General features: G+C 64.4%; 56 protein-coding genes, 1 tRNA gene and 1 pseudogene (2 of these 58 running past the window's edge). 29 read left to right on the top strand and 29 right to left on the bottom strand.

Features of this window, described 5'->3' with window-relative positions:
* The 6 genes from AC0Z2B_RS14800 to AC0Z2B_RS14775 form a co-directional block, all read left to right on the top strand.
* Positions 1–902 carry the 3' portion of an iron ABC transporter substrate-binding protein gene (locus AC0Z2B_RS14800; RefSeq protein ID WP_476297550.1) on the top strand. The gene continues 106 nt to the left of window position 1, outside the view, so only the last 902 of its 1008 coding nucleotides appear in the window; its start codon lies beyond the left edge, outside the window; it ends in the stop codon at positions 900–902.
* Positions 903–957: 55 nt separating this feature from the next.
* Positions 958–2493 (top strand): ABC transporter permease, encoded by a 1536-nt coding sequence (locus tag AC0Z2B_RS14795; protein WP_476297649.1) that lies wholly within the window; start codon positions 958–960, stop codon positions 2491–2493.
* Positions 2490–3530, top strand: coding sequence for an ABC transporter ATP-binding protein (locus AC0Z2B_RS14790; protein ID WP_476297548.1), 1041 nt, complete (start codon positions 2490–2492; stop codon positions 3528–3530). The genes AC0Z2B_RS14795 and AC0Z2B_RS14790 overlap by 4 nt, the downstream gene beginning before the upstream one ends.
* Before the next feature lie 154 nt (positions 3531–3684).
* The gene (locus tag AC0Z2B_RS14785; RefSeq protein ID WP_416425535.1) at positions 3685–5499 is read left to right on the top strand and encodes a monovalent cation:proton antiporter-2 (CPA2) family protein; all 1815 of its coding nucleotides are present in this window, start codon (positions 3685–3687) and stop codon (positions 5497–5499) included.
* A gap of 110 nt (positions 5500–5609) precedes the next feature.
* Positions 5610–6176 (top strand): DUF4337 domain-containing protein, encoded by a 567-nt coding sequence (locus tag AC0Z2B_RS14780; protein ID WP_416425536.1) that lies wholly within the window; start codon positions 5610–5612, stop codon positions 6174–6176.
* A 690-nt stretch (positions 6177–6866) separates the two neighbouring features.
* Positions 6867–7151 (top strand): DUF3077 domain-containing protein, encoded by a 285-nt coding sequence (locus AC0Z2B_RS14775; protein WP_476297546.1) that lies wholly within the window; start codon positions 6867–6869, stop codon positions 7149–7151.
* 175 nt (positions 7152–7326) lie between these two features.
* Here the strand turns inward: AC0Z2B_RS14775 and AC0Z2B_RS14770 are convergent, their stop codons facing one another.
* Complete coding sequence (locus tag AC0Z2B_RS14770) at positions 7327–8466, bottom strand: N-acetylmuramoyl-L-alanine amidase (RefSeq protein ID WP_416425537.1); 1140 nt, start codon at positions 8464–8466, stop codon at positions 7327–7329.
* A 175-nt stretch (positions 8467–8641) separates the two neighbouring features.
* On the opposite strand from AC0Z2B_RS14770, the gene AC0Z2B_RS14765 reads away from it, so the two are divergent.
* From AC0Z2B_RS14765 to AC0Z2B_RS14755, 3 genes are all read left to right on the top strand, one after another.
* A complete protein-coding gene (locus AC0Z2B_RS14765; protein ID WP_416425538.1) occupies positions 8642–9319 on the top strand; it encodes a response regulator transcription factor in 678 nt (225 codons plus the stop codon).
* Positions 9297–10670, top strand: a complete 1374-nt coding sequence (locus AC0Z2B_RS14760) for a sensor histidine kinase (protein WP_476297543.1) — start codon at positions 9297–9299, stop codon at positions 10668–10670. The genes AC0Z2B_RS14765 and AC0Z2B_RS14760 overlap by 23 nt, the downstream gene beginning before the upstream one ends.
* A gap of 202 nt (positions 10671–10872) precedes the next feature.
* Positions 10873–12048, top strand: coding sequence for a D-alanyl-D-alanine carboxypeptidase family protein (locus AC0Z2B_RS14755; RefSeq protein ID WP_416425540.1), 1176 nt, complete (start codon positions 10873–10875; stop codon positions 12046–12048).
* 291 nt (positions 12049–12339) lie between these two features.
* Here the strand turns inward: AC0Z2B_RS14755 and AC0Z2B_RS14750 are convergent, their stop codons facing one another.
* The 6 genes from AC0Z2B_RS14750 to AC0Z2B_RS14725 all read right to left on the bottom strand — a co-directional run bounded on the left by AC0Z2B_RS14750 (position 12340) and on the right by AC0Z2B_RS14725 (position 17840).
* Positions 12340–13695, bottom strand: a complete 1356-nt coding sequence (locus AC0Z2B_RS14750) for an MATE family efflux transporter (RefSeq protein WP_476297541.1) — start codon at positions 13693–13695, stop codon at positions 12340–12342.
* Positions 13696–13757: 62 nt separating this feature from the next.
* The gene (locus AC0Z2B_RS14745; RefSeq protein WP_476297539.1) at positions 13758–14213 is read right to left on the bottom strand and encodes a DUF5625 family protein; all 456 of its coding nucleotides are present in this window, start codon (positions 14211–14213) and stop codon (positions 13758–13760) included.
* A gap of 153 nt (positions 14214–14366) precedes the next feature.
* Positions 14367–15200, bottom strand: a complete 834-nt coding sequence (locus AC0Z2B_RS14740) for a sugar phosphate isomerase/epimerase family protein (RefSeq protein ID WP_476297537.1) — start codon at positions 15198–15200, stop codon at positions 14367–14369.
* A 2-nt stretch (positions 15201–15202) separates the two neighbouring features.
* Positions 15203–16435 (bottom strand): NAD(P)/FAD-dependent oxidoreductase, encoded by a 1233-nt coding sequence (locus tag AC0Z2B_RS14735; RefSeq protein WP_476297535.1) that lies wholly within the window; start codon positions 16433–16435, stop codon positions 15203–15205.
* The gene (locus AC0Z2B_RS14730; RefSeq protein WP_476297533.1) at positions 16432–16752 is read right to left on the bottom strand and encodes a MocE family 2Fe-2S type ferredoxin; all 321 of its coding nucleotides are present in this window, start codon (positions 16750–16752) and stop codon (positions 16432–16434) included. Before AC0Z2B_RS14730 ends, AC0Z2B_RS14735 begins: the two co-directional genes overlap by 4 nt.
* On the bottom strand, positions 16749–17840 hold the full coding sequence (locus AC0Z2B_RS14725) for a fatty acid desaturase family protein (protein WP_476297531.1): 1092 nt from the start codon (positions 17838–17840) through the stop codon (positions 16749–16751). The genes AC0Z2B_RS14730 and AC0Z2B_RS14725 overlap by 4 nt, the downstream gene beginning before the upstream one ends.
* 169 nt (positions 17841–18009) lie before the next feature.
* Between AC0Z2B_RS14725 and AC0Z2B_RS14720 the strand changes: the two genes are divergently transcribed.
* Positions 18010–19053: a LacI family DNA-binding transcriptional regulator gene (locus AC0Z2B_RS14720; RefSeq protein WP_476297529.1), complete on the top strand. Its 1044-nt coding sequence runs from the start codon at positions 18010–18012 to the stop codon at positions 19051–19053.
* 88 nt (positions 19054–19141) lie between these two features.
* Here AC0Z2B_RS14720 and AC0Z2B_RS14715 read toward each other — a convergent pair whose 3' ends face one another.
* The 3 genes from AC0Z2B_RS14715 to AC0Z2B_RS14705 all read right to left on the bottom strand — a co-directional run bounded on the left by AC0Z2B_RS14715 (position 19142) and on the right by AC0Z2B_RS14705 (position 21630).
* Positions 19142–20335, bottom strand: a complete 1194-nt coding sequence (locus AC0Z2B_RS14715; protein WP_476297527.1) for an amino acid aminotransferase — start codon at positions 20333–20335, stop codon at positions 19142–19144.
* A gap of 27 nt (positions 20336–20362) precedes the next feature.
* Positions 20363–20974 (bottom strand): YitT family protein, encoded by a 612-nt coding sequence (locus AC0Z2B_RS14710; RefSeq protein WP_476297525.1) that lies wholly within the window; start codon positions 20972–20974, stop codon positions 20363–20365.
* 197 nt (positions 20975–21171) lie between these two features.
* The gene (locus tag AC0Z2B_RS14705) at positions 21172–21630 is read right to left on the bottom strand and encodes an Lrp/AsnC family transcriptional regulator (protein ID WP_476297523.1); all 459 of its coding nucleotides are present in this window, start codon (positions 21628–21630) and stop codon (positions 21172–21174) included.
* Positions 21631–21762: 132 nt separating this feature from the next.
* Between AC0Z2B_RS14705 and AC0Z2B_RS14700 the strand changes: the two genes are divergently transcribed.
* The 15 genes from AC0Z2B_RS14700 to AC0Z2B_RS14630 all read left to right on the top strand — a co-directional run bounded on the left by AC0Z2B_RS14700 (position 21763) and on the right by AC0Z2B_RS14630 (position 37316).
* Positions 21763–23136: an amino acid permease gene (locus AC0Z2B_RS14700; protein WP_476297521.1), complete on the top strand. Its 1374-nt coding sequence runs from the start codon at positions 21763–21765 to the stop codon at positions 23134–23136.
* A gap of 135 nt (positions 23137–23271) precedes the next feature.
* Positions 23272–24237 (top strand): 5'-nucleotidase, encoded by a 966-nt coding sequence (locus AC0Z2B_RS14695; RefSeq protein WP_473003507.1) that lies wholly within the window; start codon positions 23272–23274, stop codon positions 24235–24237.
* 70 nt (positions 24238–24307) lie between these two features.
* Positions 24308–25183, top strand: a complete 876-nt coding sequence (locus AC0Z2B_RS14690; protein ID WP_476297519.1) for an undecaprenyl-diphosphate phosphatase — start codon at positions 24308–24310, stop codon at positions 25181–25183.
* A 632-nt stretch (positions 25184–25815) separates the two neighbouring features.
* Complete coding sequence (locus tag AC0Z2B_RS14685; protein WP_476297517.1) at positions 25816–26223, top strand: ExbD/TolR family protein; 408 nt, start codon at positions 25816–25818, stop codon at positions 26221–26223.
* Positions 26224–26226: 3 nt separating this feature from the next.
* Positions 26227–26964, top strand: coding sequence for a TonB family protein (locus AC0Z2B_RS14680; protein ID WP_473003512.1), 738 nt, complete (start codon positions 26227–26229; stop codon positions 26962–26964).
* 41 nt (positions 26965–27005) lie between these two features.
* Positions 27006–29237 carry a TonB-dependent receptor family protein gene (locus AC0Z2B_RS14675; protein WP_476297515.1) on the top strand — a complete coding sequence of 744 codons (2232 nt, stop codon included), beginning with the start codon at positions 27006–27008 and terminating at the stop codon, positions 29235–29237.
* Positions 29238–29288: 51 nt separating this feature from the next.
* On the top strand, positions 29289–29933 hold the full coding sequence (locus tag AC0Z2B_RS14670; RefSeq protein WP_476297513.1) for a MotA/TolQ/ExbB proton channel family protein: 645 nt from the start codon (positions 29289–29291) through the stop codon (positions 29931–29933).
* Between the two features lie 18 nt (positions 29934–29951).
* Entirely contained in the window at positions 29952–31652 is a 1701-nt protein-coding gene (locus AC0Z2B_RS14665; RefSeq protein ID WP_476297511.1) for a bifunctional metallophosphatase/5'-nucleotidase, read from the top strand.
* A 162-nt stretch (positions 31653–31814) separates the two neighbouring features.
* Positions 31815–32435, top strand: coding sequence for a TetR/AcrR family transcriptional regulator (locus AC0Z2B_RS14660; RefSeq protein WP_416425564.1), 621 nt, complete (start codon positions 31815–31817; stop codon positions 32433–32435).
* A 186-nt stretch (positions 32436–32621) separates the two neighbouring features.
* Positions 32622–34148, top strand: coding sequence for a nucleobase:cation symporter-2 family protein (locus AC0Z2B_RS14655; RefSeq protein ID WP_476297647.1), 1527 nt, complete (start codon positions 32622–32624; stop codon positions 34146–34148).
* Between the two features lie 158 nt (positions 34149–34306).
* Positions 34307–34741: a hypothetical protein gene (locus tag AC0Z2B_RS14650; RefSeq protein WP_476297509.1), complete on the top strand. Its 435-nt coding sequence runs from the start codon at positions 34307–34309 to the stop codon at positions 34739–34741.
* Positions 34742–35316: 575 nt separating this feature from the next.
* Positions 35317–35595 (top strand): DUF3077 domain-containing protein, encoded by a 279-nt coding sequence (locus tag AC0Z2B_RS14645; RefSeq protein WP_476297507.1) that lies wholly within the window; start codon positions 35317–35319, stop codon positions 35593–35595.
* Positions 35596–35683: 88 nt separating this feature from the next.
* Positions 35684–35875, top strand: a complete 192-nt coding sequence (locus tag AC0Z2B_RS14640; RefSeq protein ID WP_476297505.1) for a hypothetical protein — start codon at positions 35684–35686, stop codon at positions 35873–35875.
* Between the two features lie 342 nt (positions 35876–36217).
* Positions 36218–36709, top strand: coding sequence for a hypothetical protein (locus AC0Z2B_RS14635; RefSeq protein WP_476297503.1), 492 nt, complete (start codon positions 36218–36220; stop codon positions 36707–36709).
* A 361-nt stretch (positions 36710–37070) separates the two neighbouring features.
* A complete protein-coding gene (locus AC0Z2B_RS14630; RefSeq protein ID WP_476297501.1) occupies positions 37071–37316 on the top strand; it encodes a hypothetical protein in 246 nt (81 codons plus the stop codon).
* A gap of 706 nt (positions 37317–38022) precedes the next feature.
* Here the strand turns inward: AC0Z2B_RS14630 and AC0Z2B_RS14625 are convergent.
* Together AC0Z2B_RS14625 and AC0Z2B_RS14620 are read right to left on the bottom strand one after the other, a co-directional pair.
* The gene (locus AC0Z2B_RS14625) at positions 38023–38925 is read right to left on the bottom strand and encodes a hypothetical protein (RefSeq protein ID WP_476297499.1); all 903 of its coding nucleotides are present in this window, start codon (positions 38923–38925) and stop codon (positions 38023–38025) included.
* The gene (locus tag AC0Z2B_RS14620) at positions 38912–39484 is read right to left on the bottom strand and encodes a DUF6932 family protein (protein WP_476297497.1); all 573 of its coding nucleotides are present in this window, start codon (positions 39482–39484) and stop codon (positions 38912–38914) included. The genes AC0Z2B_RS14625 and AC0Z2B_RS14620 overlap by 14 nt, the downstream gene beginning before the upstream one ends.
* Positions 39485–39773: 289 nt before the next feature.
* Between AC0Z2B_RS14620 and AC0Z2B_RS14615 the strand changes: the two are divergent.
* Positions 39774–40098, top strand: a pseudogene (locus AC0Z2B_RS14615) (tyrosine-type recombinase/integrase); the annotation flags it as partial.
* Between the two features lie 79 nt (positions 40099–40177).
* On the opposite strand, the gene AC0Z2B_RS14610 reads toward AC0Z2B_RS14615, so the two are convergent.
* From AC0Z2B_RS14610 to thrS, 9 genes are all read right to left on the bottom strand, one after another.
* Positions 40178–40254, bottom strand: a tRNA-Pro gene (locus tag AC0Z2B_RS14610).
* 106 nt (positions 40255–40360) lie between these two features.
* Positions 40361–40717, bottom strand: coding sequence for a MerR family transcriptional regulator (locus tag AC0Z2B_RS14605; RefSeq protein ID WP_158155781.1), 357 nt, complete (start codon positions 40715–40717; stop codon positions 40361–40363).
* Positions 40698–41000: an integration host factor subunit alpha gene (gene ihfA / locus AC0Z2B_RS14600; protein WP_002553164.1), complete on the bottom strand. Its 303-nt coding sequence runs from the start codon at positions 40998–41000 to the stop codon at positions 40698–40700. Before ihfA ends, AC0Z2B_RS14605 begins: the two co-directional genes overlap by 20 nt.
* Positions 41001–41003: 3 nt before the next feature.
* Positions 41004–43382 carry a phenylalanine--tRNA ligase subunit beta gene (pheT, locus tag AC0Z2B_RS14595; RefSeq protein WP_476297494.1) on the bottom strand — a complete coding sequence of 793 codons (2379 nt, stop codon included), beginning with the start codon at positions 43380–43382 and terminating at the stop codon, positions 41004–41006.
* Positions 43383–43403: 21 nt separating this feature from the next.
* Positions 43404–44420, bottom strand: coding sequence for a phenylalanine--tRNA ligase subunit alpha (gene pheS, locus AC0Z2B_RS14590; protein ID WP_416425648.1), 1017 nt, complete (start codon positions 44418–44420; stop codon positions 43404–43406).
* A gap of 110 nt (positions 44421–44530) precedes the next feature.
* A complete protein-coding gene (gene rplT, locus AC0Z2B_RS14585; protein WP_002553161.1) occupies positions 44531–44887 on the bottom strand; it encodes a 50S ribosomal protein L20 in 357 nt (118 codons plus the stop codon).
* A gap of 29 nt (positions 44888–44916) precedes the next feature.
* On the bottom strand, positions 44917–45111 hold the full coding sequence (gene rpmI, locus AC0Z2B_RS14580) for a 50S ribosomal protein L35 (protein WP_027620572.1): 195 nt from the start codon (positions 45109–45111) through the stop codon (positions 44917–44919).
* 60 nt (positions 45112–45171) lie between these two features.
* Positions 45172–45723 carry a translation initiation factor IF-3 gene (gene infC, locus AC0Z2B_RS14575; RefSeq protein ID WP_176572446.1) on the bottom strand — a complete coding sequence of 184 codons (552 nt, stop codon included), beginning with the start codon at positions 45721–45723 and terminating at the stop codon, positions 45172–45174.
* Positions 45723–47645 carry a threonine--tRNA ligase gene (thrS, locus tag AC0Z2B_RS14570; protein ID WP_476297492.1) on the bottom strand — a complete coding sequence of 641 codons (1923 nt, stop codon included), beginning with the start codon at positions 47643–47645 and terminating at the stop codon, positions 45723–45725. The genes infC and thrS overlap by 1 nt, the downstream gene beginning before the upstream one ends.
* A 331-nt stretch (positions 47646–47976) precedes the next feature.
* Between thrS and AC0Z2B_RS14565 the strand changes: the two genes are divergently transcribed.
* A complete protein-coding gene (locus tag AC0Z2B_RS14565) occupies positions 47977–48282 on the top strand; it encodes a hypothetical protein (protein WP_476297490.1) in 306 nt (101 codons plus the stop codon).
* Between the two features lie 287 nt (positions 48283–48569).
* A complete protein-coding gene (locus AC0Z2B_RS14560) occupies positions 48570–48782 on the top strand; it encodes a cold-shock protein (RefSeq protein WP_003234260.1) in 213 nt (70 codons plus the stop codon).
* Positions 48783–48850: 68 nt separating this feature from the next.
* Here AC0Z2B_RS14560 and AC0Z2B_RS14555 read toward each other — a convergent pair whose 3' ends face one another.
* Positions 48851–49180 (bottom strand): I78 family peptidase inhibitor, encoded by a 330-nt coding sequence (locus AC0Z2B_RS14555; RefSeq protein ID WP_416425651.1) that lies wholly within the window; start codon positions 49178–49180, stop codon positions 48851–48853.
* A gap of 119 nt (positions 49181–49299) precedes the next feature.
* On the bottom strand, positions 49300–49602 hold the full coding sequence (locus AC0Z2B_RS14550) for a hypothetical protein (RefSeq protein WP_476297488.1): 303 nt from the start codon (positions 49600–49602) through the stop codon (positions 49300–49302).
* A gap of 191 nt (positions 49603–49793) precedes the next feature.
* Between AC0Z2B_RS14550 and AC0Z2B_RS14545 the strand changes: the two genes are divergently transcribed.
* Complete coding sequence (locus tag AC0Z2B_RS14545; RefSeq protein WP_416425654.1) at positions 49794–49985, top strand: hypothetical protein; 192 nt, start codon at positions 49794–49796, stop codon at positions 49983–49985.
* A gap of 208 nt (positions 49986–50193) precedes the next feature.
* On the opposite strand, the gene rbsD is transcribed toward AC0Z2B_RS14545, so the two are convergent.
* The 6 genes from rbsD to AC0Z2B_RS14515 all read right to left on the bottom strand — a co-directional run.
* The gene (gene rbsD / locus AC0Z2B_RS14540; RefSeq protein WP_476297486.1) at positions 50194–50598 is read right to left on the bottom strand and encodes a D-ribose pyranase; all 405 of its coding nucleotides are present in this window, start codon (positions 50596–50598) and stop codon (positions 50194–50196) included.
* Positions 50595–51515: a ribokinase gene (gene rbsK, locus AC0Z2B_RS14535; RefSeq protein ID WP_476297484.1), complete on the bottom strand. Its 921-nt coding sequence runs from the start codon at positions 51513–51515 to the stop codon at positions 50595–50597. The genes rbsD and rbsK overlap by 4 nt, the downstream gene beginning before the upstream one ends.
* Before the next feature lie 16 nt (positions 51516–51531).
* Positions 51532–52557, bottom strand: coding sequence for a LacI family DNA-binding transcriptional regulator (locus AC0Z2B_RS14530; protein ID WP_416425657.1), 1026 nt, complete (start codon positions 52555–52557; stop codon positions 51532–51534).
* Between the two features lie 3 nt (positions 52558–52560).
* On the bottom strand, positions 52561–53553 hold the full coding sequence (locus tag AC0Z2B_RS14525; protein WP_416425658.1) for an ABC transporter permease: 993 nt from the start codon (positions 53551–53553) through the stop codon (positions 52561–52563).
* Positions 53550–55103 carry a sugar ABC transporter ATP-binding protein gene (locus AC0Z2B_RS14520; RefSeq protein ID WP_476297482.1) on the bottom strand — a complete coding sequence of 518 codons (1554 nt, stop codon included), beginning with the start codon at positions 55101–55103 and terminating at the stop codon, positions 53550–53552. Before AC0Z2B_RS14520 ends, AC0Z2B_RS14525 begins: the two co-directional genes overlap by 4 nt.
* Positions 55104–55164: 61 nt before the next feature.
* On the bottom strand, positions 55165–55411 hold the final stretch of the coding sequence (locus tag AC0Z2B_RS14515) for a sugar ABC transporter substrate-binding protein (RefSeq protein ID WP_416425661.1). It continues 710 nt past the right edge of the window; only the last 247 of its 957 coding nucleotides appear in the window; its start codon lies off the right edge, out of view; the stop codon is at positions 55165–55167.

The raw sequence follows: 55411 nt of genomic DNA, 5'->3' as shown, positions 1-55411 counted from the left end.
AACACGAGACCCTGACCAAGGCCTGGGTCGCAGGCTTCACCCAGGACACCGGCATCAAGGTGACCCTGCGCAACGGCGATGACACCGAGATGGCCAACCAACTGGTGCAGGAAGGCGCGGCCTCGCCCGCCGACGTCTTCCTCACCGAGAACTCGCCGGCCATGATGCTGGTGCAGCACGCCGGTCTGTTCGCCCCCGTGGCGCCCACCACCCTGGAGCAGGTGGGCGCGCCCTACCGTCCGGCCCAGGGCAAGTGGGTGGCCATTGCCGCGCGCTCCACGGTATTCGTCTACAACAAGGACAAGCTCAAGGCCGACCAGCTGCCCGCCTCGCTGATGGACCTGGCCACCCCGGCCTGGAAAGGCCGCTGGGCCGCCTCGCCGGCCGGCGCCGACTTCCAGGCCATTGTCGCCGCGGTGCTGGCGCTCAAGGGCGAAGCCGCCACCCTGGACTGGCTCAAGGGCATGAAGGCCAACGCCACCGCCTACCGCGGCAACAGCGCGGTGCTCAAGGCAGTGAATGCCGGGCAGGCGGAAGGCGGGGTGATCCACCACTACTACAGCTTCGTCGACCAGGCCAAGACCGGCGAGAACAGCAAGAACACCGAACTGCACTACTTCAAGCACCAGGACCCGGGTGCGTTCGTCAGCCAGTCGGGCGGCGGCGTGCTGGCGTCCAGCAAGCACCAGGAGCAGGCCCAGGCGCTGCTCAAGTGGATCACCGGCCCCAAGGGCCAGGCCATCCTGAAGGACGGCAAGTCGTTCGAGTACGCGGTGGGCCAGGGTGCGGCCTCCAACCCGAAACTGGTGCCGCTGGCGCAGCTTGATGCGCCGGTGGTGGACGTTTCCAAGCTCGACAGCAAGAAGGCCGTCGAACTGATGAACCAGGCCGGGCTGCTGTAAATTGCTGCCATCTTCAGGCTTGACCAAGGCCGCCGTACCGGCGGCCAGCTTGCCCCTGCGCCGCCGCCAGCGGCGGCGCAACGCCTGGCTGGTGGGCGCCGCCCTTGGCCTGTCGCTGCTGGCGCTGCTGCCCCTGGGCTTCATCGTCGGCGTGGCCGTGCAACAAGGCTGGCAGAACATTGCCGCCCTAGTGCTGCGCCCGCGCATGGCGCAGTTGCTGCTCAACACCCTGGCGCTGACCCTGCTGACCTTGCCGCTGTGCGTGCTGCTGGGTGTGTCCCTGGCCTGGCTCACCGAGCGCACGCGGCTACCCGGGCGGCGGCTCTGGGCATTGCTGGCCACCGCGCCCCTGGCCATCCCGGCGTTCGTGCACAGCTACGCCTGGGTCAGTGTGGCGCCCGGTTTGCACGGTTTACCGGCGGCGGTGCTGATCTCGGTGATCGCCTATTTCCCCTTTCTGTACCTGCCCGTGGCCGCCACCCTGCGCCGCCTGGACCCGGCCCTTGAAGACGTCGGCCAGTCGCTGGGGCTCAAACCCTGGGCAGTGTTCTTTCGCGTGGTGCTGCCGCAACTGCGCCTGGCCATCAGCGGCGGTACGTTGCTGGTAGGCCTGCACCTGCTGGCCGAATTCGGGCTGTACGCACTGATTCGTTTCGACACCTTCACCACCGCCATCTACGACCAGTTCCAGTCCTCGTTCAACGGCCCGGCCGCCAACATGATGGCCGGCGTGCTGGCGCTGTGCTGCCTGTTGCTGCTGACGGTCGAAGCCGCCAGCCGTGGCCATGCCCGCTATGCGCGGGTGGGCTCCGGCAGCCCGCGCGTGCTGCCCGGCTGGCGCCTGAACCGCCGCGACACCGCGCTGGGCCTGGGCCTGATGCTGGCGACCTGCGCGCTGACCCTGGGCGTGCCGCTGCTGACCCTGGGCCGCTGGCTGCTGGCCGGCGGCCTGGAGGTGTGGCGCAACGACGAGGTGTGGACCGCCCTGTGGCAGACCCTGCTGCTGGCCAGCGCCGGCGCGCTGCTGACCACCCTGGCGGCGATACCGGCGGCGTGGCTGTCAGTGCGTGCCCCCAGCCGCCTGCAGCGGCTGCTGGAAGGCGGCAACTACCTGTCCAGCTCGCTGCCGGGCATTGTCGTGGCCCTGGCGCTGGTGACCCTGACCATTCACCTGGCGCCGCCGCTGTACCAGACCCTGTTCACCGTGCTGCTGGCCTACCTGCTGATGTTTCTGCCCCGGGCCCTGGTCAGCCTGCGCGCCGGCATCGCCCAGGCGCCGGTGGAGCTGGAGAACATCGCCCGCAGCCTCGGCCGCTCGCCAGGCCAGGCGTTGTGGCGCGTCACCCTGCGCCTGGCCGCACCGGGCGCCGCCGCCGGCGCGGCGCTGGTGTTCCTGGCCATCTGCAACGAACTCACCGCCACCCTGCTGCTAGCCCCCAGCGGCACGCGCACCCTGGCCACCGGCTTCTGGGCCATGAGCAGCGAGATCGACTACGCCGCCGCCGCACCCTATGCGCTGATCATGATTGTGCTGTCGCTGCCGCTGACCGCCCTCCTCTATCAACAATCAAAACGGACCGCCGGCCGATGAGCGCCCTCGAACTGCACCACCTGCACAAGCGTTTCGGCGCCTTCACCGCCCTCGACGACGTCAGCCTCAGCGTCCCCAGCGGCAGCCGCACCGCCATTGTCGGGCCGTCCGGCTCAGGCAAGACCACCCTGCTGCGGCTGATCGCCGGCTTCGAGTTTCCCGACCAGGGCAGCATTGCCCTGGGCGGCCAACCGCTGGCCGACGGCGGCCGCGAAGTGCCCGCGCACCAGCGCCAGATCGGCTACGTACCCCAGGACGGTGCGCTGTTCCCGCACCTGGACGTGGCCGCCAACATCGGCTTCGGCCTGCCCGGCAGCGCCGCCGCCAAGCGCGCCCAGGTCGAGGCACTGCTGGAGCGCGTGGCCCTCGACCGGCGCCTGTTGCACAGCTGGCCCCACGAGCTGTCCGGCGGCCAGCAGCAGCGGGTAGCCCTGGCCCGCGCCTTGGCCCAGCGCCCGCGGCTGATGCTGCTGGACGAGCCCTTCTCGGCGCTGGACACCGGCCTGCGCGCCTCCATGCGCAAGGCCGTCGCGCAACTGCTGAGCGAGGCCGGCATCACCACGGTGCTGGTCACTCACGACCAGGGCGAAGCGCTGTCGTTCGCCGACCAACTGGCCGTGATGCGCCAGGGCCGGCTGGTGCAGGCCGGTCCACCGCTGGAGCTCTACCGCCACCCCAATGACGCCCAGACCGCGCTGTTCCTCGGCGACGCCGTGCTGCTCCCCGCCCAACTCGCCCACGGCCACGCCACCTGCGCGCTGGGCAGCCTGCCGGTGCGTGACCCCAGCCTGCACGGCAGCGCCCAGGTCATGCTGCGCCCGGAGCAACTGCACCTGTGCGACGAAGCGCCGGGCGCGGTGCGTGGGGTGGTCAGCGAGACCGACTTCATCGGCAACAGCTGGACGTTGACGGTGCAGCTGGAGTCAGCCCAGGCAACGCCATTGCGGCTACGCAGCGCCGGGGTGGAGGTGCCGGGGGTGGGTAGTCGGGTTTATGTGCGGGCGCAGGGGGTGGCGCATGTGGTGGGGATGGGTTGAGGCCAGGTTCTAACAGAAACAACTTTATCGAGGCATCAGCTGAGCCACGGCATAGCGCCTGTGGCTTTGGTCCTACCTACCCACCTGCATAATATTAATGAGGGTTATAAAACCAGTAGACTACCCGTTTCGCCTCACCCCCAGGAGTAACCCAATGCCCCAAGAAGGGAGCCTGCTTCAAGCCGCCGTGGTCTTTCTGTTCGCCGCCGTCATCACCGTGCCGCTGGCCAAGCGCCTGCAACTGGGCGCGGTGCTGGGGTATCTGTTCGCGGGGGTGATCATCGGCCCGCAGGTGCTGGGCCTGATCGGCAACCCGCAGAGCGTCTCGCATATTTCAGAGCTGGGCGTGGTGCTGCTGTTGTTCATCATCGGCCTGGAGCTGTCGCCGCGGCGGCTGTGGGTGATGCGCAAGTCGGTGTTCGGCGTGGGCCTGGCCCAGGTGCTGCTGACCGGTGCGGTGATTGGCGGCGTGGCGATGCTGGGCTTTGGCCAGCCGCTGCCCACGGCGGTGGTGCTGGGGCTGGGCCTGGCGCTGTCGTCCACGGCGTTCGGGCTGCAGAGCCTGGCCGAGAGCAAGCAGCTGAACAGCCCCCACGGGCGCCTGGCGTTTGCCATTCTGCTGTTCCAGGACATCGCCGCCATCCCGCTGATCGCCCTGGTGCCACTGTTGGCCACCGGCGACCATGACACCGCGCCAGGCGACAGCCTCAACCATGGCCTGCGGGTGCTGGGCAGCATCGCCGTGGTGGTGATCGGCGGGCGCTACCTGCTGCGCCCGGTGTTCCGCGCCGTGGCCCGCACCGGCCTGCCGGAGGTGTCCACCGCCACCGCGCTGCTGGTGGTGATCGGCACGGCGTGGCTGATGGACCTGGCCGGCGTGTCCATGGCCCTGGGCGCCTTCCTGGCCGGCCTGCTGCTGGCGGATTCCGAATACCGCCATGAGCTGGAATCGCAGATCGAGCCGTTCAAGGGCCTGCTGCTGGGGCTGTTCTTCATCAGCGTGGGCATGGGCGCCAACCTGCAGTTGCTGCTGGATGCGCCGGCCACGGTGCTGGGGCTGATGCTGCTGTTGATCGCCATCAAGCTGCCGCTGTTGCTGTTCATCGGTCGCCTGGCCGGGGGCTTGAGCAAGCTCAGTGCGGTGCGCCTGGGCGTGGTGCTGGCGGCCGGCGGCGAGTTTGCCTTCGTGGTGTTCAAGATCGGCAAGGACGAGGGCCTGTTCGACCAGCACCTGTTCGACACCCTGCTGCTGACCATCACCCTGTCCATGGCGGTGACGCCGCTGTTGCTGCTGGCCTGCGCGCGCTATATCAAGGCGCAGCCCAAGCCGGTCAAGCCGGTGCCCGAGCACCTCAAGGCCATCGACGCCGACGCGCCGCGCGTGGTCATCGCCGGCATGGGCCGCATGGGCCAGATCGTCTCGCGTATCCTGCGCGCGCAGAACGTTTCGTTCGTGGCCCTGGACACCTCGGTGGACACCATCGAGCTGACCCGCAGCTTCGGCAACGTGCCAGTGTTCTACGGCGACCCGCTGCGCCCGGAAATCCTCAGCGCGGCCAAGGTGGGCGAGGCCGAGTACTTCATCATCGCCACCGATGACCCCGAGACCAACATCAAGACCGCTGAGCTTGTGCACCGCCTGTACCCGCACATCAAGATCATCGCCCGGGCCCGCAACCGCCAGCACGTGCACCGCCTGGTGGACGCCGGCGCCGTGGCCATTCGCGAAACCTACTACTCGAGCCTGGAGATGAGCCGCCGCACCCTGGTGGGCCTGGGCCTGACCCAGGAGCAGGCCGACTGGCGCATCCAGCGCTTCAAGCAGCACGACGAACAGGTGCTGGCCGCCCAGTACCTGGTGCGTGACGACGCGGCCAAGGTGATGCAGACCGCCCAGGAAGCGCGGGGCGAATTGGCGACTCTGTTCGAGTCCGACAGCGGCGAGCAGGACCGCGCGCACCTGCCGTAACGCGGGCCGCATGAAACTTGCGGGGTGCGGCCTTTGGGCCGCTAGGCGGGCGCAGGGTTTTACCCTATATTCGCGCCCGCGTTTCCACCCCCCAAGGCAGCCCGAGCACCATGTCCGAGTCGTTCGAAGTCCCCTCCCCCCATGAAGAACACGTCGAGCACGCCCACCACCGTGGCGACAGCTTCGCCAGCAAGATCGCGGTGATGACGGCGGTCATGGCCACCATCGGCGCGCTGCTCAGCTACCAGGCCGGCTCCACCGAGAGCGAGGCGGCGATGAACAAGAACAACGCCGCCATCAAGAAAACCGAAGCCGCCAACCAGTGGAACTACTACCAGGCCAAGTCCAGCCGCCAGAACCTGGCTGACCTGGCCAGCCACATCCCGGGCATGGACGTGGCCCACTACCAGGCCGAGGTAGCGCGCTACAAGCAGCAGAAGGAAGAGGCGCGGCAGAAGGCCGAGGCCATGGAGAAGGAAGCGGCCGAGTGGGACGTGAAGTCCGAGACCATCCTGCACCAGCACCACCGCTGGGCCCAAGCGATGATGGCGATCCAGATCGCGATCTCGCTGGCGGCCATGACCTTGCTCACGCGCAAGGAATGGCTGGAGAAAATGTCCCTGGGCGCCGCCGCCCTGAGCCTGGTGCTGGGTGGGCTGGCCTGGTTCCACATCTGATCAACAACCCGTAGCAGCGGCCACAGGCCGCGTCCGCGTGCACCACGGACCTGCGCCATGCCCGGACGCCGCCTGGCGGCAGCTGCTACAGAGATCCACCGTAGCAGCGGCCGCAGGCCGCGTCCGCATGCACCACGGACCTGCGCCATGCCCAGACGCCGCCTGGCGGCAGCTGCTACAGAGATCCACCGTAGCAGCGGCCGCAGGCCGCGTCCGCATGCACCACGGACCTGCGCCATGCCCGGACGCCGCCTGGCGGCAGCTGCTACAGAGATCCACCGTAGCAGCGGCCGCAGGCCGCGTCCGCATGCACCACGGACCTGCGCCATGCCCGGACGCCGCCTGGCGGCAGCTGCTACAGAGGTCGATCTGGCGGCGTCCGCGTGTACAACCGATCCGCCAGCGTCGCATTATTTGTAGGACGTTTCTGATTTCGCCCTGTAAGCTCCCCACCGTCTTGTGCACCCCAGGTACACGGGCCTACCCTGCCCTCCGTCGCTGAACCCAGCGGCCGGGTTGGCAGCCCGAATACCTGAAGTGCGTCGAGTCATTGTTCATGGTGACTGTACGCAGGGCACGCTCGCGTGCGCCGGACTCTTCAGGTACCGGTCTGCCAACCTGCGTATAGCCGCCACCCGTCGTTTGGCAGCGACGGATGCGGCAGCTCCATTACCTGAAGGATTCAACCCAATGCACAATGACCCCGCTTTTCCTGTCTTCACCACCCAACGCGATTTTGGCGATTGCGGTGCCAATCACCAACCGCTGTTTTCCGTGCGCGCCGGGGTGCCGCTCGAAGACGCCTTGGTGCAAATTTCCCAATTGCTCACCTGTGCCAGCGCAACGGCCTATGAACTGTCCGATTGCGGATTGCCACAGCGTGGCTTGATCGGATCGACCCTGCATTGCCTTGAAGGTGCACGAGCGTTGGTGGACAGCTTGCTGAAAGGGCTGCATGAGCCGGTAGCCCTGTAGCAGCGGCCGCAGGCCGCGTCATGGCCGTCGCGGTGAGCCTGATGCACCGCGCATGCAAGACGCAGCCTGCGGCAGCTGCTACGCAGGGCCCCTGTAGCAGCGGCCGCAGGCCGCGTCATGGACGTCGCGGTGAGCCTGATGCACCGCGTATGCAAGACGCCGCCTGCGGCAGCTGCTACGCGACGTGCACCGGGTATTTGCGGAAATAATCGCCAATCGACGCGTGCAGCGCCTGCGCCAGTTCCACCTGGTGGCGGTGGTCGATCAGCCGCCCGCAGTCGTACGGGTTGCTCATGAAGCCGTGCTCCACCAGGATCGACGGGATGTCCGGCGACTTCAGCACCGCGAAGCCGGCCTGTTCCACGCGCTGCTGGTGGATGTTGGTGACCTGCTTGAAATGCCCCAGCACCGTGCGCCCCAGGTCGAGGCTGGAGGCGATGGTGGCGTTCATCGACATGTCCACCAGCACCTTGGAGACCATGGGGTCGTCGTTGCTCAGGCTTTTGTCGAACACCCCGGCGTAGGCGTCGGAGCTGTTCTCGCTTTCGGCGATGTAGCGGGCCATGGCCGAGGTGGCGCCGTGGGACGACAGCACGTACACCGAGGCGCCACGCGCCGAGCGTGACGGCGCCGCGTCGGCGTGCAGCGACACCAGCATGTCGGCGCGGCGCTGGTGGGCCAGCAGCACGCGCTGGTGCAGCGGCACGAAGAAGTCGCTGTCGCGGCTCATGGTCGGGGTGAAGCGCGGGTCCTTGGCCAGCTGCTGGTGCAACAGGCTGGCGATGCCCAGCACCACGGTCTTCTCGTAGTGCCTGGTGCCGCTGACCGCGCCGGGGTCCTTGCCGCCGTGGCCGGCGTCGATGGCGATGATCGCCGGGCGCTGGCGTGGCACGTGGCGCGCCAGCGCGGCAGCGGCCTTGCCCACCGGTAAATCCACCACCAGGCGCTGATGCCCACCGGCCAGCGGCACCAGCCGCGCCTGGGCGTGGGCGGGTTGATGCATGTCCAGCACCAGGCGCATGCCGGTCTTGGTCGGGCCGCTGCGCAAGCCCTGCACCGGCGTGCCGGCGAAGTTCAGCGCCGCCGGCGGCAGGTGCGCGGCCACGCCGTGCAGGTCGATCACCACGCGGTCAGGCGCGCTGAGGGTAAACACCTGGTACTGCACCTTGCCGGCCAGGTCCAGCACCAGGCTGGTCACGCCGCCATGCTGGCTGACCTGGCAATGGCTGACACCCGGCAACGGCGCGGCCAGCAGCCAGGCGGGCGACATCAGGGACACGGCGCTGATCAGGCCGAGAAAATTGCGACGGTTCACGGCAGCGGACAACCTCGGTTCACGGGGGTAGCCCATTAAACTCCTGCGCGTGCAAGCAACTGAATTAAGTCGATTAAATTAAAATTTAATAGAGCCCGACGCGCGGTCTCCCTAGGGTAGCCAAGCCTTTACAATGGCCACCCCGAAAAATCGCGGAGCAACAGAGGATTCCCCCATGAGCAGCGCCCTGGTCATCGAAGACGACGAAGTGACCGCCCACGTCATCATGACCGAACTGAGCCTGCACGGCTTTACCGTGGAATGGTGCGCCAACGGCCGCGAAGGCCTGGCCCGGGCGATTGCCGGCGGCCACGACGCCATTACCCTGGACCGCATGCTGCCCGACTTCGACGGCCTGACCATCGTCAGCACCCTGCGCAGCCTGGACATTCACACGCCGGTGCTGATGATCAGCGCCCTGTCGGACGTGGACGAACGCGTGCGCGGCCTGCGCTCGGGCGGCGACGACTACCTGACCAAGCCGTTCTCGCCGGTGGAAATGGTCGCGCGCCTGGAGGTGCTGTTGCGCCGCCCGGCGAACGGCGCCAGCCACCCGCGCCTGCAGGTCGGCGACCTGTGCCTGGACCTGGTGGAGCACCGCCTCAACCGCGGCGACGAGCACATCGCCCTGCTGCCCACCGAGTTCAAGATTCTCAACTACCTGATGCGCAACGCCGGCCAGTTGGTGACGCGCACCATGCTGTTCCAGGAGGTGTGGGGCTACCACTTCGACCCCGGCACCAACATCATCGACGTGCACCTGGGCCGCCTGCGCAAGAAAATCGAGGGCGAGCACTCGCCCATCATCCAGACCGTCAGGGGTACCGGCTATGTCCTCGCGCCCCGCGCTTGAACCCTGGGGCTCGTCCAGCAGCCGCCTGATCGGCTTCTACGCGCTGTTCTTCGTGGCCTGGGGCGCGCTGTTCACCGGCGTGCTGTACTGGCAGATATCGCAATACCTGGGCAGCATCGCCGAGCGCACGCTGATGCAGCGCGCGCATTACTACGCCAAGGTCGACGACGACAACCTGCTGGGCGAACTGGCCGCCAGCGAGGCCTACTCCACCCCCAATATCGACGCCTACGGCCTGTTCGACGCCCAGGGCCAACACCTGGCCGGCGACCTGCTGAAACTGCGCGCCAGCCTGCCCGACGACGGCCAGGTGCACTACCTGCAGAAGGGCCTGAGCGTGGCCCAGGCCAGCGAGGAACCGCGCAGCAGCTACGCGCTGCTGGTGCACCGCGGCGACGGGCGCATGCTGGTGCTGGCCCGCGACGGCGGCTCGGTGTCGGCGGTGGGCGGCATCATCCAGCAGGCCCTGGCCTGGGGGCTGTCGCTGACGCTGATCCCCGGCCTGATCGGCTGGCGCCTGCTGCGCCGGCGCCCGCTCAAGCGCGTGCAGGGCTTGCAGCGCAGCACTGAAAGCGTGGTCTCGGGCAACCTCGCCGACCGCCTGCCGCTGTCGCCCCGGCGCGACGAACTGGACATGCTGGCCAGCGCGGTGAACACCATGCTCGACCACATCGAACAGCTGATGCTGGAAGTGAAAGGCGTGTGCGACGGCATTGCCCATGACCTGCGCACGCCGCTGACGCGCCTGCGTGCGCGCCTGCACCAGCTGGACCAGATGCCCCTGGACGCACCCCAACGCGCCACCCTGGAACAGGCGCTGGCCGAAAGCGAGTCGATCATGGTGCGCTTCCAGGGCCTGCTGCGCGTGGCCGAGCTGGAGGACACGCGCCGGCGCGGCGCCTTCCAGCCCTACTCGCCGCTGGAACTGCTGCAGCAGGCCCACGAGTTCTACGAGCCCCTGGCACTGGAGCGCCAGCAGACCCTGACCCTGGACATCCAGGGCCCGCTGCCGACGCTGATGGGCGACGTGGCGCTGCTGTTCGAGGCGCTGGTGAACCTGCTGGACAACGCCATCAAGTTCACCCCGGTAGGCGGCGCCATCGTTTTGCGCGCCCGTTGCCAGGGCCGGCAAATGACCCTGGACATCCTCGACACGGGCCCCGGCATCGCCCCCGTGGAACGCAGCCAGGTCATCCGCCGCCTCTACCGCGGGCCCAGCGCCGACGCGCAGCCGGGGCATGGCCTGGGGCTGTCGCTGGTGGCGGCGATCGTGCGGCTGCATGGCTACACCTTGCACATCGGCAGCGCGGAAGGCGGCGGCGCGCAGGTCAGCATTCATTGCGCGACCTGACGCGGCCTTGCGGCCGCTGCTACGGGTGCGCGTGCACCTTGTCGATCGCGATGCAAACGGCGCCCCTCCCCGTAGCAGCTGCAGAAGGCTGCGTCCGCGCTCAACCCCCCTTTCATTAAGTTTACTTAACCCAGGTTAAGTTGAGCCCCCAGGCACCCACCGCCACAGTCTCGGCCCCCTTCCCCACCGAGGCCCCGCCCCCGTGAAACGCCTGCTCCTGCGCACCCTGATCGTGCTGATCCTGCTCGCCTGCCCCTACGCCGTGTTCGCTCAGCCCGCACCCGCCGCGCCGCTGGTGCCGCGCCCGCCGAGCCTGGACGCCAAGGCCTGGGTGCTGATGGATGCGCGCACCGGCACCCTGATTGCCGAGCACGCCGGCGATGAACGCCTGCCGCCCGCCAGCCTGACCAAGCTGATGACCGCCTACCTGGCCACCCGCGAAATGCAGGCCGGGCGGCTGAAGCCCGAAGACCTGGTGCAGATCAGCGAAAACGCCTGGCGCACCGGCGGCTCGCGAATGTTCCTCGACCCCGGCAGCCAGGTCAGCGCCCACGACCTGCTGCGCGGCATCATCATCGATTCGGGCAACGACGCCAGCGTCGCCGTGGCCGAGCACATCGCCGGCAGCACCGACAGCTTCGTGCCGCTGATGAACGCCGCCGCGGCCAAGCTGGGCATGCACAACAGCCACTTCGCCAACCCCACTGGCCTGCCGTTGCCCGACCACTATTCCTCGGCCCACGACATGGCCATCCTGGCGCGGGCGATCATTGACGACGAATCCGGCTACTACGAGCTGTACGCGCACAAATACCTGACCTGGAACGGCATCCGCCAGGCCAACCGCAACCTGCTGCTGTGGCGCGACCCCAGCTACGACGGCCTGAAGACCGGCCACACCGAAGCCGCCGGCTACTGCATGGTGACCTCGGCGGTGCGCAACGGCCGCCGCCTGATCAGCGTGGTGTTCGGCGCCCCCAGCGAACGGGCGCGGGCCGAGGCCAGCGCCAAACTCATGGGCTATGGCTTCCGCTTCTTCGACACCCAGACCTACGCCACCGCCGGCCAGCCACTGGCGACCCCGAAGGTATGGCTGGGCAGCCAGGCCAGCGTTAGCGTAGGCCTGGCAAAGGACGTGGTGCTGACCTTGCCGGTCAACCAGCAGCGCCATACGCGCACCCAACTCGACCTGCATGAACCACTGAAGGCGCCTTTGGCGGCCGGCAGCCCGGTGGGCGCGCTCAGCCTGTACGACGGCGACCTGCTGCTCAGCAGCCAACCGCTGGTGGCGCTGCAGGCCGTGCCTGCCGGCAGCTGGCTGGGGCAATGCTGGGATCGCTTGCAACTGTGGATAAGAGGCCTGATCGCCAGCGCTTGAGGCGTCGGAAATACGACAAGATTCGTAACGTAAATGCGCCATTAAATCCGCGTGAAACAGGTGCTTACAGCTTGACCCCAGTGCCGCTGCGTGCCTTCGAAGCGTTCACCCACCCGATTGATCATTTCTTGGCCAGTGCCGCCAACCTCCTGTGCTGACTGGCTTTGGCAAAGTTATCCACAGAGATACCCACGATTTTCGGGGACAAGTGCCGGAGGGGAGTTTTTGCGAGGGTGGGCGTGTCAACCCCCAATTGCGGCGTCGTGCGCAGGACGCCGCCTTTGGCAGCTGCTACACCAACCGCTCGATCGTGCGGTGCTGCCACACGCCCTTGTAGTACGCCGTCTGCAGCGCCAGCATGGCCAGGTAGGTCACCGGGAACGCCATCCACACCCCTTCCAGGCCAAAGTGCGCGTTCAGCAGCCAGGCCGCCGGCAGCTCCACGCCCAGGATGCAGAAGATCGAGATCAGCACCGGCACCAGCACCGTGCCGCTGGCGCGCATGATGCCGCCCACCAGGGCCTGGAAGCCGAACACCAGCATGCTCCAGAGCATGATGTGCAGCAGGTGCTCGGCCTGGGCCAGGGTGCTGGCGTCAGTGATGAACAGGCCCAGCAGCCAGTGCGAGAGCAGATAGCCCAGCACCACCAGGCCGCCGGTAAGCCACAGGTTGATCAGCAAGCCGGTGCGCAGGATCGGGCCCATGCGCTCCAGGCGGCCGGCGCCGATGGCCTGAGCGCCGAGGATGGACGCGGTGATGGCGATGGACAGCGCCGGGAACTGCACGTAGTTGACGATCTGCGTGACCGCGCCGTAGGCCGCCGTGGCCTTGGAGCCGTAGCCGTTGACCAGCGACAGGATGACCAGCTCGGACAGCGAGATGACCACCATCTGCAAGCCGGTGGGCAAGCCGATGCGCAGCACCTTGGCGAGAATCCAGCGGTCCAGGCGCAGGGCCTTGAAGAACGCCCGGTCCGGCGCCAGCACGTGGCCCTGGCGGTTCAGGCGCCAGGCCAGCAGGGCGATGGCGGCGACGTTGCCGGCCAGGCCCGCCAGCGCCGCGCTCTGGATACCCATCTGCGGCAGGCCCAGCCAGCCGCGGATCAGCGCCGGGGTCAGGGTCAGGCCCACCGCGGTGGACACCAGCAGCGCCAACAGTGGCGACAGCGTATCGCTGACCCCGCGCAGCAGCTGGGTGAACAGCACGAACACCAGCAGCACCGGCATAATCCACATCATCACCCGCGCATAGGCCACGGCGTCATCCAGCACGTCCACCGGCGTGCCCAGGCCTTGCAGCGCCTGGCGCGCGAAGACGCTGCCGAACACCGCCGCCACCAGCCCGATCAGCGCCCCCAGCAGCAGCGTGGCACCGGCGATCTGCTTGACCATGTGCGGCTCGCGCGCCCCCCAGGCCTGGCCGATCAGCACCCCGGCGCCCGCGCCCAGGCCGATCACCAGGGCAATGAAGAAGAACACGATGGGGAACATCCCCGACACCGCCGCCAGCGCCTGGGTACCGAGCATCTGGCCGATGTAGATGCTGTTGAGGGTACCGGACATGGACTGCAGGAAATTGGACAGGACCATGGGGGCCAGGAAGGCCAGGTAGGTCTTCCACAACGGGCGTTGGACTGGGGTTGGCATGCGGTTCTCGGGCAGGTGATGAGGCACCGGGGCATTCTAGCGCAAACCCCGTGGCCGCAGGTTCAGTAGGCCCTGACCACGCTGACCCCGGCACGATAATCGTCGATCGGCTCGGCACTGCCGCGCCGCTCGATGGTGATCTGGTAGTGCCCCGGCCGCAGCCGCACCTCGCTCAACTCGGCATGCAACACGCCGCTGCCCCACGACGACACGGTGGGGTGGCTGATGCGCCGGTCCTGCAGCACCACGGCGGCGTCGATGTCGTAGATGCGCAGGAACACGTTGAACGGCGCGCCCTGCTCGTGGAGCTGGCCGGCAGGGTCCTGCCAGGCGCCGCCCACGCCTTGCCACAGCGCCTTGCGGGCGGCGGCATCGGTGGCGGGGTAGAAGTAATCGATGCGGACGGAATAGCTGTCGTCCTCGACGATGCGCACCGCCAGGCCGGTGACCGCGCCAGAGCTTTTCAGGCTCAGCGGCGCGGCTTCGGCGGCCTGCACCAGCGTGCTGCAGCGGGCCATGCAAAGGAGACACAGGGTGAACGGCAAACCTTTCAAAACCAGACCTTGGATGCGTGCATGTGTATCGAAGCTTAAACGATTTTTCAGGCCTTGCCCGCGACCGCGGCGCCTGGGACGCACAGGGCAACCCTGTAGCAGCGGCCGCAGGCCGCGTCAGCGGCAGGCCTGATGCCACTGGTCGCGCATCAGCTGCTGGAGGTGCAGCGCCTCCTGCCAGCGGTCAGTCAGCTCCAGGCCATGGGCGTCGGTGATGGCGTAAGGCGGCGGGCCCAGTTCGCAGGTGAACGACAGGCTGGCCCGGTCGGTGCCCGGGCGCGCCAGCCAGTCGCGGATGCCCCACTGCCACCACCCCAGGAAGCGCTGCACCCAGGCCTGGTGCTGGGGAAACGCCAGGCCCACCTGCACCTGCTCGCTGCTGGCCACGCGGCCATGGAAGCCCCAGCTGCGGCGCAGCACCTGATGGATTGCCTCGTCGTCCTCGGCGCAAGCCGCTTCGGGCAGCTCGCGGCCCACCACGTAATGAGACAGGTCAGCCAGCAGTTTGAGCTCGGGCAGCTCCGCCAGCAACTGCAGTGTGAACGGCAAGTCATTGGTGACCCGGTAGCGATGGGTCTCCACCAGCACCGGGAAATCCACCTGCTCGATCAGCCGCTGCCAACCGTGCAGCAACGGCAGCACCTGCGCCAGCGACCCAGCGCGCACGTCGGCCTGCACCGTCAGGTGATGGCAGCCATGCTGGCTGGCGACGTCCAGCGCTGCCGCCAGGTCGTCGACAGTGCGCGGGAACACCTGCCCTTCGATGGCCAGGCCCAGGCTGCCCGCCAGCTGACTCAGGCGCCTGGCCTGGGCGGGCTGCCAGTAGTGATCGGTGATGCCGTCAAAACCGGCGGCAGCGATCTGCTCCAGCTGCGCCTCCAGGGGCAGGGTCGCCCGCCCCTGATGGTCGAGCATGGCCCACAACGATTGAAACACCAGCAGACGTGGCATGGTCAATTCCTCAGCAAGGTTTTCAGGGCCACGCCGGGGTCGGCCAGCTGGCTGGCGGCCAGGGGCTGGCCGGCCGTGATCAGGCGTTCGCACAGCTTGATGTCCTTGGCCACACTGTTGCCCACGCCCCAGCCGCAGGCGCCTTGCAGGCGTTGCTGGTTGTCGAGGTAGAACAGCAGGAAGCCACCGGCCAGGGCCCGCCGCGCCGACGCCGCGCCGTCGCCCAACTGGCCGACGGTCTGCAACCCATGGTCGTACTGATCGGACCAGAAACCCGGCACCTGCTGGAACGGCAAGCCGGCGCCCAGCAGGTTGAGCGCGGCATGGCGGCCCTGAGCCTCGGCGTTGCGCCAGGTCTCCTGGCGCTGGTACGGCCCTGCGGGATGCAGGCGAAATTCGCAGACGTCGCCGGCCACGAACACGTCCGGCGCACTGGCACGCAGGCAGGCGTCGACGCGAATGCCCTGCCCTACCGCCAGCCCTGCCGCCTGCGCCAGGCCGACGTTGGGCTGCATGCCGATGCCCACCACCACGCTGTCGCAGGGGATGCGCGAGCCATCGTCCAGACGCACGCACGCCACTTGCCCGCTGCCTTCGAACGCCGCGATGCGCGCGTTCAAGCGCACGTCCACGCCCTGCTCGCGGTGCAGCGCCAACAGCGCCGTGGAGACCTCCGCCGGCAACACGCGCCCAGCCAGCCGCGGGCCGGCCTCCAGCAGCGTCACCGTGCAGCCCAGGGCCCGGGCGCTGGCCGCCACCTCCAGGCCGATGAAACCACCGCCGACCACCACCAGCCGCACGCCGCCGCGCAAACTGGCGCGCAGGGCCAGGGCTTCGTCATGGGTGCGCAGGTAGCGCACGTTCGTCCAGCCAGTGGCCATTCCCGGGAGGCGCCGGGCGCTGCCGCCGGTGGCCAGCAGCAGGCCGCTGTAGGGCAGCCGGCGGCCATCGTTCAACTGCACCTGCCGCGTGCCGACGTCGAGGTGCTGCACGCCCTGGCCGGCGACGTGCTCGATGCCCAGCCGCGCCAACTCATCGGCGCCGCTCAAGGAGTAGCCGCCCAGCTCGGCGGTCCCCTGCAGCACGCCCTTGGACAACGGCGGCCGCTCGTACGGCGCGTGGGCCTCATCGCCGATCAGCAGCAGCTCGCCGTCGTAGCCCTGCTCGCGCAGGGTCAGCGCCGCGCGGCCACCGGCATGGCCGGCGCCGACGATAATCAGTGGCGCGGCGTTCATGCCTGCACCGCCAGCAGCACGCGGCCGCCTTCGACGCGCACCGGGTAGGTCTTGAGGTTGACGCACACCGGCGCGCCCAGGGCCTTGCCGGTGCGGTAGTCGAAGCGGCCGTTGTGCTTGGGGCATTCGATCACATGGTCCAGCACCAGGCCGTCGGCCAGGTGAATGGCTTCGTGGGTGCAGCGGCCGTCGGTGGCGAAGAACTCGCTGGCGGCCGAGCGGTACACCGCGTAGCTGTGCTGCTGGTGGTCGAAGCGCATGACGTCTTCGGCGTCGATGTCGTCGATGGCGCACACATCAATCCATTGTTCGCTCATGCTGGGCACTCCTGGCGTTCGGCGCTGGCAGCGGGCACGGGGCGGCGCACATGCCAGGTGGGGTCGCGGCGCTGGCGCCACAGGGTCGGCAGAATCTCGCGGTAGGCCGCCAGCAGGTTGGGGTACGGCGGCGGGCAGTCGTGGCGGATGGCTTCATGCAGCTGCGGCAGCGCGTGGTACGGCACCATCGGGAACATGTGGTGTTCCAGGTGGTAGTTCATGTTCAGGTACAGGAAGCGCAGCAGCGGGCCCATGTAGATGGTGCGGCAGTTGTAGCGATGGTCCAGCACATCCTCGGCCAGGCCCACGTGCTGGGACACGCCGAACACATAGTTGAGCCAGCCGCCGTACAGCGTCGGCAGGCCGATGAGCATCAGCGGCAGCCAGCTGTGCCACAGCAGCGCGGCGGCCAGGGTGCAGGCCAGGATCGCCAGCCAGATGCGCGCGGTCCACACCACCTTCGGCCATTCGGAGGCTGGAATGAAGGTCTGTTCCTGGGCGTCCAGGCTGCCACCGGCATGGCGCAGCATGGCGCCCAGGGTCTTGTAGACGTGGGGCAGGCTGAACAGGCTCAGGGCCATCTTGAAGAAGCTGGGCGGGCGCGGCTCGACGATCTCCGGGTCGCGGCCGACGATGATGGTGTCGGTGTGGTGCCGGGCATGGCTCCAGCGCCACACCTGGGGTTCGAACAGGATCATGAAGCTGGCCAGGTGGTAGACCGTGTCGTTCAGCCAGCGGGTGCGGAACGCCGTGCCGTGCCCGGCCTCGTGCCAGCGGGCGTTGGCGGCGCTGCCGTAGAGCACGCCGTAGGCGAAGAAAAACGGCACGCAGGCCCAGCTGCCCCACAACCAGCAGCCAGCGGCGCCGGTCACCAGCAGCGCCAGCAGCCACAGGCCGGTGTCGCGCAGGGCCGGGCCGTTGCGGCGCTGCATCAGGGCCTTGAGCTGTTTGCGCGCAATGGGTGACTGGTACCAGGTGGCCGAGGCCAGGCCCAGGTCCACCGCGCGCTGGGCGTCATGGCCGGTCAAACGGTAATCGCGGCGCGCGGCAGGCGCACGGCGGGCAAAGGCTGCACTGGGGTCGCTCATCTTGTTGTTCTCCGCAGGCGAATGAGTGGGCGGCCCGATTGGCGCGCTTGCGGAAAATATAGGGAGGCCCCCCTGCCCCCTCAATGCCTTGAAGACATTCACTCTCAAGCTATCATCGCAAGGCATGGACGCTTGATAGTTTTCTCTCAAGGCATGCACAAGGGCCGTCATGACCAATAACAAACGCCCCACCATCGCCACCGTCGCCGCCCAGGCCGGGCTCAGCGTGGCCACCGTCGACCGGGTGCTGAACGCCCGCGCGCCGGTCACCCGCGACACCGCCGAGCGGGTGTTCCACGCCGCCGAGGCGGTGGGTTACTTCGCTGCCCGGCTGATTGGCCAGCGCCTGCACGAGCGGCGCCCCACCTACCGTTTCGGCATTCTGCTGCTGGCCACCGCCCAGGCGTTCTACGGCCAGCTGGCGGCGGCCATCGAACACAGCGCCCGCCGCCACGCCAGTGCCAACCTCAGGTGCCAGTTCGAGTACGTGGTGGACCGCAGCCCGGTGGCCATCATCGAGCAGATCGAGCAGTTGGCGGTGCAGTGCGATGCCCTGGCGGTGGTGAGTTTCACCGACCCGCGCATCAACGCCTGCATCGAGCAGATACGTGCGGCCGGGGTGCCGGTGGTGGCCTTGCTGTCGGACGTCGATATCCAGGGGCAGATGCCGTACGTGGGCCAGGACAACCGCCAGGTGGGCCGCACCATGGGTTGGCTGCTGGCGCACCTGTGCGGCGCGGCGCAAGGCAGCGTGGCGGTGCTGTTGGGGGGTTATCGGTTCCTGGGGCACCAGGCGCGGGTCGACGCCCTGCGTGCCTACCTGGCCGAGCACGCGCCAGGGCTGCGCCTGCTGGACGCGGTAATCAACCTGGATGACGACCGCCTGACCGAGGAGGCGAGCCTGGAGCTGCTGGCCCGCCACCCGGACCTGCGCGGGTTGTGCGTGGTGGGCGGCGGTGGCGACGGCGTGATCAGCGCGCTGCGCCAGCGGCCGCCGGGGCCGGGGTTGTGCAGCATTGTCCCGGAGTCCACCGCGCTGTCGCGCCAGGCCCTGGCGGACGGCGTGCTGAGCCTGGTGATCGACTCCCAGGTGCAGGCCATCGCCGGGGCCTTGATCGAGGTGCTGCTGGGCTTGCAGGCGCAACCTGCGTTCGACGCGGCCACCCAGCGGGTGTTCGTGCCGTTGCAGATCATCACCCGCGAAAACCTGTAACTGGCGTCGTCCGCATCGCGATAGACGAGGTACACGGGCCCCCGTAGCAGCGGCCGCAGGCCGCGTCCGGTTGCGACACGGATGAACGTCAGGCCAGGCGGGCGATGGCCTGGGCCACGGCGGCGACGTTGTGCTCGTTGAGGCCGGCCAGGCACAGGCGGCCGCTGTCCACCAGGTAGATGCCCGAATCTTCACGCAGGCGGCGTACCTGTTCGGCGCTCAGGCCGGTGTAGCTGAACATGCCCTGCTGGCGCAGCAGGTAGTCATGGCGGCCGTCCGGGCATTCGTCGCGCAGCAGCGACGCCAGCTGGGTGCGCATGGCCTTGATGCGCACGCGCATCTGCTCCACTTCGGTCAACCACCGGGCGCGCAGTTGCGCGTCGCCCAGCACGCCGGCCACCAGGCGCGCGCCATGGCTGGGCGGGCTGGAATAGTTGCGGCGCACCGTGGCCTTCAGCTGGCCCTGGACGTTGGCGGCGGTGGCAGCATCGGCGCACACCACCGACAGGCCGCCGACGCGCTCACCGTACAGCGAGAAAATTTTCGAGAACGAGTTGCTCACCACCAGCGTCAGGCCGGCGTCGGCCATGGCGCGAATGGCGTAGGCGTCCTGCTGCATGCCCTCGCCCAGGCCCTGGTAGGCGGTGTCGAGGAAGGCGATCAACTGGCGCTCGGCAAGAATCTTCACCACTGCATCCCACTGCCCTGGCGTCAGGTCGGCGCCCGTGGGGTTGTGGCAGCACGGGTGCAGCAGCACGATGCTGCGCGCCGGCAGCTCGGCCAGGGTTGCACACATGGCCGCGAAGTCAACGCCACCGGTGGCGGCGTCGAAGTACGGGTAGGTGTTGACGGTGAAACCCGCGCCGCCGAACAGCGCGTGGTGGTTTTCCCAGGTGGGGTTGCTCACCCACACCTGCGCGTCCGGGAACCACTGGCGCAGGAAGTCGGCACCGACTTTCAGCGCACCCGAGCCGCCCACGGTCTGGATGGTGGCCACGCGACGTTCGGCCAGCACCGCGGCCTGCTCGCCGAACAGCAGGTGCTGCACCTGCTGGCAATAGTTGGCCAGGCCGTCCATGGGCAGGTACAGCGACGGCCCCTGCTCGCTGGCCAGCCAGCGGCGCTGGGCCTCGGCCACCGACGGCAGCTGCGGGATGCGGCCCTGGGCGTCGTAGTACAGGCCGATGCTGAGGTTGACCTTGTTGGCACGCGGGTCGGCCTGGTAGGCCTCCATCAGCGACAGGATAGGGTCACCCGCGTAGGGACGGACGTGTTCAAGCATGTTGAGCTCCAGACAGGAAATGACAGGTCAGGCCAGGTAGCGACCGGCGCGATGGTTGAGGGCGACGATGAGGTTGAGCACCACCACGCCCACCACCGACACCGCCAGCACCTCCGGCGACACGGTGGTCAGCGACAGCGACAGCACCAGCACGTCGGTGCCCATCTGCAGCCAGCCGGCACGCCAGCCCAGGCGCTGTTGCAGGTACAGCGCCAGAATGTTGAAACCGCCAAGGCTGGCACGGTGGCGGAACAGGATCAAGAAGCCCGTGCCGAGAATGATGTTGCCCATCACTGCGGCGTACAGCGGTTGGATCTGCGCCAGGGCGATCAGCCCGTGCAGGTGGTCGGAGAACACCGACACCAGGCCGATGCACAGGAAGGTCTTGAGGCTGAACGCCCAGCCCATGCGCCGCACGGCCAGGTAGAAGAACGGCAGATTGAGCAGGAAGTAGCCCAGGCCGAACGCATAGCCGAACGCGTAATGCAGCAGCAGCGCCACGCCGGCCATGCCGCCGGTCATGATGCCGCCCGTGCGCAACAGCAGCAGGCCGAAGGAGATCATCACCGTGCCCACCAGCAGGGCCAGGCAATCCTCGACTCGGCTATGGGGGCACGCAGGGGCGGTGGCTGTATTCATGCTGCACTCGACTGAAAAAATTCACGGGGGGCTGGCGGGCCGCAAAGCACACCATGACCGAATCGAGCGCGAAATTAGCAAAAAACAAAATTAATGTGTATTTAAAAATCGCCTCATGCACACATCACGCACATACATCACATTTAATGCACTAAGCAGGTGCAGAAAAACGCCATTAAGCCCATTTGCGGTGCGCTTTACAGCGCCGCAATCCCCGCTTCCTTGATGCGCTGCAACACCACCGCCGTCTTCATGTGGCCGATGCTGCCGCTGTCGGCCAGGCGCCCCATCAACGCGTTCAATTCGCCCAGGTCGGCCACCGCCACCTTCAGCGTGTAGTCGGCGTCGCCCGTGGTCTTGTAGGTGTCGATGATCGCGCTTTCATCCTGCACGAACGCCTCGAACGCCTGCGACTGCGCCGGGCTGTGGCTGACCAGGCGCACCTCGACCATGGCCACCATCTGCGTGTTCATGGCCTGGGGCGCCAGCCGCGCGTGGTAGCCCAGGATAAGCCCGGCCTGTTCCAGGCTGATGCGCCTGCGCGAACACTGGGACGCCGACAGCCCCACCAGCTCGCTGAGGTCCTGGTTGGTCAGGCGGCCATTGCCTTGCAGAAAGGTCAGGATCTTCAGGTCGAAATCGTCGATGGCGGACATGCCGGGCTCCGTTGCGCATGGGGGTGGCCGGGCAGGTTACCAGCAACTGGCACCTGATTTGCAAACGAGCCTTGTCAAGACGTCACGCAGGGCATCGGCCAATGCCCGCCTCCCATTGATCAGGACATCGCCATGAGTCAAGCACCCACCCCTGCGTTGCACCGGGGTTTGAAAAACCGCCACATCCAGCTGATAGCCCTGGGCGGCTCGATCGGCACCGGGCTGTTCCTGGGCATCGCCCAGACCATCAACATGGCCGGCCCCGCCGCCATCCTGGGCTACGCCATCGCCGGCGTGGTGGCCTTCATGATCATGCGCCAGCTGGGCGAGATGGTGGTGGAGGAACCGGTCAGCGGCACCTTCAGCCACTTCGCCCACCGCTACTGGAGCCCGTTCGCCGGCTTCATGTCGGGCTGGAACTACTGGGTGCTGTACGTGCTGGTGGGCATGGCCGAGCTGACCGCCGTGGGCCTGTACGTGCAGTACTGGTGGCCGGCGATTCCCACCTGGGCGTCGGCGGCGGTGTGCTTCGTGCTGATCAACCTGGTCAACCTCACTCACGTGAAATGCTACGGCGAGGTGGAGTTCTGGTTCGCGCTGATCAAGGTGGTGGCGGTGGTCAGCATGATCGCCTTCGGCGGCTGGCTGCTGGCCACCGGGACCGGCGGCCCGCAGGCCGGGGTCAGCAACCTGTGGGCCCAGGGCGGCTTCCTGCCCCACGGCTGGACGGGGCTGGCCATGGCCATGGCGGTGATCATGTTTTCCTTCGGCGGCCTGGAGCTGGTGGGCATCACCGCCGCCGAGGCCGACGACCCGCAGCGCAGCATTCCCAAGGCCACTAACCAGGTGATCTGGCGCATCCTGCTGTTCTACATCGGCGCCCTGGCGGTGCTGCTGTCGCTGTACCCGTGGCAGCACGTGGTGACCGGCGGCAGCCCCTTCGTGCTGATTTTCCATGCGCTGGACAGCAACGTCATCGCCTCGGTGCTCAACGCCGTGGTACTCACCGCCGCGCTGTCGGTGTACAACAGCTGCGTGTTCAGCAACAGCCGCATGCTTTTCGGCCTGGCGCGCCAGGGCAACGCCCCGGCCGCGGTGCTGCGCACCAACCGCCGCGGCGTGCCGGTGGTGGCGCTGGGCGTGTCGGCGCTGGCCACCGGCGCCTGCGTGGTGATCAATTACTTGATGCCCGGCGACGCCTTCGGCCTGCTGATGGCCCTGGTGGTGTCGGCGCTGGTGCTGAACTGGGTGGTGATCAGCATCACCCACCTGAAATTCAAGCGCCAGCGCCTGCGCGAGGGCCTGGCCAGCCTGTACCCCAGCTGGGGCTACCCACTGAGCAACTGCCTGACCCTGGCGTTCCTGGGCGGCGTGGTGGTGGTGATGTGGCTGACCCCGGGCATGCGCCTGTCGGTGTATTTGATGCCGGTGTGGCTGGCGGTGCTGGCGGTGGCGTATCGATTCCGTGCAGTGAACGCGCATTCGGCGGCGCCGCAAGTCGCGTAGCCGCTGCCGAAGGCTGCGCTGGGCCTGGAGTGCGCTGAAAATATCCAGTGGCAACAAGGGCCAGCGCAGCCTGCGGCAGCGGCTACAGGGCGCAAGCAGGATACACTGTGGTTTTTCATCGAATGGATGCCCCCCATGCCCTACGCCCTGGACCACCGCCTCGTCATCGGCGTCGCCTCGAGCGCGGTGTTCGACCTGTCCGAATCCGATGCGGTGTTCAAACGCCAGGGCGAGCAGCAGTACCGCAGGTTCCAGGAAGAACACCTGGACACGCCACTGCCCAAGGGCATCGCCTTCTCGTTCATCCGCCGCCTGCTGTCGCTCAACGACCTCAGCGACGACCCGCACAACGATCCGCTGGTGGAAGTGGTGCTGCTGTCGCGCAACGACCCCGACACCGGCCTGCGGGTGATGCGCAGCATCGAGCACTACGGCCTGGGCATCACCCGGGCCATCTTCATGCAAGGCCGCTCGCCCTACGAGTTCATCCCGGCGCTGAACATCGCGTTGTTCCTGTCCGCCAACCAGCAGGACGTGGAGGCCGCCATCAAGGCCAACTTCCCCGCCGGCCAGGTGCTGGATTCGACCCTGGTGGACGACGAACAGGACAATTCCCTGCGCATTGCCTTCGACTTCGACGGCGTGCTGGCCGGCGACGAGTCGGAACAGGTGATGCAGCGCGAGGGCCTGGGCCGCTTCCATGACCACGAGGTGAAGAACGTGATGCAGCCCCACAACCCGGGGCCGCTGAAGGAGTTCCTGGTGCGCATGGGCCGCATCCAGACCGCCGAGGAACAGCGCAAGCAGCTCGACCCCACTTACGAGAACCGTTTTCGTGTGTCCATCGTCACCGCGCGCAACGCGCCGTCCCACGAGCGGGCGCTGAACACCCTGAAAAGCTGGGGGGTGATGGCCAACGACGCGTTTTTCCTTGGCGGCATCGAGAAAGGCAAGGTGCTTGGGGTGCTGCGCCCGCATATTTTCTTCGACGACCAGCCGGCCCACCTGCGCTCGGCCAGCACCGTGGTGCCCTCGGTGCACATCCCGTTCGGGGTGATCAACCACGGGCCGCTGGATGAAATTGTGCAGCAGCCTGAATAGCGCGGTTTACGCGTCACACTTCCCAGCTACGCTCTTTGCTCAAGACTCACTTTTCTGCAAGGACCTCGCCTTGGCAACTCTATGTTCCAGCGGCCTCGACACCGGCTTCGCTTCACTCGACTACCTGCAAATCGGCATTCTGGGCGTGATCCAGGGCATTTCCGAACTGCTGCCCATCTCCTCCACCGCGCACATGCGCATCGTCCCCGCCCTGCTGGGCTGGCCCGACCCCGGCTCGGCGTTCTCGGCGGCCATGCAGCTGGCGGCCCTGGCAGCCGTGGTCAGCTACTTCTGGCGCGACGTGCAGCAGGTGGTCAGCGGCAGCATTGGCGCGGTGCGCCGGGACGACTACGACGACCCGTGGTTCAAGCTGGCGGTGGCGATCATCCTGGCGACCATCCCCATCGTGATTTTCGGCGTGGCGCTGTCGCCGCTGCTCAACACCTGCAACTCGCCGTTGCGGGGGCTGATGGTGATTGGCGTGTCGTGCCTGGTGATGGCGGTGCTGCTGGCCGGCGCCGAATTGAGCTGCCGGCACCGCCGCGACATGGACCAGATGCGCCTGCGCGATGCCCTGATCGTTGGCCTGGCCCAGGTGGGCGCGCTGATTCCAGGCGTGTCGCGCTCGGGCTCGACCCTGACCGCGGCGTTGTTCCTCAACTTCAAGCGTGAGGAAGCCGCGCGCTTTTCGTTCCTGCTGGGCCTGCCGGCCATCGCCCTGGCGGGGCTGAAGGAATTGTGGGTGCTGCTGCATGCGGGCATTGGCGCCGAAGCCTGGGGGCACCTAGTGTTCGGGCTGGTGATTGCCAGCATCTCGGCGTTCTTTGCCATCTGGGGGTTGATGAAGTTCCTGGAGCGCTTCAGCACCTGGCCGTTCATCATCTACCGGGCGGTGTTGGGGGTGTTCCTGATTGTGGCGGTGAGCAGCGGCTTGCTGGGCGCGTAGAGCACCTGTAGCCGCTGCCGTCAGGCTGCGCTGACCCCTGAGCTCACTGAAAATCTCCAGTGGCCATCAGGGCCAGCGCAGCCTGGCGGCAGCGGCTACGCGATTGCACCGGGCTTGCTATTGGCGGCCAGCGACAAACCCCTCGATCAAGCAGGTAGCTGCCGTTGATTTCAGCGCCCAGCCCGGCGCTGCCGATCAGGGCCAACGGGCGCACCACCACGGCATCTAGATCCCCGGCAAAAGCCCGCAACACCGCCCCCGTAGCAGCGGCCACAGGCCGCGCCCCCCCCCGCAGTGCATCAGCCCCCCCAACGACGCAGAAACGGTTCACCCATCCTGACACCTGCGACCAACTTCCCATCAACCCCGCCAAAAAGCGCACTATCGTCCCATAAAACAACAATAAACGCCGATCAAGCAGCCAATACACTGCACTCTGCATTCATCGTGTTTTTCAAAATATTTCGTGAAAAAATCGTTCACGCTGCAATGAAACTTAAACATCCCCTCCCTATCTTGCATCCTGCCGCTGGCGTCAGGTTCCAAACAACCCCTGCCCAGACGCCGCGCCACCACAGAACCTGAGCGACTGCCCAGGTTTCAAAGGACCACTGTGAAAAGGGTGTAGAGCCATGCGTACCTGGGAAGAACCAAAGAAAAAACGCCTGCACATCGAAATCGTGCCGATGATCGACGTGATGATGTTCCTGCTGGTGTTCTTCGTGCTGATCAGCCTCAACGTGATCCCGGCGCTGGGCATCAAGACCCAGCTGCCCGGCGCCAGCCACGCCCAGCAACTCAAGCCGCAGAACAAGGCGATCATCACCCTGGGCCTGGACCAGCGCCTGCAACTGGACGGCAAGGACATCGGCGAAGAGGCCCTGGTCAGCCAGCTCAAGCCGCTGCAGCAGGCCAGCGACAAGCTGGTGATCATCCTCAACAGCGACCAGGGCGTGGAAGTGGCCCGGCTGGTGGCGGTGATGGACCTGCTGAAAAGCAACGGCTTCGCCTCCGTGTCCATAGCTACCCGGAAGCACTGAGCCATGTGGATGCTATTCAAGTCGCGCAAGGCCCTGGCCTGCCTGCCGGCCCTGTGCCTGCTGGCGGCGGCGATCCACAGCGCGTTGCACAGCGAGCTGAAGATCACCCCCAAATACGACGACAGCACCGTGGAGGTGGCGCTGGTTGAACCCGAGGCGCCGCCACCACCACCCGAGCCCGTGGCCCAGGCCGAGCCGCCACCGCCGCCGGTGGAAGAAGCCCCCGAGGCCATCGAACAGGCGCCACCGCCCAAGCCCAAGCCGCCGGTGGTGAAACCGCAGCCACCCAAGCCACGGCCGCAGGTGGCCAAGGTGGCCCCGGCGAAACCGGCGCCGGCAACGCCTACCCCGCCCGCGCCGGCCGCAGCGCCTGCGCCGGTGGCCCCGGTGGTCGCCGCCCGGCCCGCCTCGCCACCGCCGCCGCCCAACCCTGCGGACGCTGAGAACCGCTACATCGCCCGGCTGTTGGCGGAGCTGGAAAAGTACAAGCAATACCCCACCGGCCGCGAAGCGTCGCTGCAGCGCCCCCAGGGCAATGTGGTGGTGTGGCTGGAGGTGGACCGCAGCGGCAAGGTGCTGGACTCGGGCATCGAGAAACGCGCCACCAACATGCTGCTCAACCGCGCCGCGCAAACCAGCCTGCGCCGCCTGGAACAGGTGGTGCCGTTCCCGGACACGGCGTTCTCGGGCAAGGACAAATACCGCTTCAGCGCAACGCTTGTTTACAACCTGGACAACTAAAAAAACCTCGACTGCAACACTGACCTCCTTAGGGGAACACCTTGAAACTCAATCAGTTATTCATGACGCTACTGGCCGTGGGGGCTGGCGGCTGGACGCTTGCCGCCCTGGCGGACGACTCGATGAACATTGGTGACGTGACCGTGACCGGGCAAAGCCTGGGTGGCGGCCACATGGTGCAGGAGGACAGCGCCAAGGCGCGTTCCACCGTGACCAAGGAAGCCATGGACCAGATGTCCAGCACCGCCAACGCCCTGGACAAGCTCAAGTACACCCCCGGCATCAACGTTTCCAGCACTGACGCCACGGGCCTGGTGGGGACCAGCCTGACCATGCGCGGGATGAACGCCGACCAGATCGGTATCTCCGCCGACGGCATCCCGATCAACGACTCGGGTAGCTACGCCATCTACCCCAACCTGCTGGGCGACCCGGAAAACATCGGCGAAGTGTTCGCCACCCAGGGTTCGTCCGAGGCCGACGGCCCGCACATCGGCTCCAGCGGCGGCAACATCGGCCTGGTGACCCTGCGCCCGGAGAAAGACTTCGGCGTGTTCGTCAAACAATCGGTGGGCACCAACAACCTGCGCAAGAGCTTTGCGCGGCTCAACACCGGCGACCTCAACGGCTTCCGCACCTGGGTGTCGGCCTCGCACACCGAGGGTGACAAGTGGCGCGGCGGTGGCGGCGTGCGCGCCGACAAAGTGGAATGGAACACCCTGTTCGACGACGGCAGCGGCAACTCCACCAACCTGATCGTCAAGTACAACCGCCAGGAAGGCTACAACTACAACACCCTGAGCAAGGCGCAGTTCGAGGCCGACCCACGGGCCGACTACCCGACCTCGCCGGTGTACAAGAACGGCAAGCTGTCGAGCTACTACAAACTCAACCGCAACAACTTCGAGAACTTCAACGCCTCGCTGACCCAACGTTTCCAGCTGCGTGACAACCTCTCGCTGTCGGTGGCACCGTATTACTCCTGGGGCGCGGGCGGCAGTTTCTCGGGCAGCGCCTCGACCCTATCGAGCACCTCGTCCACCGCCGGCAACTACAACCTCGCGGGCCTGGCCTCCAACACCTACTACCGGCCGTCGTGGACCGAGACCTGGCGCTCGGGCGTGACCAGCAAGCTCAAGTGGGACATCAACGACGAACACAGCGTCGACTTCGGCTACTGGTACGAACTGGCCCGCCAACGCCAGACCCAGCCGTACATCAGCATCAACGCCGACGGCACGCCGTCCAGCGTGTGGGCTGACTACAACGGCGCCAACCAGGTGACCGACAACAACGGCGTCACCGTGCAGGGCCGCCACTACTACACCGAAACCCCGGCGCAGAAGCTGTGGGCCCAGGACACCTGGTCGCTGGCGCCGGACTGGACCGTGACCGGCGGCCTGGCCTACCAGTACGTGGAGCGCAAGGGCAACCTGATGGCCAGCCTCACCGACGTGCCGGAAAAACGTGACCGCACCTACCACGAGTTCCTGCCCAACTTCAGCGTTCGCTACCAGATCAACGACCGCAACCAGGCGTTCTACAACATCACCCGCAACATGCGCACGCCGCCCAACTACGTGCTCTACGACACCGCCGACTCCATGTACCTGGCCCCCGAGCTGAGCTGGAACCAGGAGCTGGGCTGGCGCTACACCACCAAGGACACCGCCCTGAGCGCCACCTTGTTCCACATCGCCTACAAGGACCGCGAGGTGTCCACCACCAACGCCGACGGCGAATACGAGATGCTCAACGTCGGCACCGTGGTCAACCAGGGCCTGGAGCTGGAGTGGAGCGGCCTGCTGCCGCACAACTTCAACTACTACACCTCGTACACCTACACCGACTCCACCCAGAAGGATGACGTGACGTACAAGGGCGTCGACCTGCCCACCACCGGCAAGCAGCTGGCCAACGTGCCGAAGAACATGTTCAACGCCAGCATCGGCTACGACGACAAGCACTACTACGGCAACGTCGCCGGCAAGTACGTAGGCAGCTACTACGGCGACCTGACCGACGACCAGAAGATCAGCGGCCGCACCGTGTTCGACCTCAACGCCGGCGTGTACCTGCCCGTGGACAAGAAGGTGGTCAAGTCGGCCACCCTGCGCTTCTCGGTGCTGAACATGTTCGACAAGCACTACCTGGCCTCGGCCAGCACCGTGGCCTTCAACGCCCAGGCCCACAACGGCCTGAGCGCCAGCACGCCGTACTACAACGTCGGCGAAGAGCGCACCGCCATGGTGTCCCTGGAAGTCGGCTTCTGACCCCCGCGGCCGGCGCGCGGGCGCCGGCCACTTAGATAAGGATGCGTATCGATGAACATGAACCTGCTGCACGACCTGACGTTCTACGTGATGTACGGCGCCGCCGCCCTGGCCGCCTTCGTGGTGGTGGAACGCTGCATCTTCTTCAGCTACTCCCTGGGCCGCGCGCGCAAACTGGTGCCGGCGCTGAACCCGCGCGTGCGCGCCGTCGCCGACCTGCCGGCCGAGCTGACCGGCCGCGACAGCCTGCCCTTGCAGCTGCTGGACCAACTGTATGAAGGCCGCCGCCACCTGCATTCGCACCAGGAGCTGGAAGACCTGGGCCAGGCCATCTACATCGAACTGCGCGGCAAGCTCTCGCGCAGCCTGTGGATTCTGGAAGCGGTAGTGGCCGGCGCGCCGCTGCTGGGCCTGCTGGGCACCATCATGGGCATCATCGACACCTTCAAGGCGCTGGCCGAGGCCGGCGTGTCGGACCCGGGCGAAGTGTCGCGCGGCATCGGCACCGCGCTCTACGCCACTGCCCTGGGCATCTCCATCGCGCTGGTGGGCCTGGTGTTCAACAGCCACCTGCAGGACCGCCAGGAGCAGATCGCCGACCACCTGAAAATGCTACTGTTGCGTGCAGGCCTGGGCACCCGCTACGCGCCCAGCACCGACGCTACCGCCACTGCCGCCCAGCACCGTACCGCCTGACCTGGACAAGGAGTGCCCATGCCCGCCCTACCGTTCGCCCCGCGCCGCGCCAGCCTGCTGGCCGCCGCACTGCTGCTGGGTGCCTGCACCCAGGCCGCCAGCCCGACCAAGCCGGTCACGGTCAACATCGCCGCGGTCAATGATTTCCACGGCAACCTGCTACCCACGCCCCTGAGCTACCCCATGCCCAGCGCGCCGGGCGGCAAGGTGACGATGAAGGCCGGCGGCATCAACGCCCTCAGCGGCGTGGTTGCCCAGTTGCGCCAGCAAGACCCGCACCTGCTGCTGATCGGCGGCGGCGACATGATCGGCGGCAGCCCGCCGATTTCGTCGATGTGGGCCGACGAGCCGACCCTGGACGCCCTCAACCTGCTGGGCCTGGACCTCAGCGTGGTGGGCAACCACGAACTGGACCAGGGCAGCGCCGAGCTGCTGCGCCAGGTGCACGGCGGCTGTGACTCGCCGCGCCCGGACAAGGCCTGCCAGTTCGACAAGGCCTACCGTGGCGCGCGCTTCCCCTACATCGCCGCCAACCTGATCGACCAGGCCAGCGGCAAGCCGCTGTTCGCGCCGTATCAGATCGAGCAGGTGAACGGCGTGAAGGTCGCCTTCGTCGGCGCGGTGCTGCGCGACGTGGCCTCGGTGGTCACCGCCAAGGGCATGCAAGGCCTGGGCACGGTGGATGAGGCCGACGCCATCAACGCGCAGCTGCCGGCCCTGCACCAGCAGGGCGTGGACGCGGTGGTGGCGGTGATCCACCAGGGCGGCGAGACGTCCGAGCGCTTCGACCAGGCCGACTGCAGCCACCTGCAGGGCGATATCGTCGAGGTGGCCAAGCGCCTGGCCCCGGAGATCAAGGTGGTGCTGACCGCCCACACCCACCAGGGCTATCTGTGCCGGGTGGGCGACAAGCTGGTGACCCAGGGCGCTTCCTACGGCCGCCTGCTGACCTACCTGACCCTGACCATCGACCCCGACAAGCACCAACTGCTCAACGCCAGCGCGCGCAACATCGTCGTCGACCCCAAGCGCTACACCGCCACGCCGGAAATCGCCGCGCTGGAAGCCCGCGTCGAGCAACGCAGCCAGGCGCTGCTGGGCAAACCGGTGGCGCGTATCGCCGGCAACGAGCTGACGCGCAACCTGAGCCCAGCCGGTGAATCCAGCCTGGGCGACGTGATCGCCGACGGCCAACTGGCCGCCACCCGCGGCCTTGGCGCGCAGGTGGCGTTCACCAACCCCGGCGGCATGCGCAGCGACCTGATCCTGGAGCCTGGGCAGAGCGCGCTGAATTTCGGCCAGGTGGCCAGCGCGCAGCCGTTCAACAACACCCTGAACGTGCTCACCCTCACCGGCGCCCAGCTGCAGGCCCTGCTGGAACAGCAATGGCAGGACGGCGACAAGGCCTTCCGGCCGCTGCAGCCCTCCGCGACCTTGCGCTACCGCTGGGATGCCACCCGCCCCGCTGGCCAGCGCGTGGTGCCCGGCAGCCTGACCGTCGACGGCCAGCCGGTGCAGGCCAACCAGGCCTACCGCGTCACCGTGAACTCGTTCATGGCCGAGGGCGGCGACAACTTCAGCGTGCTGGCCCACGCCGAAAAACGCCTGGACACCGGCCTCAACGACCTGGACGCGCTGATCGCCTACCTGCAAGCCCAGGACCGCGCCGGCACCCCTGCCGGCGCCGAGGCCCCGCCGCGCATCCAGCGTATCCGCTGAGTTCACCTTCCCGTAGCCGCTGCCGCCAGGCTGCGCTGGCCCTCGTGTGCACTGAGCCTCTTCAGCGTACGCAATGGCCAGCGCAGCCTGCGGCAGCGGCTACGCGGCGCGGGGCATTACCCGCTAGAATAAAAAACCACCGCGTTTTCAATCAGGCAAGCGATGACCAACCCGAAAATCAAGATTCGCCAAAAAAACGTCGAGAAAATCCTCCTCGCTGCTGAAAAGGTCTTCGCGCAAAAAGGCTATGCCGGCACCGCCATGGCCGACATCGCCCAGGAAGCCGACCTGCCGCGCACCAACCTCAACTATTACTTTTCCACCAAGGAAGACCTGTACCGCGAGGTGCTGATCAACCTGCTGGGCAGCTGGCAGCAGGAAGGCGCCTGCTTCGAGCACTTCGACGACCCGCGCGTGGTGCTCACCAGCTACATCCTGGAAAAGATGACGCACTCGCGCCTGCGCCCGTACGGTTCGAAGCTGTGGACCAACGAGATGATGCACGGCGCGCCGATCTTCCGGGACAAGCTCGACGAACACCTGGCCATCGACGCCAAGCTCAAGGAAGCCAAGATTCGCCAGTGGGTCGAGGAAAAGCGCATCCGCCCGGTGAGCCCCTCGGCGCTGCTGTACATGATCTGGGCGTCCACCCAGCACTACGCCGACTTCGACCACCAGGTGGCAGCGCTCAACGGCCACCAGCCGCTGTCGGATGCGCAGTTTGCCGAGGCGGTGCAGACCATTACCACGGTGATATTGCGCGGGATCGGGCTGGAGCCTTGAGCTACACCACCTTGTAGCCGCTGCCGCCAGGCTGCGCTGGCCCTCATGCGCAATGAAAATCTTCAGCGTACGCAGGTACCGCGTATCCAGTCGTCGACCGGCCAAAACATTGTATACAACTTTATAGACATAATGGCGGAACATTGAATACAGTATAAAAACAACAAAAATCAGGGAACCACCATGATGATCGAGTCCCCGCCTGCCGCTGTGCGTCCTGAAGATGAGAACCTCGGCCCGTTCGCCAACGCGGCGTATGGCCTGCAACACGTGTTGACCATGTATGGCGGCATCGTTGCCGTGCCGTTGATCATCGGCCAGGCCGCCGGCCTGTCGCCGGCGGAGATCGGCCTGCTGGTGGCCGCCTCGCTGTTCGCCGGCGGCCTGGCCACGCTGCTGCAAACCCTGGGCATCCCCTTCTTCGGCTGCCAGCTGCCGCTGGTGCAGGGCGTGTCGTTCTCCGGCGTGGCCACCATGGTAGCCATCGTTGGTAGCCAGGAAGGCGGTGGCGTGGCCTCGATTCTCGGCGCGGTGATGGCCGCCTCCTTGATCGGCCTGCTGATCACCCCGGTGTTCTCGCGCATCACCCGCTTCTTCCCGCCGCTGGTCACCGGCATCGTCATCACCACCATCGGCCTGACCCTGATGCCGGTGGCGGCGCGCTGGGCCATGGGCGGCAACAGCCGCGCGGAAAACTTCGGTAGCATGGCCAACATCGGCCTCGCCGCCATGACCCTGGTGCTGGTGCTGTGCCTGAGCAAGGTCGGCAGCGCCACCATCTCGCGCCTGTCGATCCTGCTGGCCATGGTCATCGGCACGGTGATCGCCAGCCTGCTGGGCATGGCGGACTTTTCCGGGGTCAGCCAGGGCCCGATCTTCGGCCTGCCCAGCCCGTTCCACTTCGGCCTGCCGACCTTTCACCTGGCGGCGATCATCTCCATGTGCATTGTCATCATGGTGACCCTGGTGGAAACCTCCGCCGACATCCTCGCCGTGGGCGAAATCATCAACACCAAGGTCGACGCCAAGCGCCTGGGCAACGGCCTGCGCGCCGACATGCTGTCCAGCCTGCTGGCGCCCATCTTCGGCTCGTTCACACAAAGCGCCTTCGCCCAGAACGTCGGCCTGGTGGCCGTCACCGGGGTTAAAAGCCGCTACGTGGTGGCCACCGGCGGCGTGTTCCTGGTGATCCTAGGCCTGCTGCCCATCATGGGCCGGATCATTGCCGCCGTGCCCACCTCGGTGCTCGGCGGCGCCGGCATCGTGCTGTTCGGCACCGTGGCCGCCAGCGGCATCCGCACCCTGTCGAAGGTCAACTACCGCAACAACATGAACCTGATCATCGTCGCCACCTCCATCGGCTTCGGCATGATCCCCATCGCCGCGCCTAACTTCTACGACCACTTCCCCACCTGGTTCGCCACCATCTTCCACTCCGGCATCAGCTCGTCGGCGATCATGGCCATCGTCCTCAACCTGACCTACAACCACTTCACCGCGGGCAACTCCGACCAGCAATCGGTGTTCGTCGCCGGCACCGAGCGCAGCCTGCAGTACCGCGACGTCGCCGCCCTGCGCGACGGCGACTACTTCAGCGGCGGCAAGCTGTACGACGCCGAGCACAATGAAATCCCGCTGCTGGGCGACGCCTCCACCCACCACGCCGCGGCGCAACATCACGGCAGCGTGTCCGCCGTGTCGGAACATTCCTGAGCCTTGTAGGAAGCGTCCGTCGGACGCTTCTGATTCTCTCCCGACACCTTGTAGCCGGCTTCCACCGCGCCTAACCTGCCCTCTCCCAGCAGCCCTCCAGCCTTGATGAAGCCGGCTCATCAACGCTGGGGCTGCATTGATTCACAACGGAGCAGGACATGAAATTCACACGGGTAGCGGCCATCGCAGTGATCGCCGCGTCGGTTACCTTGGGCGGGTGCGCCAGCATCTTCGGTGACAGCGAATCAAAGGTCGGTGTTTACGCCGTACCGCAAACCACCACCTTCAGCATCAAGGACAGCGCCAACCGCGTCGTGCAACAAGGCACCACACCGTCCCAGGTGCTGCTGAAATCCAGCCGCGGCTACTTCCAGAAAGAGACCTACACCGTGGTGTTCCACCGCGAGGGGCAGGCGGATGACGTGCATGTGCTGACGCCGACGGTGAGTGGCTGGTATTGGGGGAACCTGTTGTTGGGTGGGTTGATCGGGATGCTGATTGTCGATCCGTTGACGGGGGCGATGTATACGTTGCCGGATGATGTGACGGCGCGGCCGTTGGTGATGGCTTCAGGTGAGTCAGAGGCAGCTTGAGCCATAACGTGTACACACGTCCAGCATGGACAAAAGATCACTACCATCTCGGATCGTGACGTAGTAATTTGGATCCGACGCTTTTCCTAGTCCGTTTTGCGTCACTGAGCCCCGGGCACTTGTGTTTCGGGGCTTTTTTGTGGGTGACGAAAACCCGACCGCACTGCCGATGCTTCTGATGCGAGTTCACCGAGCAGGTGGATTCATCATTGATTCAAAGCAGTTTATGGACCGCGCTGTCCAGAGCCAATCGGCTAATTCCTGGCACCTTCCAAACAGAAAATCGTGTCGTTTTGCAACATGCTGTAGGACTCCAGGTAGGACGATTCTGATTTGCTCGGGTAAGGTTGTAGCCCCTTGGCTGCGGGAATACCCTCCTCCAGTCGCTGCAAAACAGCGACCGGGTTTGGTAGCCCGGATACAAGATCGCTCACGCCTCCCTACGGTGGCTGTGCGCAGTGCACACTCGTGTGCGCCGGTTTGTCTTCTTGTCCGGTCTACCAAACTGCGTACAGCCGCCTCCAGTCGTTTGGTAGCGACAGTGGGTCAATTCCGCCCCTACAAGAGATCCTGCAATGACTGCTGAAGTCCTTCCAGACCTACCCACCACCGCTGAAACCCCGTTTGGGACAACTGACGAGAGCAACGTACCTTTTTATACCGTTCGCGCGGGCATTCCCTTTGAGGATGCCTTGGTACAAATTGCGGTGTTGCTCAAGTGTGCCGGGGAATCTTCGTATGAATTGTGTGATGGTGGTACTCCCCAGCGTGGCCTCGTATGGTCGACGATTCACCACATTGAAGCTGCGCAGGCGCTGACCGATGCGCTGATCAAGGGGGTGTCGGTGAGGTAGAGGAAACGAAGCCCGGAGTGATTGGCCGGGCTTCTGCCTACAGGGGATCTTGGGTTGAATGCCGTAAACCTACTGGGATGAATCAACGTTGACAGACAATGAACGATTTTCACGCTTGGAAAGCACGCTTGAAAATATTGAAAAGACGATGATTAGCAAGGCGGATTTGGCGAACCTAAAAACCGATATCGCCAAAGGCTTCATCGCGCAAATCAAATGGATCGTCAGTACAGCGGCTGTCGTGGCGATCACCGCCTTTACTGCAGTTAGATTCCTGTAGCAGCGGCCGCAAGGCCGCGTCGGCGGTCGACCTGGCGCACCGCGCTGCATGCGACGCGGCCTCGCGGCCGCTGCTACGGGTCTGCGTCGCTTGATGTATAAAGCTAGATGCATCACGCCTCCATTCAAGCCAGCCTCGCCAAAGCCATTTGCCGGGGCTTTGTCGTCTTTGGCTATTGGAGGCAGATATGTCTAGAGCGCAACGACGACACGATACGCGTCGAATCAAGGCAAAATATTATCGGCACGTGCGCACCCGCCTATGGGATGTCGAGGCAAGCCCGCGGGATGCGGGCAGGCGATTATTCAGAGCGAGAAGTTGAATAGGCAAAGACCTAACCCGGTGAACCGCAAGCACGCTGTGGCCCCTAACAAAGATAATCGCCCGCGACCCCGTTATTCTCGTGCGCGTGAGAAGCTACGATCAAAATCTTCGAATGCCGGTGAAGCAATGAAGGGAATTTTGGCAGCCGGCTGCGCCGCAGTGGCTATGGCGTCGTACGCAGGTACGTATGAAACGATCGTTGACGAAAAGCGAATTCAAAAAATAACTGAAGTCATTCCTGCAATTGGCGGCACTTTTGCGACAAGGGCCGCATCCCTCGGAATACAGATTCAGTCCATCACGATCCAGCACGTGGACAAGGAAGATGCCGAAGGAGATCCTTTCTCCCGGGCTGGAGATATCGCCTATGGAATCAATACAGACGCAGCAAACGTGGTGCGCGACTGCGATCTGCTCGGGAGCGCCGATATCAATAAGCGAGGCACTCGTTACATCCTCGAGTCGAGGACTGCCAACTGGATAGTCAAAGGCGTTTGTGCTGCCCCATGACCTCCAAGCTCCGCGCGGTAATGTGCTGACAAGCCTCTGAACATGGCCCGCCTCAGAGTGCAGCCTTCCAGCTGCGCAGTCACTTTGGCACAAACCACAAAGTGTAGTGGTCAACTTATCCCGGAAACCGGCGCCGCCCAGCAGCTTGTTGAGCAAATGGACAATTCGCGCACCTAGATCCCGAAGCCGCGTGGCGTACGGTTCGGCGGGTACGCTACAACCTGCAGGCCTCTCGCAAAGCCAATGAGGCCGAGATGACGGTCCACATGTCTGTTGTGAGCAGATCGTCCTTGAGTACCTGGCAGCAGCCGAGGAAGGTGCTACCGTAGATGTGGGTGCCTAACTCAGCATGGAGGCAAAAATGAGCGAATACCAATCACTGGATGTTGAACTGTTTTTTGACAGGCGTCGTGGAAGCGTCAGAGTTCGTCCACTTCCAGGCCAGGCGTATCCGACAGACATGGTTGTTGAGTGCGACAAGGATTTCAGAGCCTTGGGCAAGCCCGATGACCGGTACCGTCTCTACGTCAAAGAGAAAGCGAAAAAGACACCGGACTGTCGAACGCATCTCTATTCCAGATATTCTTGGGGCGCTATCCTCATTTAATTTTCTCTGCCTGTCCGCAGCGCTTTCCGGTGATAGACCAGCTCCAACTTTACAGACCAGTCCATCAGTACCGCCAAGGCCTGCTTGATACCGGGGCGAACCTTCACGCGAAAATCCTCTTCCTGTAGCGCTGCTACCTTGGCGTGGCGTGCCACCTCTCGTCTATCTTTCGTACGAAACATTATGTACCGCCACCGTCAGCCCGCTAGGCGGAAAATAAATCTGCATCGGCCGCCGCTACACTTTGCTAATTAGCTTTAAGCTGTAATTGCATGTTCAGGGTCATTTCGACCGCCCCCCACTACGGGGTAGAGAGTCCCTGGGCGCTTATCTGAGCGGCGCATGGGAAGGACGATTCATTATGTGGCCGGCTTCGGGTGAGTGGCGCAGGATTATCCCGAGTTAGCCCCTAATTTGTCACCGGCTCCAGCAGACATCGCGAAGCACCTTTATGCGCTTTGCCAACCAGGCGTCATTCCCGGGGGCCACTGCATTCGGCCGCACATTCCGAAATTCACGAACGATCAAGACGAATCCACTCCGGTGGCCCAGTGTACCAAGCGTCGGCGGGAAATTCCGCAGTGCGACGAGCCTCCACCAGCCCGGCCAGGGGTCCGGCTAGGCGTGGGAAGCCACTGCGTGACAGGTGAGGAGGCTACGGCTTTCTGGTGGATATAACATAGCCCGCAGAGGCGGGCGTTGTTATTCACCAAGGCAATTCGGAGAGTGTATAGCGTGGCCGACCTTTTCCCACCCGTTTTGTACTGAAAGTTACGCTCAGAAGTTCATCTAAGTGCTGATTTATTAGAGCAGGCTGTTCAATAGCACGATCAATACGACCGTGGATGACCACCCCATGTTCAGACACAAACTCAAATTTTCGATCCGAAGGAAATGACCCCAAAAATTTCCCAGAAATTACTTCAGGCTCTTCATGAATATTCTCTGGACTAAGTCTTGACCTACTAATTAGTACCTGCTCAACATTTTGAAACGCAAATTTATGATTACATGTTGAAAATGCACAGTAGGCATCAAAAGAGGCCAGTTTATCCAGGAATTCCGCGACACTCGCAATAGCACGACCACCTAATTTTGAAATTGGCTCTGAGAGTTCGTCATCCCCTTGAGTAGAGGCTTCAAGGAGTTCGGCGAAAAGCTCAAATGCCTGAGCCACGGGCGTGGTGCCATCCAAGGGCAGTTGCCCGTCCGCTGGCAAAGCTTCTTCAAATTCAAATCCAAATGACCCGATGGCTACATCCGTGATAAGAATTTGATTCTGAGCTTTATTTGGAATCTTTCCTCGCTCGCCAAGTGGCCCAACAACCGAGGCTGCTACAGCGGCAATTGCTTCCGAAAATTTGGCAGTTGCAGTCGACCCGAAATCAGCGTGAACACCATGAGTCCCCCAAACTGGGGCGCCTTTGAAAGTTAATGCTGCTTTCGCTAGCCGAACCTCCCCCTTCCAGAACTTTTCGATACGATTCGAAATGCTTCTCGAACGCGCCTCTAAGCTGAGTTTTGATAGTTTAGATGTGCCAGCCTGCGAAGACATTTTTTTTAAAAAACTGATCTCGGCTTGCGCATGTGTAAGCTCAGTTTTGTTCATGAAGGATCTCCTGCATTTTGGCAGTCAGCAAATTCATGGCTGCTTGATCGTGGGTCGGATCCATATCAACCCTCAAAAAGCCCTTCCATTGCTTTGTTCGACGATGAGACCACATGCTGTACCAATAAGCAGATTGTTGGACCAGGTTTTCGGGATCGTCCAGTAGTGACACTGCATAGGCGTCAACCTTAAAATTTTGCTTCACCCAGTCATTATCGACCAGAAACCGGAGGTCTTCCTCACCAATGTGGTCAAAAGCAGCATCATCCAGGTACACAAATGAGACCACATCCATATCATTTGGTGCTCGACCTTCCAAGAGCTCAATGTTCTCCATGAAGCTCCCATCGAGCCATTGGAAGCCATCGGTTAGGCCGATTCTATGCAGCTCAGAACGATGACGCAAAAAACCACCCAGCACTGCACATCGTTCATGGGAGGAGGCGAATCTCGCAACGACTTGCTCCACAGTCACATGATAGGGTGAGCGTTCCGGATCCGCCGGACGATTATCATCAATGGGCGGCAAGCCGCCCTGTTGGTTCCACTGTGGAATCAAATTAAACTCCCTGTTTCCAATGACATACCGCATCCAGCACCGAGCAAGCCGGTGCGTCATCGTACTCTTTATCCGGCATGATGACACTGGCAAGGGCAGCCCAACTGTCGCCCCAAGGAGGGAATATTCAGTCCTGCGGGAAAAGGGTTCAGACTAAGTGAGCGCTTTAGACCATCAAGACGCTGGCTTGGGTGAACGTGTGTGCCCCGGGTGGTTGGTTTTTTCCGAAAGCATTTTGAATTGATTTTTACCCCGCCTGAGTTATTGATAAAGACAACACCTACAACTAACCCAGAACCATCGGATGGATGACTCCGCCCGGAAGAAGGCTCAGGGCTGTGCAGCGAAGAAGTGCCCGGAGAAATTCTTGCGGCCGGCGCACGATGGCTTTGCCAGGATCCGCATTCACGACATCAAGAACACCTTCGGCAGAAGGCTACGTGCAGCAGGCGTGACTGAGGAAGATCGGAAGGCTTTGCTCGGCCACAAGAACGGAGGCATCACCAGTCACTACTCGGCAGGAGAACTGGACCAGCTCATGGAAGCGGCAAATAAGGTATCAGCAACCGGCCTGCGCACCAGCGCTGACGATTCTGAAAAGGAGGCAGGGATGAAGAAAAATGCCAGGGTCACTCGGAAAGTCACTATGCCAGAAACAACAAAGCCACCCGAAGGTGGCTCTGTTGAAGAATATGGTCGGGACGGAGTGATTCGAACACTCGACCCCTAGCACCCCATGCTAGTGCGCTACCGGACTGCGCTACGCCCCGACTAGGCGTGAAACTTGTTGCTTTAGAGCTGTTCCTTGTTGAAGGGAACGATCAAGAATATACCGCAAGCTTTTGAAAAGTGGAAGTATTTTCTCGACCCGATTTGTTACTTTTTCAGTACGACCAACACGTCTTCCAGTTCCGAGATCATCTGACGAATCAGCTGCTTGTACTGGGTGGTGTCGTCCTTGGCTTCGTCGCTGGACAGGCGCAGGCGTGCGCCGCCAATGGTGAAGCCCTGGTCGTAGAGCAGGGCGCGGATCTGCCGGATCATCAGCACGTCCTGGCGCTGATAATACCGGCGGTTTCCGCGGCGCTTGACCGGGTTGAGCTGAGGAAACTCCTGCTCCCAGTACCGCAGTACGTGGGGTTTTACAGCGCAAAGTTCACTTACCTCACCAATGGTGAAGTAGCGTTTGCCAGGAATCGGCGGAAGCTCGTCGTTATGACTTGGTTCCAGCATATGCCTCAACTCGGGCCTTCAACTTCTGCCCTGGACGAAAGGTGACCACACGGCGAGCCGTGATCGGGATTTCCTCACCGGTTTTCGGGTTGCGGCCAGGCCGCTGGCGCTTGTCGCGCAGGTCAAAGTTGCCGAAACCGGACAGTTTGACCTGCTCGTTGTCTTCCAGAGCGTGCCTGATTTCCTCGAAAAACAGTTCGACCAATTCCTTGGCCTCCCGTTTGTTCAGGCCCAGCTCTTCGTAAAGACGCTCGGCCATCTCAGCTTTCGTCAGAGCCCCCATGCGCTACTTCCTTAACGTGGCATTCAACCTTTGTTCGAGCGAGGTGAGGATAGCTTGCGTCGTGGAATTCACCTCATCGTCATTAAGAGTGCGCGATGGATGCTGCCAGGTCAAGCCAACTGCAAGGCTTTTTCTATTGGGATCAATACCTTTACCTTGGTAGACGTCAAAAAGGCTGAGGTCCGTGAGCCATTCCCCTGCATTTTCACGAATAACCTGCATGATCGCGCTAGAAGGCACTTCAAGATCCGCCACCAAGGCCAGGTCACGACGCACTTCAGGGAACCGGGACAGTTCCGAGAACTTCGGCAACTTGCCTTCGGCCACTTCCGCCAGCACCAGCTCGAAGACGAATACCGCGCGGTCCAGGCCCAGGGCTTTTACCAGCTCTGGGTGCAGGGCGCCGAGGTAGCCCACTTCGCGGCCTTCACGCACGATGCGCGCGGTCTGGCCTGGGTGCAGCGCCGGGTGCTTGCCTGGCTCGAAGCTGAACTGTGCCAGCGCGCCGGCGAAGCCCAGCACCGCTTCCACGTCCGCCTTGGCGTCGAAGAAGTCCACGGTGTCACGGCCTTGCGCCCAGCCTTCCGGCAGGCGGGTGCCGCAGATCAGGCCGGCCAGCATGGGCTCCTGCTTCAGGCCATCCAGCTGGCCAACGAAGCGCAGGCCGCTTTCGAACAGGCGCACGCGGGTCTGCTGGCGGTTGAGGTTGTGTTGTAGCGCCTTGACCAGGCCCGGCAGCAACGAACTGCGCATGGCAGCCATGTCGTTGGAGATCGGGTTGGCCAGCAGCAGCGGCTCGACACCTGGGTTGAACAGCTCGAACCACTTCGGATCGATGAAGCTGTAGGTGATCGCTTCCTGGTAGCCACGGGCGACCAGCAGGCGACGCAGCTCCGGCAGCTCGCCACGGGCTTCGGCCTTGGCTTGCGGCGCTAGGCGGGCTTGCGGGTAGCGAACCGGCAGGTGGTTGTAGCCGTACAGGCGCGCCAGTTCTTCGATCAGGTCCACTTCCAGGCTGATGTCGAAGCGATGGCTTGGCACTTCTACGCGCCATTGACCTTCACCTTCGGCAACGATGCCCAGGCCCAGGGCGGCGATCAGGCTTTCGATCTGCGCGGCTGGCATGTCCATGCCCAGCATCTGGCTGACGCGCTCGGCACGCAGGGTGATCGGCGCGATGCTCGGCAGGTGCTGCTGGCTGACGGTCTCGATGATCGGGCCAGGCTCGCCACCGGTGATTTCCAGCAGCAGGCCGGTGGCGCGCTCCATGGCTTCGCGGGCCAGGTTGAAGTCCACCCCACGCTCGTAGCGGTGCGAGGCATCGGTGTGCAGGCCGTAGGAACGAGCCTTGCCAGCGACGGCGATCTGGTCGAAGAACGCGCTTTCCAGGAAGATGTCGCGAGTCTTGGCGGTCACACCGCTGTGCTCGCCACCCATGACACCGGCGATGGCCAGGGCACGGCTGTGGTCGGCGATGACCAGGGTGTCGGCGCGCAGGGTGACTTCCTGGCCGTCCAACAGGACGAGCTTCTCGCCCTCCTCGGCCATGCGCACGCGAATGCCGCCGTTGATTTCAGCCAGGTCGAAGGCGTGCAGCGGCTGGCCCAGCTCGATCATCACGTAGTTGGTGATGTCGACGGCAGCGTCGATGCTGCGCACGTCGCTGCGGCGCAGGCGTTCCACCATCCACAGCGGGGTCGGCTTGGACAGGTCGACGTTGCGGATGACGCGGCCCAGGTAGCGTGGGCAGGCGGCAGGCGCCAACACTTCCACCGGACGCACTTCGTCGTTGACCGCAGCCACGGCAGGCACCACCGGACGCGCGACAGGAGCGGCGTACAGCGCGCCCACTTCACGGGCCAGGCCGGCCAGGGACAGGCAGTCGCCGCGGTTCGGGGTCAGGTCGACCTCGATGCTGGCGTCGTCCAGGCCCAGGTACACGCGGAAGTCTTCACCTACCGGCGCGTCGGCCGGCAGTTCCATCAGGCCGTCGTTGCCCTCGCCCACTTGCAGTTCGGACTGCGAGCAGAGCATGCCGTTGGACTCGACGCCACGCAGCTTGGCCTTCTTGATCTTGAAGTCGCCAGGCAGCTGGGCGCCCAGGGTGGCGAACGGGATCTTCAGGCCCGGGCGCACGTTCGGCGCGCCGCAGACGACCTGGAAGGTCTCGGTGCCGTTGCTGACCTGGCAGACGCGCAGCTTGTCGGCATCGGGGTGTTGCTCGGTGCTCAGCACTTCGCCGACGATCACGCCGGTGAATTCGCCAGCCGCGGGGGTGACGCTGTCCACTTCCAGACCGGCCATGGACAGACGGGCCACCAGCTCATCGCGGCCGACCTGCGGGCTTACCCAGCCACGCAGCCATTGTTCACTGAATTTCATCCTGCTCTCCTAATAATTCGTTTAGCGAAATTGCGCGAGGAAGCGCAAGTCGTTGTCGAAGAACAGGCGCAAGTCATTGACGCCATAACGCAGCATGGCGAGGCGCTCGGCGCCCATGCCGAAGGCGAAGCCCTGGAATTCTTCAGGGTCGATGCCAGACATGCGCAGCACGTTCGGGTGCACCATGCCGCAGCCCATCACTTCCAGCCAGCCAGTCTGCTTGCACACGCGGCAGCCTTTGCCGCTGCACATCACGCATTGGATGTCGACTTCAGCCGAAGGCTCGGTGAACGGGAAGTAGGACGGACGGAAGCGCACGGCCAATTCTTTCTCGAAGAACACCCGCAGGAATTCCTCGATGGTGCCTTTCAGGTCCGCGAAGTTGATGTCGCGGTCGATCAGCAAGCCCTCGACCTGATGGAACATCGGCGAGTGGGTGATATCCGAGTCGCTGCGGTATACCCGGCCTGGGCAGACGATGCGAATCGGAGGCTGCGAAGATTCCATGGAGCGGACCTGCACCGGCGAGGTGTGGGTGCGCAGCAGCATGTTCGCATTGAAATAGAAGGTGTCGTGCATCGACCGGGCCGGGTGGTGGCCTGGGATGTTGAGCGCCTCGAAGTTGTGGTAGTCGTCTTCCACCTCAGGGCCTTCGGCGATGCCGTAGCCAATATGGGTGAAGAACTGCTCGATCCGCTCAAGGGTGCGAGTGATCGGGTGCAGGCCGCCAGAGGCCTGGCCACGGCCCGGCAGGGTCACGTCGATCTGCTCGGCAGCGAGCTTGGCACTCAGTTCGGCTTCTTCGAAACCGGCCTTGCGTGCGTTGAGGACTTCTGTAACACGCTCCTTGGCGACGTTGATCAGCGCGCCGACTTTCGGGCGCTCATCGGCAGGCAGGTTGCCCAGGGTCTTCATCACCTGAGTCAGTTCGCCCTTCTTGCCAAGGAAGTGAACCCGGATCTGCTCCAGGGCATTGATATCTTCAGCGTTTTGCACGGCCTCCAGAGCTTGAGAGACCAGCGCATCCAGGTTTTCCATGTACAGACTCCAGATACAAAACAGGGGAAGAGCTTAAAGGCTCTTCCCCTGTTTATGACGTTTAACACCCGAAGCCGTGGAAAACGGCCCCGGGTGATTGTCGTGGGTACTTAGGCCAGAGTGGCTTTAGCTTTCTCGACAATCGCAGCAAACGCCGCTTTTTCGTTCACTGCCAGATCAGCCAGAACCTTACGGTCGATCTCGATGGACGCTTTTTTCAGGCCAGCGATGAAACGGCTGTAGGACAGACCGTTTACACGAGCACCAGCGTTGATACGGGCGATCCACAGAGCGCGGAACTGACGCTTCTTCTGACGACGGTCGCGGTAGGCGTATTGGCCTGCCTTGATGACCGCTTGCTTGGCAACACGGAATACGCGCGAACGCGCGCCGTAGTAGCCTTTAGCCAGTTTCAGAATCTTTTTGTGACGCTTACGGGCAATGACGCCACGCTTTACACGAGCCATGAGTAACTTCCTCTATCTTTGACCGAAAATTAACGAAGGCGCAGCATGCGCTCGACTTTTGCAACGTCCGATGCGTGCAGCAGGCTGCTGCCGCGCAGTTGACGCTTACGCTTAGTCGACATTTTGGTCAGGATGTGGCTCTTGAAAGCGTGCTTGTGCTTGATGCCGTTAGCGGTTTTCAGGAACCGCTTAGCTGCACCACTCTTGGTTTTCATCTTTGGCATGTTCGGATACTCCGCATTCAGTTGATAAACATAACCGCAAGGCCTGCCGTGCCCTGGTGGTTATTTCTTTTTCTTGGGGGCGATGACCATGATCAGCTGGCGTCCTTCCATCTTAGGATGCTGCTCGACGGAACCGTACTCCAGCAGGTCTTGTTCGACGCGCTTGAGCAGCTCCATCCCCAGCTCCTGGTGTGCCATCTCACGGCCGCGAAATCTCAACGAAATCTTGGCCCTGTCCCCATCACTAAGGAAACGTACCAGGTTGCGTAGTTTTACCTGGTAATCCCCTTCCTCCGTCCCTGGACGAAACTTGATTTCTTTTACCTGGATCTGCTTCTGGTTCTTCTTCGCCGCAGCAATCTGCTTCTTCTTCTCGAAGATCGATTTGCCGTAGTCCATGACTCGGCAAACCGGAGGCACTGCGTCGGCAGAAATTTCTACCAGATCCAGCTTCGCTTCTTCAGCGATACGAAGCGCTTCATCAATCGAGACGATGCCAACCTGCTCGCCGTCAGCGCCAATTAACCGAACCTCGCGTGCCGAGATATTCTCGTTGATCGGGGCTTTCGGTGCAGCTCGTTTATCTTGTCTCATTTCACGCTTAATAATAATTACTCCGAATCTTGGCGACCACGCCGGGAAACCGCTTGTGCGAGGAACTCGGTGAACTGGGCGACGGGCATGGAGCCCAGGTCTGCACCTTCACGGGTACGCACAGCGACAGTTTGCGTTTCGACTTCCTTGTCCCCGATAACCAGGAGATAAGGAACCTTGAGCAACGTATGCTCGCGGATTTTAAAGCCGATCTTTTCATTTCTCAAGTCAGACTTGGCACGGAACCCGCTTTCCGTCAGATTTTTTTCCACGGATTGCACAAAATCGGCTTGTTTATCAGTGATGTTCATGATCACTGCCTGGGTTGGCGCCAGCCAGGCCGGGAACGCACCTTCGTAGTGCTCGATCAGGATACCGACGAAACGCTCGAACGAACCCAGGATTGCACGGTGCAGCATGACCGGATGCTTGCGACCGTTGTCCTCGGACACGTACTCGGCGCCCAAGCGGATTGGCAGGTTGAAGTCCAGCTGCAGCGTACCGCACTGCCAGACGCGACCCAGGCAATCCTTCAGGGAGAACTCGATTTTCGGACCGTAGAACGCACCCTCGCCCGGCTGCAGGTCGTACGGCAGGCCAGCAGCGTCCAGCGCGGCGGCCAGGGCGGACTCAGCACGATCCCACAATTCGTCGCTGCCTACACGCTTTTCTGGACGAGTGGAGAGCTTGAGCTGGATATCCTTGAAGCCGAAGTCGCTGTACACGTCCATGGTCAGCTTGATGAACGCGGCCGATTCGGACTGCATCTGCTCTTCGGTGCAGAAGATGTGCGCATCGTCCTGGACGAAGCCGCGCACGCGCATGATGCCGTGCAGGGCGCCCGAAGGCTCGTTGCGGTGGCAGGCACCGAACTCGGCCAGGCGCATCGGCAGCTCGCGGTAGCTCTTCAGGCCCTGGTTGAACACCTGCACGTGGCATGGGCAGTTCATCGGCTTGATGGCGTAGTCGCGGTTTTCCGACTCGGTGGTGAACATGTTTTCGGCGTAGTTGGCCCAGTGGCCAGACTTTTCCCAAAGGCTGCGATCAACGACCTGCGGAGTCTTGATCTCCAGGTAGCCGTTGTCACGCTGCACCTTGCGCATGTACTGCTCGAGCACCTGGTACAGGGTCCAGCCGTTCGGGTGCCAGAACACCATGCCCGGCGCTTCTTCCTGGAGGTGGAACAGGTTCAGGCGCTTGCCGATCTTGCGGTGGTCGCGCTTTTCCGCTTCCTCGATGCGCTGGATGTAGGCGGCCAGCTGCTTCTTGTCAGCCCAGGCGGTACCGTACACGCGCTGCAGCTGTTCGTTCTTGGCATCGCCACGCCAGTAGGCGCCCGACAGCTTGGTCAGCTTGAACGACTTGAGGAAACGGGTGTTCGGCACGTGCGGGCCGCGGCACATGTCGACGTATTCTTCGTGGTAGTACAGGCCCATGGCCTGGGTGTCGGGCATGTCCTCGACCAGGCGCAGCTTGTAGTCTTCGCCACGGGCGGTGAACACGTCGATGACTTCGGCACGCGGCGTGACTTTCTTGATCACGTCGTACTCGGTGTCGATCAGCTGCTGCATGCGCTGCTCGATGGCGGCCATGTCGTCAGGCGTGAAAGGACGCTCGTAGGCGATGTCGTAGTAGAAGCCTTCGTCGATGACCGGGCCGATGACCATCTTGGCGGTCGGGTACAGCTGCTTGACCGCGTGGCCCACCAGGTGCGCGCACGAGTGGCGAATGATTTCCAGCCCCTCTGCATCCTTGGGGGTGATGATCTGCAGGGTGGCGTCGTGTTCGATCAGGTCGCAGGCGTCGACCAGGTTGCCGTCGACCTTGCCGGCGACGGTGGCCTTGGCAAGGCCGGCACCGATGGATGCGGCGACTTCGGCGACCGAAACCGCGTGATCGAACGAACGTTGACTGCCGTCGGGAAGAGTAATGATGGGCATGGCGCCTCCTCTCCTAGTGGTGACCCCTACCAAAGGTCACGTGGGTTGGGATGAGCCAGTACAAGATTCGGCGGTATGCCTGCCTCACAGTGGCAGGAGCCGCTAGGCCAACCAGGACCGAACCAGAGTGACTGGAATAGTAAAAATGGTAACTCGGCATTGCGGTTGCCAAAAGAGCAACCCGCACCTGTCGAGGCCGGTCACTCTAGCATATAAAACTACCGATGAGTGGTCGAAACCGGCAGGCTTGCAGGAACTTGATCGCTCGCCTTCACTCTGATGCAGGGCAAGCCATACTTCGAGTCAACCTGAACCCAAGGAGCATTACGGTATGCGTCTTCAATCGCTTTTCCTTTCCCTGGCCGCCTGCGCCGCGTTCACCCTGCCCCAGCTGGCCAGCGCCGGCGAGTGGCCTGCGGGGGCGGAGAGCCAGTTCGTGTCGCAGTGCGAGAAATCCGCCGGCGAGCACACCACGGCCGACAAGGCCAAGGCCGCCTGCGCGTGCAGCGACAAGGCCATCACCAGCAAGCTGAGCACCGAGGAACTCAAGCAGGTTGCCAACTCGGACAACGGCGTGGACGCCCAGCTGCAGAAGAAAATGATGGACGCCGCTGCGAGCTGCCGCAGCAAAAAATGACCCGTTTTTCCGCCTTGCGTGCCGCTGCATGACCCACAGGGCCCGAAAATGGGCCCTGCATGGGTGAAATCTGTGTTTTTTTTCGGCTTTTTTTTAGCCCGCTTTTTTCCGCCAAACCCAATGAATTCAAGGGTATGGCGGGTTTTGCGGGTCAGGGACGAAAAAATAGCTGAGACAAATGCGCATCTAAAGAGCTATTCGGTCGAACAATTAGACTATGATAGCCCGGTGTGCCCAGTTGGCCTGAGCAGCACAGCACTACTTAATATGTTTCTTGGAGATACACCATGTCTAATCGCCAAACCGGCACCGTAAAATGGTTCAACGATGAGAAAGGCTTCGGCTTCATCACTCCTCAAGGTGGCGGTGACGACCTGTTCGTACACTTCAAAGCTATCGAATCCGACGGTTTCAAAAGCCTGAAAGAAGGCCAGACCGTTTCGTTCGTGGCTGAGAAAGGCCAAAAGGGCATGCAAGCTGCTCAAGTTCGCGGCGAGTAATCTCCCGAGCTAAAAAAAACCCGTCCTGGTGACGGGTTTTTTTGTGCCTGCAATTTGCCGCCAGGCGGTCAGCCGCAGTTGACGCGGGTGACGGTGCCGCTGCCATCGGCGTTGAGGTTCAGGCGGTCGGAGCGGTATTCCAGGGTCATCACGTCATTGGGCTTGAGGATACGGGCGATCTGCGAGCCCGAGCGGGTGCGCGCCTGCTCCAGCAATTGCGGGGTAGCCGGCTTGCCCACGGCGAACTGTGCGCCTTCGGCGTTGCAGCGGCCGTCGTTCGCTACCGCCGGCGAGCCACTCGCCGAACCACTGTCGCCCGAACCACCGCCGGACGATGCACAGCCCGCCAGGGCCATTGCCGCCAGCAGGGTCAACCATGATGCACGCATGCAGGACATGAAGCCTCCTTTGAGAAAATAGAACAGCCCCTGTGCGACAACGCGCGCGCGCAAGGGTTGCATGACACGCAGTCTGCCCCAGCCATCCGGGGCTGGTGCAGCGCAATCGTGTCTAAATGTTAATAGACGTCGATGTAGTCGAAGGGCGGGTTTGGCCAATTCTGTTTCAAGGCGTTGAAGATCTGCTGCACCCACACGTCGTCACAGGCGGCTACCTCGCCTACGTAGCCTGAGCCGGCCGCCCAGGTTTCCAGGCGAAAACACAGGCCCTCGATGTCCTGGCCACCGACCACGGTGGACAGCCAGGCGCGACCGTCCCGGCGGACCCGCAACTGGTTGTGGACATGGTCGTCGCCCGCGGCGATCAGCTGGCGCACGGCATCTAGGGTAAAGGCGTTGCTGTCGTTCAAATCGATGTGCACGGGGGTATCCAGCCAGGCAAATAAGCCTGATTTTGGCACGATCCGCGCTTTATGCCTAAGTAGGAGTGCCAAACGCCGCCCCAGATGGTTTACTTGGGCTCCCCGTGCAGGCCATTTGCCGCAACGGGGCTCAGCGGCCAGGGAAACGGCCCCGCTGATGCCATTCCCCCTGCTCAGGTAATTCACGCACCATGGCCAACGTAACCCTAGACGCCGACATCAAAGCCAGGTGGCCCCAGGGCCAATGCTCCTACAGCCCGGGCACCCCGGAGGAACTGGCGATCATTGCCATCGACCTGCTGGTCAAGGAGCTGGGCACGTCGGCGGCGCAGTCGTTCATCGAGCAGGTGTTCAGCAAACACATCGCCCTAGCAGCCCTGTAGTCTTGAAGCGGCGTGGTCTGCATCGCTCGTAGCAGCGGCCGTAGGCCGCGCCCGAACACACCGCGCATCCCCCGGCATACCGCGCAGCAGGCTGCGCTGGCCCTTCTCCACGCTGAAATTTTTCAGTGCACGCGGTGGCGGCAGCGGCTACAGATCGCGCGCAGCACCTGTAGCAGCGGCCGCAGGCCGCGTCCCGCGCCCCACCGGGTTAAAAGGTGACGCCCGCCACCAGAATGATGTTGCTGTAGGGCTGGCACTCACCGGTACGCACCACCGCGCGGGCCTGACGGGTCAGTTGCTTGAACTCTTCATGGCCTAACAATTGCCGCTCGCCGAGAGCACCCTCCCCGTCCAACTGCTGCAACGAGGCCAGCGCCGGTGGCTGCGCGCCCAGCATCTCGCGCGCCAGCACGTGGCTTTCCACCTGCATTTCACTGAGGATCACCTTCAGGGTCGAGACGAAGTCCGGCACGCCGGGCGTCAGCGCCAGGTCGATCAGCTCCACGCCCGCAGGCACCGGCAAGCCGGCGTCACCGATCACCACCAGGTCACCGTGCCCCAGGGAGGCGATCAGCCGCGACAGGGCGATGTTGAGCAAAGGTGTCTTCTTCATGGGCGCGCGAACCCCGCCACGTCTGCCTGGGTCGGAATCGACGGCTGTGCGCCCGCACGGGTGACGGACAAAGCGGCGGCCACCTGGCCGAAGGCAATGGCCTGGCGTTCGCTTTCACCGCGCGACAGGGCTGCGGCAAAGGCGCCGACGAAGGTATCGCCCGCCGCCGTGGTGTCCACGGCCTGCACCTTGGGCGCGGCGAAATGCTCGAAGCCGCGGCCATCGGCGAACAGCGAACCCTGGGCACCCAGGGTAATGATCACCTTGCGCGCACCTCGGGCCAGCAGCCAGCTGGCCGCCTGCTGCGCACTGGCAACGGAGTCCACCGCAATACCGGTCAGCGCCAGCGCCTCGCTTTCGTTGGGGATCAGGTAGTCGATGTGCGCGAACCAGTCGGCCGGCAGCGGCGCGCTGGCCGGTGCCGGGTTGAGAATCACAGTCTTGCCCAGCTCGCGGCCGCGCTTGAGCGCGTACGCTACGGTCTGCGCCGGCACCTCCAGCTGGCAGACGATCACCTCGGCCTGCTGCAACAGCGCGTCGGCGGCCGACACCCGTTGCGGGGTGACCTCGCCATTGCCGCCGGCGACGATGACGATGGCGTTCTGGCTGGCGTCATCCACCACGATCAACGCCACGCCACTGCTGACGCCCGGCACCGCATCCACTGCCTGGCAGTCGATGCCCTCGTCCAGCAACGCCTGGCGCAGCTGCACGCCGTAGGCATCGTCGCCCACGCAACCGACCATCGCCGTGGGTGCCCCCAGGCGCGCCGCCGCCACTGCCTGGTTGGCGCCCTTGCCGCCCGGCACCGTGGCGAAGCCGCTGCCCACCACGGTTTCACCCGGCTGCGGCAACCGCGAGGCGCGGGTCACCAGGTCCATGTTCAAACTGCCTACTACCACAACTTTCGCTTGCATGTGCCTGCACTCTGTTTCAGCGGTATTCATTGAAAAGGTCCGAACGCGGCGCGGTGGATTCGCGCAACACGATGCTCGGCGCGACGATCTGCTGGCTCACGCCCTCCCCGGCCTTGCCGGCCACGCGCAGCAACAGGCGCTCGGCGGCCTGCTCGCCGAGCTGGCGAATCGACTGGCCCACGGTGGTCAGCGCCGGGTACACGTAACGGCACAATTGGATGTCATCGAAGCCGATCACCGACAGCTCGCCGGGCACGCGAATATTGCGCTCGGCGGCCGCACGCAGCACGCCCATGCCGATCATATCGTTAGCGGCAAAAATCGCCGTCGGCCGCTGCGGGCCATCCAGCAGCTGGCCAGCCGCCTGGTAGCCACCAGGGCCACTGAAATCGCTCTCCAGCACCCGCAGCGGCTGGCTGTCGACGCTGAACTCGGCCAGCGCCCGCCGGAAGCCGGCCAGGCGCATCTGCGCCACGCTGGTGTCCGCCGGGCCATTGATGCAGGCGATGTCGCGGTGCCCCAGCTCCAGCAGGTGCCGGGTGGCCAGGTAGCCGCCCAACTCGTGGTCGATGCGCACCAGGTCTGCGGCCACGCCGTCCAGGCTGCGGTCGACAATCACCATGGGCGTGCGCACCGTGGCCAGGCTGCTGAGCAGGTCGCTATCCTCGCCCACCGAGGCGACGATCAGGCCATCGACGCGCTTCTCCAGCAGCACACGCAGGTAGCTGCGCTGCTTCTTCGGGTCGTCGTCGGAGTTGCACAGGATCACGCAGTAGCCATTGCGCTCGCAGAAGTCCTCGATACCGCGCGCCAGCTCGGCGAAGTACGGGTTGATGCTGTTGGGCACCAGCAGGCCAATGGTGGCCGTACTGCGCGCCTTCAGCGAACGCGCCACGGCGCTGGGCACGTAGTCCAGCTGGGCAATGGCGGCCTCGACCTTGAGCCGCACCGGCTCGCTGACCGGCCGCGTCTTGTTCAGCACATGGGACACGGTGGTGTAGGAAATGCCCGCCAATGCGGCCACGTCTTTAATGGTTGCCATGACTCAACTCCGCTTCCGGGCACGCTGGCTGCGGTAGGTGTCGAGCACCACCGCCACCACGATGACAGCACCGGTAATGATGCGCTTGGTCGGCTCGGTGGCGCCGATCTGCGCCAGGCCCGCGGCCAACACTGAAATAATCAGCACGCCGAAAAAGGTGCTGATGACCGAACCGCGGCCGCCCATCAGGCTGGTGCCGCCGATCACCACGGCGGCGATCACCTGCAGCTCCAGGCCGGAACCGGCGTTGGGGTCGGCCGCCTCCAGGCGCGATATCTGGAACAGCGCGGCCAGGCCGGCCAGCAGGCCCATCAGCGAGAAGACCAGGATCTTGTACGGCTTGGGGTTGATGCCCGCCAGGCGCACGGCCTCCTCGTTGGTGCCGATGCCGATCAGGTAGCGGCCAAACACCGTGCGGGTCAGCACCGCCTGGGCGAGGACGATCACCAGCAGGGCGATGATGAACGACGGCGAGATGCCCAGCGCGACGGGGTCGGACAACCAGGCGAAGGCATCACCGATGTAGGCGGTGCGCGAGTCGGTCATCTGGTAGGCCACGCCGCGGGCCATCTCCAGCACGCCCAGGGACACGATGAACGAGGGGATGCGCCAGGCCACGGTGATGGAGCCGGTGATGGTACCAGCCAGCGCCGCGCAGCCCATGCCCAGCACGGCGGCCGGCAGCACGCTCCAGCCCCAGCCGAGAATCGCCACGCTGACCGCCGAGGCCGCCAGCGCCAGCACCGAGCCCACCGACAGGTCGATGCCGCCGATGATCAGCACGAAGGTCATGCCCACGGCCAGCACCATCAGGTCGGGGATCTGGTTGGCCAGGGTGCTGAAGGTGTTGTAGGACAGGAAGTGATCACTGAGCAGGGAGAACAGCACGATCATGGCCAGCAGCGCGCCGGCCAGGCCCAGGTAGGTGCCCAGGCCAAAGTAGGTGCCGCTGCGCTTGGCCGCAGGCGAGGCCTGGGGCAGTACGGGAGTTTTCATGCAAGGTTCCTGGGCGCTGTATCGCTGACCAGCGCGTCTCGTTTTTGATAGCCGGCAAACGCTGCCGCCAGCAGTTGGTCCTGGGTCCAGTGGTCTCGCTCGAAGGTGTCGATCAGGCGCCCTGCCGACAGCACGCCGATGCGGTCGCAGATCAGCATCAGCTCGCGCAGGTCGCTGGACACCACCACCAGCGCCTTGCCCTGGCGCGTCAGTTCGCCCAGCAGCGCGTAGATGTCGAACTTGGCGCCCACGTCGATGCCGCGGGTGGGCTCATCGAACAGCAGCACCGAGCAGTCGCGCTCCAGCCAGCGGCCGATCACCACCTTCTGCTGGTTGCCGCCCGACAGCTGCGACACCAGTTGGTCCGGGCTGGAGCTGCGAATGCGCATGGCGGCGATCTGGCGCTGGGCCAGTTCGCGCTCGGCGCCGCCGTTGACCACGCCGCCGGCGGAAATCGCCGGCATGTTGCCCAGGGCGATGTTGGCGCTGATCGACTGCGGCAGCAGCAGGCCTTCGCCCTTGCGGTCCTCGGTGATCAACGCAATGCCGTGGGCCACCGCGTCGGCTGGCGAGCCGATGGCGGCCTTGCGCAGCGGCGCGCCCACCTCGACGTGGCCGCTGTCGGCGGCGTCGGCGCCGAAAATCAGCCGCAGCAGCTCAGTGCGGCCGGCGCCGATCAAGCCGGAAATGCCAAAGATCTCCCCGCGGCGCACCTCGAAGGACACGTCCTTGACCTTGTCCGCGCGGCTGAGGTTTTTCACCGCCAGCACCGGCTCGCCGATGCTGCGCGCGCCCAGGTCGATGTGCTCGCCCAGCTCGCGGCCGACCATCAGGTTGACTAGTTGCTCGCTGTTGTATTTGCTCATCTCGTCCACGCACACCAGCTGGCCGTCGCGCAGCACGGCGATGCGCTGGGCCACCCGCGCCAGCTCTTCCAGGCGGTGGGAGATGTAGACGATGGCCACGCCGCGGGCCTGCAGGCGGGTGATCTGCTCGAAGAGCATTTCCACTTCGCGCGAGGTGAGCATGGCCGTCGGTTCATCGAGGATCAGCACGTGGCAATCGCCGATCAGGTTGCGGGCAATTTCCACCATCTGCTGGTGGCCAATACCCAACTCGCCCACCAGGGTGTCTGGGTCGATGGCTTCCAGGCCCACTTGGGCCATGGCTGCCAACGCCGCTTCGCGCAAGCGCTTGCGGCTGATCCAGCCGGCGCGGCTGGGCAGGTTGTCGAGGAACAGGTTCTCCGCCACCGACAGCGTCGGCAGCAGGTTCAGCTCCTGCATCACCATGCGCACGCCCAACGCCTCGGCGGCCGCGCGGCTGCCGGGCTGGTAGGGCTGGCCCTGGTACTGCATCTCACCCACGGTGGCCACTTCCAGGCCACCAATGATCTTCGACAAGGTACTTTTGCCGGCGCCGTTCTCGCCGGTCAGCGCCAGTACCTCGCCACGCACCAGGCTCAGGTCGATGCCAGAGAGCACAGGCTGGGCGTAGGTCTTACCGATACCACTGACCGAGAGTACGACGTTCGGGGCAGCAGCTGACATAGGAATTCTCCAGGCGCCCGCCTCCTGTTTACCGGAAGCGCGGGCGCGGCAGTGCAGGGAATCAGGGCTTGGTGACCAGCTCTACCGGGGTTTCGATCACGCCATTGGCGGCGCCGTCCACCGGCTCGTGCTTGATCATCTTCAACGCGGCCTGGATGCCGAACACCGCCTGCTTGGCGGCGAACTGGTCGGCCGTGGCCAGCACGCGACCGTCCTTGAGCATCGGCTTGATGGCGTTGATGTTGTCGTAGCCCACGACCTGCACCTTGCCAGCCTTGCCGGCAGCGCGCACGGCAGACACCGCGCCC

This window comes from Pseudomonas sp. GYB4201, from assembly GCF_056312595.1.
The sequence above is the reverse complement of the archived record's forward strand: the minus strand, read 5'-3'. Positions and strand labels throughout refer to the sequence as shown.

What these genes read in the sequence shown, in the direction of transcription:
- AC0Z2B_RS14790 (WP_476297548.1), top strand. Translation starts at nt 2,490, where the DNA reads ATGAGCGCCCTCGAACTGCACCACCTGCACAAGCGTTTCGGCGCCTTC.
- AC0Z2B_RS14785 (WP_416425535.1), top strand. Translation starts at nt 3,685, where the DNA reads ATGCCCCAAGAAGGGAGCCTGCTTCAAGCCGCCGTGGTCTTTCTGTTC.
- AC0Z2B_RS14780 (WP_416425536.1), top strand. Translation starts at nt 5,610, where the DNA reads ATGTCCGAGTCGTTCGAAGTCCCCTCCCCCCATGAAGAACACGTCGAG.
- AC0Z2B_RS14775 (WP_476297546.1), top strand. Translation starts at nt 6,867, where the DNA reads ATGCACAATGACCCCGCTTTTCCTGTCTTCACCACCCAACGCGATTTT.
- AC0Z2B_RS14765 (WP_416425538.1), top strand. Translation starts at nt 8,642, where the DNA reads ATGAGCAGCGCCCTGGTCATCGAAGACGACGAAGTGACCGCCCACGTC.
- AC0Z2B_RS14760 (WP_476297543.1), top strand. Translation starts at nt 9,297, where the DNA reads ATGTCCTCGCGCCCCGCGCTTGAACCCTGGGGCTCGTCCAGCAGCCGC.
- AC0Z2B_RS14750 (WP_476297541.1), bottom strand. Translation starts at nt 13,695, where the DNA reads ATGCCAACCCCAGTCCAACGCCCGTTGTGGAAGACCTACCTGGCCTTC.
- AC0Z2B_RS14745 (WP_476297539.1), bottom strand. Translation starts at nt 14,213, where the DNA reads ATGGCCCGCTGCAGCACGCTGGTGCAGGCCGCCGAAGCCGCGCCGCTG.
- AC0Z2B_RS14740 (WP_476297537.1), bottom strand. Translation starts at nt 15,200, where the DNA reads ATGCCACGTCTGCTGGTGTTTCAATCGTTGTGGGCCATGCTCGACCAT.
- AC0Z2B_RS14735 (WP_476297535.1), bottom strand. Translation starts at nt 16,435, where the DNA reads ATGAACGCCGCGCCACTGATTATCGTCGGCGCCGGCCATGCCGGTGGC.
- AC0Z2B_RS14730 (WP_476297533.1), bottom strand. Translation starts at nt 16,752, where the DNA reads ATGAGCGAACAATGGATTGATGTGTGCGCCATCGACGACATCGACGCC.
- AC0Z2B_RS14725 (WP_476297531.1), bottom strand. Translation starts at nt 17,840, where the DNA reads ATGAGCGACCCCAGTGCAGCCTTTGCCCGCCGTGCGCCTGCCGCGCGC.
- AC0Z2B_RS14720 (WP_476297529.1), top strand. Translation starts at nt 18,010, where the DNA reads ATGACCAATAACAAACGCCCCACCATCGCCACCGTCGCCGCCCAGGCC.
- AC0Z2B_RS14715 (WP_476297527.1), bottom strand. Translation starts at nt 20,335, where the DNA reads ATGCTTGAACACGTCCGTCCCTACGCGGGTGACCCTATCCTGTCGCTG.
- AC0Z2B_RS14710 (WP_476297525.1), bottom strand. Translation starts at nt 20,974, where the DNA reads ATGAATACAGCCACCGCCCCTGCGTGCCCCCATAGCCGAGTCGAGGAT.
- AC0Z2B_RS14705 (WP_476297523.1), bottom strand. Translation starts at nt 21,630, where the DNA reads ATGTCCGCCATCGACGATTTCGACCTGAAGATCCTGACCTTTCTGCAA.
- AC0Z2B_RS14700 (WP_476297521.1), top strand. Translation starts at nt 21,763, where the DNA reads ATGAGTCAAGCACCCACCCCTGCGTTGCACCGGGGTTTGAAAAACCGC.
- AC0Z2B_RS14695 (WP_473003507.1), top strand. Translation starts at nt 23,272, where the DNA reads ATGCCCTACGCCCTGGACCACCGCCTCGTCATCGGCGTCGCCTCGAGC.
- AC0Z2B_RS14685 (WP_476297517.1), top strand. Translation starts at nt 25,816, where the DNA reads ATGCGTACCTGGGAAGAACCAAAGAAAAAACGCCTGCACATCGAAATC.
- AC0Z2B_RS14680 (WP_473003512.1), top strand. Translation starts at nt 26,227, where the DNA reads ATGTGGATGCTATTCAAGTCGCGCAAGGCCCTGGCCTGCCTGCCGGCC.
- AC0Z2B_RS14670 (WP_476297513.1), top strand. Translation starts at nt 29,289, where the DNA reads ATGAACATGAACCTGCTGCACGACCTGACGTTCTACGTGATGTACGGC.
- AC0Z2B_RS14665 (WP_476297511.1), top strand. Translation starts at nt 29,952, where the DNA reads ATGCCCGCCCTACCGTTCGCCCCGCGCCGCGCCAGCCTGCTGGCCGCC.
- AC0Z2B_RS14660 (WP_416425564.1), top strand. Translation starts at nt 31,815, where the DNA reads ATGACCAACCCGAAAATCAAGATTCGCCAAAAAAACGTCGAGAAAATC.
- AC0Z2B_RS14655 (WP_476297647.1), top strand. Translation starts at nt 32,622, where the DNA reads ATGATCGAGTCCCCGCCTGCCGCTGTGCGTCCTGAAGATGAGAACCTC.
- AC0Z2B_RS14650 (WP_476297509.1), top strand. Translation starts at nt 34,307, where the DNA reads ATGAAATTCACACGGGTAGCGGCCATCGCAGTGATCGCCGCGTCGGTT.
- AC0Z2B_RS14645 (WP_476297507.1), top strand. Translation starts at nt 35,317, where the DNA reads ATGACTGCTGAAGTCCTTCCAGACCTACCCACCACCGCTGAAACCCCG.
- AC0Z2B_RS14630 (WP_476297501.1), top strand. Translation starts at nt 37,071, where the DNA reads ATGAGCGAATACCAATCACTGGATGTTGAACTGTTTTTTGACAGGCGT.
- AC0Z2B_RS14625 (WP_476297499.1), bottom strand. Translation starts at nt 38,925, where the DNA reads ATGAACAAAACTGAGCTTACACATGCGCAAGCCGAGATCAGTTTTTTA.
- AC0Z2B_RS14605 (WP_158155781.1), bottom strand. Translation starts at nt 40,717, where the DNA reads ATGCTGGAACCAAGTCATAACGACGAGCTTCCGCCGATTCCTGGCAAA.
- ihfA (WP_002553164.1), bottom strand. Translation starts at nt 41,000, where the DNA reads ATGGGGGCTCTGACGAAAGCTGAGATGGCCGAGCGTCTTTACGAAGAG.
- pheT (WP_476297494.1), bottom strand. Translation starts at nt 43,382, where the DNA reads ATGAAATTCAGTGAACAATGGCTGCGTGGCTGGGTAAGCCCGCAGGTC.
- pheS (WP_416425648.1), bottom strand. Translation starts at nt 44,420, where the DNA reads ATGGAAAACCTGGATGCGCTGGTCTCTCAAGCTCTGGAGGCCGTGCAA.
- rplT (WP_002553161.1), bottom strand. Translation starts at nt 44,887, where the DNA reads ATGGCTCGTGTAAAGCGTGGCGTCATTGCCCGTAAGCGTCACAAAAAG.
- rpmI (WP_027620572.1), bottom strand. Translation starts at nt 45,111, where the DNA reads ATGCCAAAGATGAAAACCAAGAGTGGTGCAGCTAAGCGGTTCCTGAAA.
- thrS (WP_476297492.1), bottom strand. Translation starts at nt 47,645, where the DNA reads ATGCCCATCATTACTCTTCCCGACGGCAGTCAACGTTCGTTCGATCAC.
- AC0Z2B_RS14565 (WP_476297490.1), top strand. Translation starts at nt 47,977, where the DNA reads ATGCGTCTTCAATCGCTTTTCCTTTCCCTGGCCGCCTGCGCCGCGTTC.
- AC0Z2B_RS14560 (WP_003234260.1), top strand. Translation starts at nt 48,570, where the DNA reads ATGTCTAATCGCCAAACCGGCACCGTAAAATGGTTCAACGATGAGAAA.
- AC0Z2B_RS14555 (WP_416425651.1), bottom strand. Translation starts at nt 49,180, where the DNA reads ATGTCCTGCATGCGTGCATCATGGTTGACCCTGCTGGCGGCAATGGCC.
- AC0Z2B_RS14545 (WP_416425654.1), top strand. Translation starts at nt 49,794, where the DNA reads ATGGCCAACGTAACCCTAGACGCCGACATCAAAGCCAGGTGGCCCCAG.
- rbsD (WP_476297486.1), bottom strand. Translation starts at nt 50,598, where the DNA reads ATGAAGAAGACACCTTTGCTCAACATCGCCCTGTCGCGGCTGATCGCC.
- rbsK (WP_476297484.1), bottom strand. Translation starts at nt 51,515, where the DNA reads ATGCAAGCGAAAGTTGTGGTAGTAGGCAGTTTGAACATGGACCTGGTG.
- AC0Z2B_RS14530 (WP_416425657.1), bottom strand. Translation starts at nt 52,557, where the DNA reads ATGGCAACCATTAAAGACGTGGCCGCATTGGCGGGCATTTCCTACACC.
- AC0Z2B_RS14525 (WP_416425658.1), bottom strand. Translation starts at nt 53,553, where the DNA reads ATGAAAACTCCCGTACTGCCCCAGGCCTCGCCTGCGGCCAAGCGCAGC.
- AC0Z2B_RS14520 (WP_476297482.1), bottom strand. Translation starts at nt 55,103, where the DNA reads ATGTCAGCTGCTGCCCCGAACGTCGTACTCTCGGTCAGTGGTATCGGT.